Origin of the sequence: Methylotetracoccus oryzae, assembly GCF_006175985.1 — a bacterium.
GTDB classification, from domain to species: Bacteria; Pseudomonadota; Gammaproteobacteria; order Methylococcales; family Methylococcaceae; genus Methylotetracoccus; species Methylotetracoccus oryzae.
On the sequence record NZ_SRSH01000002.1, the window covers coordinates 57099 to 114769 of the forward strand.

The 57671-nt window shown below is 63.3% G+C and carries 52 protein-coding genes and 2 tRNA genes (2 of these 54 cut by a window edge); 41 read left to right on the top strand and 13 right to left on the bottom strand.

Features of this window, described 5'->3' with window-relative positions; translation table 11 throughout:
* The 4 genes from BWR02_RS02895 to BWR02_RS02910 form a co-directional block, all read right to left on the bottom strand.
* Positions 1 to 1117: the 5' end (the start) of a M12 family metallopeptidase gene (locus BWR02_RS02895; protein ID WP_139556261.1), read on the bottom strand. It extends 1454 nt beyond the left edge of the window; 1117 of the gene's 2571 nt are visible here — the first part of the coding sequence; its start codon is at positions 1115 to 1117; the stop codon falls past the left edge of the window.
* A gap of 184 nt (positions 1118 to 1301) precedes the next feature.
* A complete protein-coding gene (locus BWR02_RS02900; protein WP_139556262.1) occupies positions 1302 to 4217 on the bottom strand; it encodes a PAS domain S-box protein in 2916 nt (971 codons plus the stop codon).
* A 178-nt stretch (positions 4218 to 4395) separates the two neighbouring features.
* A complete protein-coding gene (locus BWR02_RS02905; RefSeq protein WP_139556263.1) occupies positions 4396 to 7338 on the bottom strand; it encodes a chemotaxis protein CheB in 2943 nt (980 codons plus the stop codon).
* Between the two features lie 296 nt (positions 7339 to 7634).
* Positions 7635 to 8495 (bottom strand): shikimate dehydrogenase family protein, encoded by an 861-nt coding sequence (locus BWR02_RS02910; protein WP_201276116.1) that lies wholly within the window; start codon positions 8493 to 8495, stop codon positions 7635 to 7637.
* 482 nt (positions 8496 to 8977) lie between these two features.
* Here BWR02_RS02910 and BWR02_RS02915 point away from each other — a divergent pair, with 482 nt between their 5' ends.
* From BWR02_RS02915 to thiS, 6 genes are all read left to right on the top strand, one after another.
* Positions 8978 to 11437, top strand: coding sequence for an EAL domain-containing protein (locus tag BWR02_RS02915; protein WP_139556264.1), 2460 nt, complete (start codon positions 8978 to 8980; stop codon positions 11435 to 11437).
* A gap of 346 nt (positions 11438 to 11783) precedes the next feature.
* Entirely contained in the window at positions 11784 to 12710 is a 927-nt protein-coding gene (gene msrP / locus BWR02_RS02920) for a protein-methionine-sulfoxide reductase catalytic subunit MsrP (protein WP_201276130.1), read from the top strand.
* Between the two features lie 11 nt (positions 12711 to 12721).
* On the top strand, positions 12722 to 13396 hold the full coding sequence (gene msrQ / locus BWR02_RS02925) for a protein-methionine-sulfoxide reductase heme-binding subunit MsrQ (protein ID WP_139556266.1): 675 nt from the start codon (positions 12722 to 12724) through the stop codon (positions 13394 to 13396).
* Positions 13397 to 13603: 207 nt separating this feature from the next.
* Positions 13604 to 15598 carry an ATP-binding response regulator gene (locus BWR02_RS02930; protein WP_139556267.1) on the top strand — a complete coding sequence of 665 codons (1995 nt, stop codon included), beginning with the start codon at positions 13604 to 13606 and terminating at the stop codon, positions 15596 to 15598.
* Between the two features lie 150 nt (positions 15599 to 15748).
* Positions 15749 to 16888 (top strand): 3-deoxy-7-phosphoheptulonate synthase AroG, encoded by a 1140-nt coding sequence (gene aroG, locus BWR02_RS02935; protein ID WP_139556268.1) that lies wholly within the window; start codon positions 15749 to 15751, stop codon positions 16886 to 16888.
* A gap of 4 nt (positions 16889 to 16892) precedes the next feature.
* The gene (gene thiS / locus BWR02_RS02940; RefSeq protein ID WP_139556269.1) at positions 16893 to 17876 is read left to right on the top strand and encodes a sulfur carrier protein ThiS; all 984 of its coding nucleotides are present in this window, start codon (positions 16893 to 16895) and stop codon (positions 17874 to 17876) included.
* Between the two features lie 211 nt (positions 17877 to 18087).
* Here thiS and BWR02_RS02945 read toward each other — a convergent pair whose 3' ends face one another.
* Positions 18088 to 18777, bottom strand: a complete 690-nt coding sequence (locus BWR02_RS02945) for a hypothetical protein (protein WP_139556270.1) — start codon at positions 18775 to 18777, stop codon at positions 18088 to 18090.
* A gap of 205 nt (positions 18778 to 18982) precedes the next feature.
* Here BWR02_RS02945 and BWR02_RS02950 point away from each other — a divergent pair, with 205 nt between their 5' ends.
* Positions 18983 to 19468, top strand: coding sequence for an NUDIX hydrolase (locus BWR02_RS02950; RefSeq protein WP_162559987.1), 486 nt, complete (start codon positions 18983 to 18985; stop codon positions 19466 to 19468).
* Positions 19469 to 19673: 205 nt separating this feature from the next.
* Here the strand turns inward: BWR02_RS02950 and BWR02_RS02955 are convergent, their stop codons facing one another.
* The gene (locus BWR02_RS02955) at positions 19674 to 20117 is read right to left on the bottom strand and encodes an HPF/RaiA family ribosome-associated protein (protein WP_236101860.1); all 444 of its coding nucleotides are present in this window, start codon (positions 20115 to 20117) and stop codon (positions 19674 to 19676) included.
* A 248-nt stretch (positions 20118 to 20365) separates the two neighbouring features.
* Between BWR02_RS02955 and BWR02_RS02960 the strand changes: the two genes are divergently transcribed.
* The gene (locus tag BWR02_RS02960) at positions 20366 to 22681 is read left to right on the top strand and encodes a Tex family protein (RefSeq protein WP_139556272.1); all 2316 of its coding nucleotides are present in this window, start codon (positions 20366 to 20368) and stop codon (positions 22679 to 22681) included.
* Positions 22682 to 22828: 147 nt separating this feature from the next.
* A complete protein-coding gene (locus tag BWR02_RS02965; protein ID WP_236101862.1) occupies positions 22829 to 23245 on the top strand; it encodes a hypothetical protein in 417 nt (138 codons plus the stop codon).
* Positions 23246 to 23249: 4 nt separating this feature from the next.
* Here BWR02_RS02965 and BWR02_RS02970 read toward each other — a convergent pair whose 3' ends face one another.
* Positions 23250 to 24185 (bottom strand): alpha/beta hydrolase, encoded by a 936-nt coding sequence (locus BWR02_RS02970; RefSeq protein WP_236101864.1) that lies wholly within the window; start codon positions 24183 to 24185, stop codon positions 23250 to 23252.
* A 205-nt stretch (positions 24186 to 24390) separates the two neighbouring features.
* Here BWR02_RS02970 and BWR02_RS02975 point away from each other — a divergent pair, with 205 nt between their 5' ends.
* The gene (locus BWR02_RS02975) at positions 24391 to 24765 is read left to right on the top strand and encodes a VOC family protein (RefSeq protein ID WP_139556274.1); all 375 of its coding nucleotides are present in this window, start codon (positions 24391 to 24393) and stop codon (positions 24763 to 24765) included.
* Positions 24766 to 24833: 68 nt separating this feature from the next.
* On the opposite strand, the gene BWR02_RS02980 is transcribed toward BWR02_RS02975, so the two are convergent.
* Positions 24834 to 25445: a UbiX family flavin prenyltransferase gene (locus BWR02_RS02980; protein WP_139556275.1), complete on the bottom strand. Its 612-nt coding sequence runs from the start codon at positions 25443 to 25445 to the stop codon at positions 24834 to 24836.
* Between the two features lie 169 nt (positions 25446 to 25614).
* Here BWR02_RS02980 and BWR02_RS02985 point away from each other — a divergent pair, with 169 nt between their 5' ends.
* Entirely contained in the window at positions 25615 to 26316 is a 702-nt protein-coding gene (locus tag BWR02_RS02985) for a hypothetical protein (RefSeq protein ID WP_139556276.1), read from the top strand.
* Positions 26317 to 27219: 903 nt separating this feature from the next.
* The gene (locus BWR02_RS02990) at positions 27220 to 27615 is read left to right on the top strand and encodes a hypothetical protein (RefSeq protein WP_139556277.1); all 396 of its coding nucleotides are present in this window, start codon (positions 27220 to 27222) and stop codon (positions 27613 to 27615) included.
* An 89-nt stretch (positions 27616 to 27704) separates the two neighbouring features.
* Here BWR02_RS02990 and BWR02_RS02995 read toward each other — a convergent pair whose 3' ends face one another.
* From BWR02_RS02995 to cax, 3 genes are all read right to left on the bottom strand, one after another.
* Complete coding sequence (locus BWR02_RS02995; RefSeq protein WP_139556278.1) at positions 27705 to 28184, bottom strand: hypothetical protein; 480 nt, start codon at positions 28182 to 28184, stop codon at positions 27705 to 27707.
* Positions 28185 to 28380: 196 nt separating this feature from the next.
* Complete coding sequence (locus tag BWR02_RS03000; protein WP_139556279.1) at positions 28381 to 28578, bottom strand: hypothetical protein; 198 nt, start codon at positions 28576 to 28578, stop codon at positions 28381 to 28383.
* Positions 28579 to 28743: 165 nt separating this feature from the next.
* Complete coding sequence (cax, locus tag BWR02_RS03005) at positions 28744 to 29877, bottom strand: calcium/proton exchanger (RefSeq protein WP_328591502.1); 1134 nt, start codon at positions 29875 to 29877, stop codon at positions 28744 to 28746.
* A 329-nt stretch (positions 29878 to 30206) separates the two neighbouring features.
* Between cax and egtB the strand changes: the two genes are divergently transcribed.
* The 14 genes from egtB (at position 30207) to BWR02_RS03075 (ending at position 45519) form a co-directional block, all read left to right on the top strand.
* Complete coding sequence (gene egtB, locus BWR02_RS03010; protein ID WP_236101868.1) at positions 30207 to 31514, top strand: ergothioneine biosynthesis protein EgtB; 1308 nt, start codon at positions 30207 to 30209, stop codon at positions 31512 to 31514.
* Positions 31504 to 32505, top strand: a complete 1002-nt coding sequence (egtD, locus tag BWR02_RS03015; RefSeq protein ID WP_139556472.1) for an L-histidine N(alpha)-methyltransferase — start codon at positions 31504 to 31506, stop codon at positions 32503 to 32505. Before egtB ends, egtD begins: the two co-directional genes overlap by 11 nt.
* Positions 32495 to 33202: an ABC transporter ATP-binding protein gene (locus BWR02_RS03020; RefSeq protein ID WP_201276117.1), complete on the top strand. Its 708-nt coding sequence runs from the start codon at positions 32495 to 32497 to the stop codon at positions 33200 to 33202. Before egtD ends, BWR02_RS03020 begins: the two co-directional genes overlap by 11 nt.
* Before the next feature lie 91 nt (positions 33203 to 33293).
* Entirely contained in the window at positions 33294 to 35801 is a 2508-nt protein-coding gene (locus BWR02_RS03025) for an FtsX-like permease family protein (RefSeq protein ID WP_162559988.1), read from the top strand.
* 331 nt (positions 35802 to 36132) lie between these two features.
* A complete protein-coding gene (locus BWR02_RS03030; RefSeq protein WP_139556283.1) occupies positions 36133 to 37491 on the top strand; it encodes a Na(+)-translocating NADH-quinone reductase subunit A in 1359 nt (452 codons plus the stop codon).
* A complete protein-coding gene (locus BWR02_RS03035) occupies positions 37491 to 38696 on the top strand; it encodes an NADH:ubiquinone reductase (Na(+)-transporting) subunit B (RefSeq protein ID WP_139556284.1) in 1206 nt (401 codons plus the stop codon). Before BWR02_RS03030 ends, BWR02_RS03035 begins: the two co-directional genes overlap by 1 nt.
* On the top strand, positions 38689 to 39609 hold the full coding sequence (locus BWR02_RS03040; protein WP_139556285.1) for a Na(+)-translocating NADH-quinone reductase subunit C: 921 nt from the start codon (positions 38689 to 38691) through the stop codon (positions 39607 to 39609). Before BWR02_RS03035 ends, BWR02_RS03040 begins: the two co-directional genes overlap by 8 nt.
* A gap of 4 nt (positions 39610 to 39613) precedes the next feature.
* Positions 39614 to 40273, top strand: coding sequence for an NADH:ubiquinone reductase (Na(+)-transporting) subunit D (locus BWR02_RS03045; protein ID WP_129884719.1), 660 nt, complete (start codon positions 39614 to 39616; stop codon positions 40271 to 40273).
* Entirely contained in the window at positions 40273 to 40881 is a 609-nt protein-coding gene (gene nqrE / locus BWR02_RS03050; protein WP_139556286.1) for an NADH:ubiquinone reductase (Na(+)-transporting) subunit E, read from the top strand. Before BWR02_RS03045 ends, nqrE begins: the two co-directional genes overlap by 1 nt.
* A 16-nt stretch (positions 40882 to 40897) precedes the next feature.
* On the top strand, positions 40898 to 42118 hold the full coding sequence (gene nqrF, locus BWR02_RS03055; protein ID WP_139556287.1) for an NADH:ubiquinone reductase (Na(+)-transporting) subunit F: 1221 nt from the start codon (positions 40898 to 40900) through the stop codon (positions 42116 to 42118).
* A gap of 79 nt (positions 42119 to 42197) precedes the next feature.
* Positions 42198 to 42380, top strand: coding sequence for a (Na+)-NQR maturation NqrM (gene nqrM / locus BWR02_RS03060; RefSeq protein ID WP_139556288.1), 183 nt, complete (start codon positions 42198 to 42200; stop codon positions 42378 to 42380).
* Between the two features lie 113 nt (positions 42381 to 42493).
* Positions 42494 to 43957, top strand: a complete 1464-nt coding sequence (sbcB, locus tag BWR02_RS03065) for an exodeoxyribonuclease I (protein WP_139556289.1) — start codon at positions 42494 to 42496, stop codon at positions 43955 to 43957.
* Between the two features lie 32 nt (positions 43958 to 43989).
* A complete protein-coding gene (locus BWR02_RS03070) occupies positions 43990 to 44523 on the top strand; it encodes an SRPBCC family protein (RefSeq protein WP_139556290.1) in 534 nt (177 codons plus the stop codon).
* Positions 44524 to 44550: 27 nt separating this feature from the next.
* Entirely contained in the window at positions 44551 to 45519 is a 969-nt protein-coding gene (locus BWR02_RS03075; RefSeq protein WP_139556291.1) for a YVTN family beta-propeller repeat protein, read from the top strand.
* A gap of 245 nt (positions 45520 to 45764) precedes the next feature.
* On the opposite strand, the gene BWR02_RS03080 is transcribed toward BWR02_RS03075, so the two are convergent.
* The gene (locus BWR02_RS03080; RefSeq protein ID WP_139556292.1) at positions 45765 to 47306 is read right to left on the bottom strand and encodes a bifunctional aminoglycoside phosphotransferase/ATP-binding protein; all 1542 of its coding nucleotides are present in this window, start codon (positions 47304 to 47306) and stop codon (positions 45765 to 45767) included.
* The gene (gene rnd / locus BWR02_RS03085; RefSeq protein ID WP_139556293.1) at positions 47293 to 48465 is read right to left on the bottom strand and encodes a ribonuclease D; all 1173 of its coding nucleotides are present in this window, start codon (positions 48463 to 48465) and stop codon (positions 47293 to 47295) included. Before rnd ends, BWR02_RS03080 begins: the two co-directional genes overlap by 14 nt.
* 164 nt (positions 48466 to 48629) lie before the next feature.
* On the opposite strand from rnd, the gene BWR02_RS03090 reads away from it, so the two are divergent.
* The 15 genes from BWR02_RS03090 to rplP form a co-directional block, all read left to right on the top strand.
* Positions 48630 to 48706 (top strand) — tRNA-Arg (locus tag BWR02_RS03090).
* A gap of 33 nt (positions 48707 to 48739) precedes the next feature.
* A tRNA-Asn gene (locus BWR02_RS03095) sits at positions 48740 to 48815 on the top strand.
* 194 nt (positions 48816 to 49009) lie between these two features.
* Positions 49010 to 49384, top strand: a complete 375-nt coding sequence (gene rpsL, locus BWR02_RS03100; protein ID WP_129884727.1) for a 30S ribosomal protein S12 — start codon at positions 49010 to 49012, stop codon at positions 49382 to 49384.
* 15 nt (positions 49385 to 49399) lie between these two features.
* The gene (rpsG, locus tag BWR02_RS03105) at positions 49400 to 49870 is read left to right on the top strand and encodes a 30S ribosomal protein S7 (RefSeq protein ID WP_139556294.1); all 471 of its coding nucleotides are present in this window, start codon (positions 49400 to 49402) and stop codon (positions 49868 to 49870) included.
* A 36-nt stretch (positions 49871 to 49906) separates the two neighbouring features.
* Positions 49907 to 52000, top strand: a complete 2094-nt coding sequence (gene fusA / locus BWR02_RS03110; protein ID WP_129884729.1) for an elongation factor G — start codon at positions 49907 to 49909, stop codon at positions 51998 to 52000.
* 46 nt (positions 52001 to 52046) lie between these two features.
* Complete coding sequence (gene tuf / locus BWR02_RS03115) at positions 52047 to 53237, top strand: elongation factor Tu (RefSeq protein ID WP_139556295.1); 1191 nt, start codon at positions 52047 to 52049, stop codon at positions 53235 to 53237.
* Positions 53238 to 53245: 8 nt separating this feature from the next.
* Positions 53246 to 53557 (top strand): 30S ribosomal protein S10, encoded by a 312-nt coding sequence (gene rpsJ, locus BWR02_RS03120; protein ID WP_139556296.1) that lies wholly within the window; start codon positions 53246 to 53248, stop codon positions 53555 to 53557.
* 16 nt (positions 53558 to 53573) lie between these two features.
* Positions 53574 to 54215: a 50S ribosomal protein L3 gene (gene rplC, locus BWR02_RS03125; protein WP_139556297.1), complete on the top strand. Its 642-nt coding sequence runs from the start codon at positions 53574 to 53576 to the stop codon at positions 54213 to 54215.
* Between the two features lie 7 nt (positions 54216 to 54222).
* Positions 54223 to 54840, top strand: coding sequence for a 50S ribosomal protein L4 (gene rplD, locus BWR02_RS03130; protein ID WP_139556298.1), 618 nt, complete (start codon positions 54223 to 54225; stop codon positions 54838 to 54840).
* Positions 54837 to 55130 (top strand): 50S ribosomal protein L23, encoded by a 294-nt coding sequence (gene rplW / locus BWR02_RS03135; protein ID WP_139556299.1) that lies wholly within the window; start codon positions 54837 to 54839, stop codon positions 55128 to 55130. The genes rplD and rplW overlap by 4 nt, the downstream gene beginning before the upstream one ends.
* 52 nt (positions 55131 to 55182) lie before the next feature.
* Positions 55183 to 56010, top strand: coding sequence for a 50S ribosomal protein L2 (gene rplB / locus BWR02_RS03140; RefSeq protein WP_139556300.1), 828 nt, complete (start codon positions 55183 to 55185; stop codon positions 56008 to 56010).
* A 19-nt stretch (positions 56011 to 56029) separates the two neighbouring features.
* The gene (gene rpsS, locus BWR02_RS03145; RefSeq protein ID WP_139556301.1) at positions 56030 to 56302 is read left to right on the top strand and encodes a 30S ribosomal protein S19; all 273 of its coding nucleotides are present in this window, start codon (positions 56030 to 56032) and stop codon (positions 56300 to 56302) included.
* Positions 56303 to 56320: 18 nt separating this feature from the next.
* Positions 56321 to 56653, top strand: coding sequence for a 50S ribosomal protein L22 (gene rplV, locus BWR02_RS03150; RefSeq protein WP_139556302.1), 333 nt, complete (start codon positions 56321 to 56323; stop codon positions 56651 to 56653).
* An 11-nt stretch (positions 56654 to 56664) separates the two neighbouring features.
* On the top strand, positions 56665 to 57327 hold the full coding sequence (rpsC, locus tag BWR02_RS03155) for a 30S ribosomal protein S3 (protein ID WP_139556303.1): 663 nt from the start codon (positions 56665 to 56667) through the stop codon (positions 57325 to 57327).
* 18 nt (positions 57328 to 57345) lie between these two features.
* A protein-coding gene (gene rplP, locus BWR02_RS03160) for a 50S ribosomal protein L16 (RefSeq protein WP_139556304.1) crosses the window boundary here: on the top strand, positions 57346 to 57671 show its 5' portion. The gene runs 88 nt beyond the window's last position; only the first 326 of its 414 coding nucleotides appear in the window; the start codon lies at positions 57346 to 57348; its stop codon lies off the right edge, out of view.

Consider the following 57671-nt stretch of genomic DNA (forward strand, 5'->3'; position numbering starts at 1 on the left):
CGTTGCCGGGCACTACGTTGATCGTGTGGGTCCGGTTCATACTGTCGTTCCAGCGACCGAAGGTGTAGGCGAGCTGGCCCAGGGCCTGCGGCGCCGATGCCACGCTCAGGGTATGCGTCGAGTTCAGCGCGAAATTGAAGGTCTGCGGCGTCGTGATCGTGACGCCGTCGACGATGACCTGCAATCCGGGCGGGTTGCTGGTCACCGTGACCAGTGTCGGAGCCGCGTTGTACAGCCGCTTGACCCCGTCGATATCCCCGACCGAATAACCCTCCGTATTGGTCAATGGAATCCCCGAGGGAATCGTCTCCAGCGTCGGCGCCCCATTCTTCGTAAACACATACGGGTGGTACATCATCACCGAGCGGTAATCGAACAGGCCGAGGTTCTCGGCGTTGTCCAACAGTGTGTCGAAGTTGAGCTTCTCGCGCTTGATGAGGTTGACCGTCTGGACGGTCAGATACGCGTCGCGGTCGCTGCGGGACTGCTCGTGCCACAGGCCGATGGCATGCCCCATCTCGTGCAGTAGGGTCGATACGGACTGCTGGATGGAACCGCCCAGCGTCTGCTTGCCGCCAACGCGACCCACGGCCGAATAACCGCCGCCGCTGAAGTCGTTGGGATCGAGGTTGAAGTCCACGTAGTCGGCTTCCCCGGCCCGCGGTACCCATTGGATCAGGCCAGCGAAGGTCGCGTTGAACTGGTCGATCGCCGTCGGGATGGCGTCGTTCCCGTAGGTGATGGTGTAAGGCACGCGGTAGGCGGCGCCGGTTTTGGGCCACAGGAAGCCGTTATGGGCCACACCGATGCTCATTGGGGCGATGGCATCCGGCGGCGTGAGCGCGGTCTCAAGCTCCGAGGCCGGTCCCAGCACGATATCCCCCTCGAACAGTGCCAGGCCACCGACGATGCGGTAGGGCAGCACGCGGCCCCTGAACTCGCCCGTGCGCCATTCCCCTGAAAGTTCCGGCGATAGGCTCTGCCGCCAAACAGGCCCCAAGGGATTGGAAATGGCGGGGGCTGCGACCGTGCTACCGAGCGCGAGCAGCGTCGTCAGTAGAGCAGCCCGGTGGAGCGTGAGCGTGATGCGCAGCGGTGTCGAGTTCGCGGTGATCATCCGAGTGCCTCCAGTTGGGAGCCATCGTTTTGGATAGTACGTCCGCCCGCCCACGGAACGGCGAATCACAGCACACTCCGCAGCGCGTGTCACGGAGTTTCTGGGATAGCGCTCAAACGAGCGCGCGGCGTTGCGCCAGTCGACGTGCTGATCCTGCGCATTCGAGCGCGCTGACACGCGCCCGTCAGTGAGTCGCCGGCCTCGTCGTCGGGAGCCAGCGCAGTAGCAGCTTGTAGAGATCGTTCTGCTTGAAGGGTTTGGCGATGAAATCGTTCATGCCCGCGGCAGCGCATAGGCTGCGTTCGTTTTCGAACGCATTGGCGGTCATCGCCAGGATCGGAACGGAAGATCCGTTCGGCAACGCCCGGATGGCGCGGGTCGCTTCGAATCCATCCATCACCGGCATTTGCAGATCCATCAGAACCAGTGCGTAATCCGCCTCCCGGCAGCGTGTGACGGCCATGCTGCCATTCTCGGCGGTGTCGACCTGCAGGCCAGCGCTGAGCAGCAGCTCCAGGGCGACCTCCCGGTTGATCAGGTTGTCCTCAACCAGCAGGACGCGTGCGTCGCGGTGCTGCTGCCAGAGAATATCGCCGGGTTCCCGGTGGTCGGTGTCCTCCCAACGAAACTCCGGCGCCTGACTTTTTCTCAGGGATGCGGTGAACCAGAACGTGCTGCCCTTTCCGAGTTGCGTGTCGACTCCGGCTTCACCGCCCATAAGGCGCGCGAGGCGGCGTGTGATCGTGAGCCCCAGACCGGTGCCCCCGTGCCGCCGGGTCGTGGAAACATCCGCCTGCACGAAGGCGTCGAAGAGCCGTTCGCAGTCGGCGGGTGCGAGACCCGGCCCGGAATCCTCGACCTCGAAACGGACGACCACGGTGTCGTCGTGCTCCTCGAACAAGCGGGTGCGGATGCGGATCTCGCCCTGCTCCGTGAACTTGACGGCGTTACTGGTGTAGTTGAGGAGGGCCTGCCGGAGCCGGGTCGGGTCGCCCGTCAGCCAGGGCGGTGCGTCGCTGCGCTCGACGATGACAGCCAGCCCCTTGTTGGCGGCCTCGTGCGCGATGATTCCGTGGACCTCGTCGAGCAGCACCGCCAGCGAGAAACGGGTCTGCTCCAGAACCAGGCGATCCGCTTCGATCTTCGACAGTTCGAGAATGTCCTTCAGCAGCCCCATCAGGTGATTGGCGGCAGCCTCGATCTTGGTCAGTCGGTCGGCCTGGGTCGCGGTTAGCGGATCTTGCCGCAACAAGTGCCCCAGACCGAGGATCGCGTTCATGGGCGTCCGTATTTCGTGGCTCATGTTGGCCAGGAACGCGCTCTTGGCGCGATTGGCGGATTCGGCTGCGTCCCGAGCACTCGCCAGCTCGACGGTGCGTTCCGCGACGCGTTGCTCCAGATGGGTGTTGAGTTCGCGAATTTCGCGTTCGGTCCGCTTCCGCTCGCTGATATCGCGTAGGAATGCGACCATTGTTCCCGTCTCGGCGTCGTGCGAGGTGCTGACCTCGACATCGATGATCCGGCCGTCGCGGGTTCGGTGTTGTGTCTCGAACAGTTGCCACCCCTGGCTGACAACCTGCTCCGAGACGGCAGCGATTTCGGGTCCGGAGAAGCGGGCGTCGAGGTCCGAGATCCGCATCGTCAGCAGTTCGTCGCGTGAGTAACCGCTCATGCGTCCGGCCGTGTCGTTGACATCGAGCAGGCGTCCCGTGGCCCAGTCGACGAGCCAGAACGCGTCACTGGTCGTGCTGAGCATCTTGGCGTAGCGGTTGGCCGCGACGACGAGTTGATGCTCGGCGGCCTTGCGGCTCGATATGTCCCGAACGATCGCGCAGTTGTAGTCCAGCCCCTCGTAGGAGATGAAATTGGCGCTCACCTCGACCGGGAGCAGCCGCCCGTCGCGGGTGCGATGCGTGGTTTCGAGCAGGATGGCGCCCTGTTCCTTGAGCGCGGCCCAGTGCGCTTCCCACGCTGCGCCGTGCACGGCGGGATTCAGATCCGCGACCACCATATGCAGCAGCGTGTCCCGCGGATAGCCCAGCATGCGGCTGGCCGATTCGTTGACATACAGGAACGAGCCATCGCTGCGGATCCAGTAGACGGCGTCGGTGACCCGCTCGAGCACGAACTGGCTGAGCCTCAGGGATTGCTCCGATCGCTTGCGCTCGGTGATGTCGCGGATGCCGCCGACGATGCGGATCGCTTTGCCCCGCCCGTCGCGGAGAATAACGCAGCGGTCTTCGACGTCGGCGTAGCTGCCATCCTTACGGCGGAACCGGTACTCCTCGGACCATGTCTCTTCGCGGGAGTCCAGCGCTGACTGCAGACCGGATTCGACCCGTGCGCGATCATCGGGATGGATACGCAGCGTGCGCGCTTCGGCGCTGGCGTGCAACTCACCTGCGTCGAAGCCGAAGGTGGACTCGAACGACTTGTTCCACCACACCTGCCCGGTGATCAGGTTCCAGTCCCAGATCACATAGAAGCTCGCGAGATTCGCCAGCTCATAGCGCTCTTCATTGAGCTCGCGTTCCCGCAGCGCGAGGGTCGTGGTCTGATCGACTAGAACCAGCAGCGTCTTGCCGCCGAGCGCAGAGTCTTCGGGCAGACTGATGACGTGAATGTCGCAGACGATCTCGCCGCTGCGGTGGAGACGCAACGGGAGCATTCCGACGCAGACCGGATCACCGTAGCGCTTGTGGCGCAGCAGTGGATACAACCGGCTGCGGTTGGTGAGGTCGAGGAATTGCAGAACCGACATGCGCTGCAGCGCCGATGAGCGGCTCAGGCCGAGTAACTCGACGCCGCGGCTATTGGCCTCGGAGATGAATCCATTGTCGTCCACCACGACGCTGGGCAGGGGCAGATCTTCGAACAGCGTGCGATAGCGGGCGAGCGCGCCGACGATGGTCTCCTGCGCCGCGGACAGTTCCTGGTTCTGGATTTCGAGCTCGGTCTGATAGATGCGCAGTTCCTCGATCAGCCGCGCAAGGTCGAGTTCGCTCGTCAGGGCAGGGTCTGCCAGATCTGCCTGGCTCTGCTCCAGGGCGCGCATGGCGCGCTGGCGCAAGGCATCGAGATTGACGGACCGGCCGGTCATGTCCTCGTCTCCGTCCGGCCGCGGCCCAACAGCTCACCGGAGCGTGCGGCCGTTCCGATCTCACCGATTGAGGCGTTGCCTCGCATGCTTGCCCACGTCGAATGCCCGGGGTCTATCGGATGAATTTTCCCCGATGCTGAGCGCTTCATGCGACCGCTGTCCTCAGAGGTCGGGGCGGTCATCGCGGCGTTCCGCGTTGCCAGGCGCTGATGTTCACGTGGCTGATCACGGCGCCCAGTTCCTCCCCCATGAGCCGCGCCACGTTCATCAGGAACCAACGTTCCTCGGTCGGCGAGTGACACGGATACTCAAGCGAAAACTGGGGCAGAGACCCTTCCAGGACCCTGCGCAAGCCCTGATAGGCGCGTTCGGCGATTTCTCTATCCTGACCGTCTTGCGTCCGGCAGACATCGAGATAGTTCGCGCCGAGTCCCGAATGGATCAGGTCGGGATCACCATTGGCCTGGGCAAAACGGCGCCAGGCCGCATTGATGACGACGATGGTGCCGGCGGGATCGACCACCGCGATGTGTTCGGGCAGGGCATCGAGGATCGCCTGCAGTCGCTTCGCATCGTGGAAGGCGGTCACATCGATGAAGGTCGCGACGGCGCCGCGGTCCGTCGTCGACGGGATCATGTACGGCAGAATGCGGACCAGATAGGCCGCCGCGTCGGTGGCCGAGGATACCTCGCGTTCGGTCATCCGTTCGGTACGCAGCGTGTTTTCGAGGTCCGCCATCAGACCGGGGTAGTTCAGGCGGTGCGTGATGTCGTCCAGCGGCCGGCCGAGATCGGACTCGCGCAGCTTGAAGATCTGGGTCGCATCCGGGCTGAACCGGGTGATCTGCAGCTGGGAATTGACGAAGACAGAGGCCACTCCGGCCGCCTTGGCCATCCCGTCGAGGTCGGCGTTGATGCGGTTCAACAGGAGGAGCTTCTCCTGGAATTCCGCGTTGACGGTACTCATCTCTTCGTTGACCGATTGCAATTCCTCGTTCGAACTCTGCAGTTCCTCGTTGGATGCCATCAGCTCTTCGTTGGTCGCCTGGAGTTCCTCGTTTGAGGTTTCGAGCTCCTCGATGGTCGCCTGCAGGCTTTCGCGCGTGGCTGCGAGTTCACGTTCGAGCACCTGCACCCGGGCGAGCGTTTCCGCATCGACATTGACCGCTTCGACTTCCCCGTTCCGCTCCTCACCCGCCTCTTCCTGGAAGCACAACAGGACGCGGTGTTCCTCCTTGTCCCCCTGCAGCGGATGTGCGGACAGTCGCAGCCGGCGCCGCTGGCCGTTGACCAGCTGCGCCTCGACCACGTCGGAAACGATCGAGCTTTGGTCGCGGCCGGATTTGTACAACAGGGCCGAGGCGACCGGGATGAGGGCGTCCGGCAACAGGCGGTCGACCGACAGACTGGCCGCGCCCTCGCGGGTCTGCAGGTAGGGGTTCACGTCACCATAGAGATGCACGACCTCGTGCTGTTGATTGACGATGACGGACGGTGGCGCGAACAGTCCCAGCAGGGTGGTCATGCCGGCATCGGCGACGGCGTTGTCGGCGGGAGCACGCCGGTTCCGGTAGGCGCCCGGCACGGCGGCGCTGCGAGCGGCCGGCGCATAAACCGTTCCCGTCTTGTGGTCCATGAACGGCAGCGAAAGGGCACCCTTGCGCCGGAACAGCTTGTGTTTGGCATTGATCGGTTCCAGTCCCTCCGACACGGCTGAAAGGGATTCACTGGAGCCGAGCATCAGCGCGCCCCCTTGTTTGACGGCGTATTGCAACGCCCGCAGCACCCGTTCCTGTGCCGCTGACTTGAAGTAGATGAGCGTGTTCCGGCAAACCACCAGATCCATGCGCGTGAAGGGCGGGTCGGCCAATACATTGTGGCGCGCGAACACGATGCATTGCCGCAACTCGTTCTTGACGACGAAGGTGTCGCCCCGGCGGACAAAGAAACGCTCCAGGCGCTCGGGCGAGAGTTCCGCCGCGGCGGATTCCGGGTATTGGCCGGCACCGGCCGTCTCGATGCATTGTTGGTCGACGTCCGTCGCGAAGACCTTCAGGTTGGGCCAGCGTCGCTCCCGCTCGAAGGCCTCGATGAACAGCATGGTCAGCGTATAGGCTTCCTCGCCGGTGGCCACGCCGGCGGTCCAGACGCGTACCGTATCGCCCCGTTCCTTGGCGGCGACCATTGGCGAGATGACCTTCTCCGACAGCAACGCGAAGGCCTCCGGGTCGCGAAAGAAACTGGTCACGGCGATCAGCATTTCGCGCCGCAGGGCGAGAATTTCGCTGCGGTCCGATTCCAGCAGGTCGAGGTATTGGTAGAGTTCGCCAATGCGCAGGACCTGCATGCGCCGCTCGATACGTCGCAGGACCGTGGCCGGCTTGTACTCCGAAAAGTCGATACTGCACACTTGGTGCAGCAGCTGCAAAATCGCACCGAACACCTGGTCGTAAGGCATGGCCTGATAGGGCACGACCTTGGGCGCCGCTTTGGCCACGTCGTACGGTAGTTTCTGGATATGCGCGACCAGACGGCCCGGCAATTCCTCGACCGGCAGGATTGCATCGACGACGCCGGTCGCAATCGCGGAGCGCGGCATGCCGTCGAATTTTGCGGAGTCCGGGTCCTGGGCCATCAAAAACCCGCCCGCCGCGTTGATCGCCCGTGCCCCGCGGGTGCCATCCGTTCCGGTGCCCGACAAGATCACGCCGACGGCGTTCGGTCCGTAAACATCCGACAACGATGCAAAAAAGATATCGATCGGTAGCGTCAGTCCGCGCGGGTTCTTTGGCGTAAGGTGCAGACAACCGGCGCTGGCATGCATGATCGCGCCCGGTGGTATCAGATAGATCTGATTGGCCTCGAGCCGCATGCCTTCTTCGACGAGCTTGACCGGCATCAGCGTGTGCCGCGCCAGCAGGTTGCTCATCATGCTTTTGTGATCCGGCGACAGATGCTGGATCACGACGAAAGCAGCCCCGGTCTCGGCGGAGCAGGCGTCGAAGAATTTTTCGAGTGCGTCGAGTCCGCCGGCGGAGGCGCCGATACAAACGACATGTCCGCCGAAGCGATCCGGTGGGACTGGCGGCTGGCGGTCGTCCTTGTGAGTCTCAGTGATCATGACGGGTCTAGGGCTGGGCCCCCTGGGTCGAGCGCAAATTCACCTTTCCTGCCAGGCTGGCAGCAGCGGCGCAGATCGGCGCCGAGGCGCGTCTCACCGGCGGCCCGCAGCCTCCGGGGTTCCGTCGTGCCGCCCGTTGCGCGCGAGCCAAGTTTACGCCAAAAGGCTGATGCGAACGAGCGGGAACACCCGGCTGATAAGGCGATCTGCGACAGACCTCGCCCCCGTGTTACACCGACGTAGTGCCCAGACCTCTGCGCTCGCTCGCTTGGTCCTCGAGGGATTTACCGTCCGAATTACTCCGCCAAAGCCGCCGCCACGGCTTTCTGAAAGACGGCCTCATCGGGGGCGATTCCGGTCCATGCCTCGAAGATCTGCATGGCCAGTTGTACCAGCATTTCGACTCCGTCGACCACCTTGCAGCCCCTGCCCAGAGCGGTCTCGAGAAGGGGCGTGATCCGGGGATTGGTGATCACGTCGACGACGGTGGTGCCTGGGGCAATGCTGCTCCAGTCCATCGGTACCGGTTCCAACTCGGGGGCCGAGCCCAGATGGGTCGCGTTCAGCAGGATGTCGGTGCCCTCCGGAATCGTGACGTCACCCTTCCAGGCCATCCAGGCACCTGGGACGCCGGTCGCCCGTGTCACTCGGTCGGCAACTTCGGTTCCCTGGGATTCCCGTCGGGTGATGAGGGTCATCTGGGCCGCGCCCGCCCGGGCAATTTCGACTGCCATGGCTCTGCCCGCGCCGCCCGCCCCCAACATCGCGACGCGCCGGCCGGCGATGGGCGTGACCTTCTCTATGGCCTTCACAACGCCCTTCCCGTCGTTGTTATGGCCGATCATGCGGCCCCCGTCGAAGGTGACGTAATTCGCCGCCCCAATGATGCGGACATCTTCGTCCACGTCATCGAGATTCGGTATTGCCGCGATCTTGTAAGGAACGGTGATGCAGAAACCCGAGAAGCCCAGGGCCGCGGCGCCGCGGATTGCGGCGGGTAACTCGTCGGCCGACCGAATGTCGCATTTCCAGAACTGCCAATTGAGTCCGTAATGCGCGTAAACGGCGTCGAACATCCGGTCGATGGGGTTTTCGGCGACGGGGTGGCCAAACATGCCGGTCATCTTTTTCTGTGGGGGAAGGGTGCGGTCTGACACGAGCGTTCTCCGTGGGTTGAGTCGGGCGCAGCCCTCCGGGCGCGCGAGGTTAGTGTGGACGTATGGCTAGTGTAGACCCGACAGGACACAATGGTTACGGTCTGGGGAGAGATTGATGTGGCCTCCGGCAGCGGTGTTCGCGCTTGCCGCGTGATCCCGGGTTCGGGCAAACCGGGAGATGCCTCCGCCACGGCATTCGGTGTAAGCTAATCTGCTGCGAGCCAGCCTGAGCCCCGGCCGGTCCAGCCCTTAGTCAAAGCTCAGCTAAAGCCTTAACGCGTTTGGTTCATTGCCCGCCTCGTATTTCCAACCGGATGCCGCGACCCGGCAGACCGAAATCCGCGGAGACTCCTTGAACGGCATGTGCTTCGATCGACCCGACCGATTTGGGTGGGATTTCCTTTGGCGCCAACAGGCGTGAGCCGGTGCCGGGGCGGCCTGCGTGAGCGGGCAGCCCGCAGAGCCGGGTGGATTGGATCGCCATGAGCGCACCGCGCGACAATGGCCTAACGGGCTCCGCGCGGTGGCGGCGCGCCATCGAATCGGGTCAGGTGGCGCTGCTTTACGAGCAATTCCCGTCCGCCGCGCTGGCCACGGTGGTACTCAGCCTGCTGTTGGCCGTCGGCCTCCGCGACCGCGTGGCCCCCGGATTCTTGGACATGTGGCTCGTGGCCGTGATCGTCTGGACCGCGTGGCGCTATGGATTGCTGTTGAGGTACCGGCGTTCGGCGTCCGTGGCCGACAGCAACTCCGTGTGGCAGCGCCCGTTCCTGTTGGGAGTGGCAGTCAACGGCATACTCTGGGGGGTGGCCGGCGTCCGCTTTTTCACGCCCCAGAGTGTTCCGCATCAAATGCTACTGGCCTTCGTGCTGGCCGGCATGGCGGCCGGCGCCGTCACCACGCTATCGCCCCTGAAGATCGCCTCACCACTGTTCCTGATCCCGGCCCTGGCGCCCTTCACGATCCGCATGTTCTTGCAGGAGGGGCAGCCTCATGCGCTGATGGGCACCATGCTCGCGCTCTTCATCGTCTCGTTGTGGGTCATCTCCCGGCGTTTGCATGCGACGGTCGAACGGTCGCTCCGGCTGCGCTTCGAGAACCTCGATCTGATCGACGATCTTCGCCGGGCGAGGGAACGGCAGGACGAAGTGCACGCTGTGCTGGCCGCGCAGGTCGAACAGAAGCGGCAGGTTCAGCGGGCACTGGAGGAATCGCATGGGGTGCTCGAAGAGCGGGTCGCGCAGCGCACGGTGGAACTCGAGCAGATCGGTGATCGGCTGGAGATGGAGAAGGAATTGTTCCGCATCACCCTCGCCAGCATCGGCGACGGCGTGATCACGACCGATCGTGAGGGTCACATCACCTTTCTGAACCCGATCGCCGAACAGGTAACCGGCTGGCACTGTCATGAGGTGAGCGGTCGGCCACTGGCGGAGGCATTCCAGGTGGCGCATGAGTCCGGGGATCCGAATGAGCGCGAGCGGGCCGTGACGGCGTTGCCGCCGGTGGTCGAGTCCCGTTCGGCCGGACAGTTGTTGTTGACCGACCGCAGCGGGTTCCGTCGTCATGTCCATTACACCGCGGCGCCGATTCTCGACCGGCAGGCCGCGAAGGTCGGCACGGTTCTGACCTTTCGCGACATTTCCGAAGAGCGCCGCATCGCTCAGCAGCTCACGCATCAGGCCACCCATGATGCGTTGACCGGGCTGGTCAATCGGCGGGAGTTCGAGCGCCGCCTCGAGCGTGTCCTGCAGCACGCCGCCCCCCATGATCCGCATGCGCTGCTCTTCATGGACCTCGATCGATTCAAGGTCGTCAACGACACCTGCGGGCACGTCGCGGGTGACGAACTGCTGCGGCAGATTGCAGCCCTGATGCGAAATCGCATCAGGGCGCGAGACACGTTCGGCCGGCTCGGCGGCGACGAATTCGGCGTGTTGCTGGAGCATTGCCGTGTCGACGAGGCGACCCGGATTGCGAATACGCTGCGTGAGCTGGCCCAGGATTTTCGCTTCGGTTGGCAGGACAAGAGTTTCGGCGTGGGGGTCAGTATCGGTCTGGTCAAGATCGCAGGGGGCTGGGAGAACGCGGCCAGCGTGCTGCGAGCCGCCGATAATGCCTGCTATCTGGCCAAGGACCGCGGCCGGAATCGGGTCCATGTCTATGAACCGGACGATCGCCTCGAGGCGCAACGTCAGGGGGACATGCGGTGGCTGCCGCGGCTGCAGCAGGCGCTGGCGGAAGGCCGTCTGCGGCTTTATCGGCAGCCCATCGTTCCAGTGCGGGCCGCCGACCAGGGCCTGGAACTCGGCGAGGTGCTCGTCCGTCTCGTGGACGAGCAGGGCGACATCGTGTTGCCGGGCGCCTTCCTGGCTGCGGCGGAACGCTATGGACAAATCGGTGCGATCGATCGCTGGGTCGTAGGGGAGACGATCACTGCCCTGAAGGGTGGCGGTGCCGTGCAGGGGGCTGGAACGCGGCTGTCTGTCAATCTGTCCGGTCAGTCGCTGGGCGACCCTGACGCGCTGGATTTCATCAGCGAGCGCATCAAGGACAGCGGCATCGCGGCCTCCAGCCTGTGCTTCGAGATCACGGAAACCGCCGCCATCTCGAACCTGACCAATGCCTTGCCTTTCATGACGCAGCTTCGGGAACTCGGCTGCCGCTTCTCACTGGATGATTTCGGCAATGGCCTGTCGTCCTTCGGCTATTTGAGGACGTTGCCGGTCGATTACCTGAAGATCGACGGGCGCTTCGTCAAGGAGATCGCCAACGACCGTGTGGACGAGACCATGGTCGAGGCCATCCACCGCCTCGGCAAGGTCATGGGCTTGAAGACCGTCGCCGAGTGGGTCGAGAACGCAGAGACCTTGCAGAAGGTCAGCGCGATGAACATCGACTACGCGCAAGGTTTTCATATGGGCTCCCCCAGACCCATGTGAGCGCTGCAACCTGTCCGGCCATTCCCGCCCCGTTCGACGCAACGCCGTTCCGGAGGGCTTTACGGCCTGTTCCCGGTGTTCATCGCGTCTGGCGTTTCGAACCGCGCCCCGTTACATTTCTGCCTACCCGCTCGGTGGCCGATCGCTGCGCACCGGCGAGATGCCCGTCCCTCCTTGCCAGCGCTGCGCTTTCGTTTCGATGCCCGCGCGGCGATGTCAGGCCGGGAGCCCTTTTAATCGTCGGGGCGGCGCCTTGTCAGGGTGGGTCCGGCTCCGGCGCGGAACCGAAGCCCGATCTGCGAATCTCAGCCGGTGGCTGACCAAATTCAGGAGATTTGCCGTGCTGATCAAGAAAGCGTCCGATATCAGGCCGTCGGAAATCACACCGTCCGAGGTGTTCCGTGATCGGCGGCGGTGGCTGCAACTGGCGGCGGGCGCATCGGCGCTGGCCCTGTTGCCGCGAGGTGTTGCGGCCGCAGACAAATTCGCGGATCTGAAGCCGGGTGCGTATCGCATCGACGAGAAACTGACACCGTACGAGTCCGTCACGACTTACAACAACTTCTACGAATTCGGGACCGACAAGGAGGATCCTGCGAAAAGGGCGGGATCGCTGCGGACACGCCCGTGGGCCGTCGTCGTCGATGGGGCGGTCGGCAAGCCCAGGACCTTTGCCATCGAAGAAATCCTCAAGATGGCTCCGCTGGAGGAGCGCATCTACCGGCTTCGTTGTGTCGAAGCCTGGTCGATGGTCGTACCCTGGGTCGGGTTTCCGCTGGCGGAGCTGTTGAAGCGCGTTGAACCCACCGGCAGCGCCAAATTCGTGGAGTTCACCACGCTGCTGGATCCGACGCAGATGCCGGGTCAGCGGGGTACGGTGCTCGACTGGCCCTACCGCGAGGGGCTCCGGATCGATGAAGCGATGCATCCCTTGACGCTGCTGACGGTGGGGCTTTATGGCGAAGTCCTGCCGAACCAGAACGGGGCGCCGATCCGTATCGTCGTGCCGTGGAAGTACGGCTTCAAAAGTGCCAAGTCGATCGTCCGCATCCGGTTGACCGAAACCCAGCCCGAGACCACCTGGAATCTCGCCGGCCCGAAGGAGTACGGCTTCTACTCGAACGTGAATCCGGACGTCGATCATCCGCGCTGGAGCCAGGCCAAGGAACGCCGGATCGGCGAATTCTTCAAGCGGCCGACACTGCCGTTCAATGGTTATGCCGAGCAGGTCGCGCAACTCTATGCCGGCATGGATCTGCAGCGGTATTTTTGAGGCCGACGGGAATGCGCTGGAACAACCCCCCGGTCGCCTTCGTGTCGAGTACCAGGCTGGCGGTCTTCTTTGCCAGCCTGGCGCCGCTCATCCTGCTGGTCCATAAGGGACTTGGGGATGCGCTGGGAGCAAATCCGATCGAAAAGATCACGCGCACCACCGGCTGGTGGACTCTGTTTTTCCTGGCGGTCACGCTGGCCGTGACGCCGGCCCGCAAGCTCGCCGGCTGGCCCTGGCTGGGCCGGTTGCGGCGGATGCTGGGACTCTTCGCATTCTTCTACGGCCTGCTGCACTTCCTGACGTATTTCGTTCTCGATCAGTTTTTCGACTGGATGTCCATCGGCAAGGACATAGTCAAAAGGCCCTACATCACGATCGGATTTACGGCCTTCGTGCTGTTGATCCCGCTCGCTGCGACATCGACCGACGGCATGATCCGGCGGCTCGGCGGCAAAGGCTGGCGTCGATTGCACAAACTCGTTTATATCATTGCCGGTGCCGGGGTCCTGCATTTCGCGTGGCTGGTGAAGAAGGACATCACGGAGCCGCTGATTTTCGGCTTCGCCGTCGCCGCTCTGCTCGGCTGGCGGGCGGTGGATGGATTGCGCAACGCGAGGCGTCCCGCGCTAGACCCGACCGCGCCGCTAGTGCGCGCACGGGGCCGGCCAAGCCCTCCCGGGTCCTGATCGCTCTCGTTCCGCCCGGCGGTGGTGGCTATGCCGCCGTGCCGTGCTGCTCGCCCACTGGATTACCCCTTCTACGTGTTCTTACGTATTGCCAACCGCCCTGGCAATAAGGTGTAGTTCCAATGGCTTGCTTGGTACCGCTGCACGAGAACGGCACCTTGATGTCTGCGCCGGGCGGTCCATCGTCTTTTCGGGGGGAAGGCGACATTGCGAATCGAGACTCTTCCGCACTGGTTGCGGTTGCCGCTGGGCGCGGCCCCATCCGGTTGGGGTGGAGGCGGCGCATTGGTGCGCCTCCTGCGGCGCAGCGTGCTGCCGCTACGTCGCCGCTGGCGGCCTCACCGGTTTTCTGCGGGCGACGAGATCGCCTTCCGGGTCTTCCATGCGGAGCGCATTTATCCTCAGGCGCGCTGTGCTTTGGCGGTCGGTTGCCTGGGCTGGTGCCTGTTCACGCTCTGGAACATTCATCGCTTTCCCGAGTTCTCGCGCGAACTGAGCCTGATCGGCCTGCTCTGGGTGGCTCCGGTTCTGGCCGCCACGTGGTGGCTGGTCGCGACGCGGCCGCTCGCCTTCCGGAGCGGCGCGTCGTGCTGTCTGCTCTGCGCTCCACTCGCGGCCGTCGGCGGATTGGTACTGATCCAGGGGGTGGTGGAGCCGGCCGGCTCGGAACAGGCGTCCATCGGGATGGTGCCGGGCCTTGCCGGTGTCGTGCTGTTCGCCCAGGCCGTGGTCGGTCTGCTATTCCTACCGGCGGTCATGCTGGGCGCTGTCAGCGCGCTGGTCTTCCTCGGGGCGAGTTCTGCCGGCGAGGTCGGTGCGGCGACGGCACTCGGCGGACTACCGGTTCTGGCGGCCGCGAATGTCTTGGGCATGTTCCTCTGCGTTCGCCACGAACTCGGCCTTAGATTGCTGTTCCGGCTTCGACAGCGTACTCGCCGGCGTGCCGTGTCCCTACGGAGCAGGGGCGGGGTGATCGGCATACCCGCAGTGCCTGCCGGTCATGGGCTAGCGCCCGGTGTGCTTGACGGAGGAGGGCTTGAGTGCCCAAGCGCTGGGCTGACCGACCTCGCGGATACTCGCGAACGTCTCTTCTCGGCGGCCTTTCATGACCTGCAGCAGCCACTCTCGATCATCGGACTGTACGTCCGTCTCGCCAAGGGGCGATGCGGCCGTGCAGCGGCCGGGCAAATCAAGGCCGATCTGTCGGCCATCGAAGGTGCAGCGCGCGAGATCGGGGCCATGTTCAAGGAGGTTAGCGACGCCTGGGACGTTGGGCGCAGCGATCCCGAACTCGTCGTGGTCGACGTGAACCGCTTGCTGGGCGAGGTCGCTGCAGAGTTGCGTGCCTGTGCCGCCGAAAAGGGGCTACGTCTACGGTTGCGGGTTTCGCACCGCGCGCCTTGCCTGGCCATCAGCGATCGCGCGTTGTTGAAGCGGGCGGTGTGCAATCTCGCCTGCAATGCGATCAAGTACACCGAGCGCGGCGGACTCGTGATCGGCGCGGTATCGGCGGGACGGCATGTGCGTGTCGTCGTCCGCGACACCGGGGTTGGCATCCCCGCCATCTGCCAGGCGCGCGTCTTCGATGAGTTCTTCCGGGTCAGACATGCGACCGGGAAGAGGCAGCCGGGACTGGGCCTCGGGCTCGCGATCGTGCGCCGGATCCAGGAGGTTCTTCCGGATCATCGTGTGAACCTCTGGTCGCGCGACGGGCGGGGCTCGCGCTTCACGCTGACCATGCCGATGGCTTTGGCGATCGACGCGCACGAAGCGGCGTCGCGCCGGGCCACGGCGCGGGCGGGTTGCGACGCGCTGCAGGGAAAGTACGTGTTCGTCGTCGAGGACGAGCGCCTGATCCTGGACGGGCTGGTCGAGTCGCTGCGCTCGGTCGGTTGTATCGCCGAGGGGGTGGAGCGTGTCGCGACGGCCCGTGGCCTGTTGGCGAGCCGCGACCGCTGTCCGGATGCTCTCGTAACGGACTACCGCTTGCGGGATGGTGAGACGGGTGTCGATATCGTCGCCGTGCTGCGGGAACGGTTCGAATGGGCGACGGCCACTCCGGTCGTGTTCCTGACCGGCGAAGTCGACTGGCGCGCGCCGCCGGACGGTTTCGACGCCCCCTGGGAAGTCTGCCGCAAGCCGATCGACCCCGATGCCCTGGTCCGCCGGCTGGGGGAGTTGGTGCGGAACCAATCAGCCTGAGCGACTGCCGACCGCGGGCGGCAAGGACAGGGCGAGGGTTTTCGGCACAGGCTCAGCCACTTACCTCAATCGCCAAGTTCTCTAGTATGATAATCGGCTTTTCCCGCGGCTGCGGTGGCCCATGCCACATGCGCTCCGTTCCCAGAAGTCATGAAAGATCACTCGGTAGACTCCAATTCCCCAGGTGCCGATTTCGGCACCGACGACCTTCGCATTCGCGCCATCAGCGAGGTCATGGCTCCGCAGCAGTTGCTGGAGGAATTCCCGATCACGCAGCAGGCCGCGTCCACCACGCTGGTGGCGCGACGAGACATTCATCAGGTCCTGGCTGGCGAAGACGATCGCCTGCTGGTGATCATCGGGCCGTGCTCCATTCATGATCCGGAGGCAGCCCTCGACTACGCCAGCCGATTGCTGCCGTTGAAGCACCGCTTGGCGCGCGATCTGGTCGTCGTGATGCGCGTGTACTTCGAGAAGCCGCGCACGACCGTGGGCTGGAAAGGCCTGATCAACGACCCCGATCTGGATGAAAGCTTCAATATCAACAAGGGGTTGCGCCTGGCGCGCAAGCTCCTGGTAAACCTTAACCAGATGGGGATGCCGGCGGCGACCGAGTATCTTGATCTGATCACCCCGCAATATGTGTCCGACCTGATCGCCTGGGGCGCCATCGGCGCGCGGACGACGGAGAGCCAGGTGCACCGTGAACTCGCCTCGGGACTGTCCTGCCCCGTGGGTTTCAAGAATGCCACGGACGGTAGTGTCAAGGTCGCAGTCGATGCGATCCGCGCCGCGCGGCGTCCGCACCATTTCCTTTCGGTGACGAAGGCGGGCCATTCGGCCATCGTCTCGACCCTGGGCAACGAAGACAGCCACATCATCCTGCGTGGCGGCCGGAAGCCGAACTATGACGCAGTGAGCGTAGCTGCGGCGGCGGATGCGCTCGAGGCGGCGAAGCTGCCAGCGAACCTCATGATCGATTTCAGTCATGCGAACAGCCTGAAGGATCCCGAGCGGCAAACCCTGGTTGCCCAGGACGTCGGCGAGCAGATCGCGAACGGCGACTACCGGATCTTCGGCGTGATGATCGAAAGCCACCTGAACGCCGGCAGTCAACCGCTGGAAGCCGGAAAACCGCTCGCCTACGGTGTCAGCATCACCGATGGATGTCTCGGGTGGGAGGCCAGCGAGGCCGTTCTTCAGTTACTGGCCGATGCCGTCGTGCAACGGCGCCGCCAGCAGGACCGGCGCCAATCGGCTCACGTCAACCCTCATCTCGCGATCAAATGAGACCATGAACGTTTATGTGAACGGCGAACTGCGGGAACTCCGCGAAGCGGAGAGTCTGCAAACCCTGGTGGAGGCGATGGGCTATGCCGGTCGGCGTATCGCTGTGGAAGTGAACCGGGATATCGTGCCGCATGGCACCTATGCGCAGTGCCGGCTGCGAGAAGGCGATCGCGTGGAAATCGTTCAGGCGATCGGTGGCGGACAGGGCATCGCCGATCCACTGGTCGTGGCGGGACGCGAGTACCGCTCGCGTCTGCTCGTCGGTACTGGCAAATACCGCGACCTTGACGAAACCCGCGATGCGATCGTGGCCAGCGGAGCCGAGATCGTCACGGTCGCGATCCGCCGCACGAATATCGGCCAGGATGCGTCCCAGCCGAATCTGCTGGATGTCATTTCGCCCGACCGTTACACGATTCTGCCCAATACGGCCGGCTGCTACACGGCGGAGGACGCGTTGCGGACCTGTCGGCTGGCGCGCGAGCTGCTCGGCGGGCACCGCCTGGTCAAGCTGGAGGTGCTCGGCGATCCGAAGACCCTGTTTCCGGATGTGGTCGCGACGCTGGAGGCCGCGCGGGCGCTGGTGTCGGAAGGATTCGAGGTCATGGTGTACACGAATGATGACCCCATCGTTGCCAAACGGCTCGAGGAGATCGGCTGCGTGGCCGTGATGCCGCTGGCGGCGCCGATCGGGTCGGGCCTCGGGATACGCAATCCCTACAACATCATGACGATCCTCGAGAATGCGTCCGTGCCGATCATTGTGGACGCCGGTGTCGGGACGGCATCGGATGCCGCCATCGCGATGGAGCTCGGCTGTCACGGCGTGCTGATGAATACGGCAATCGCCGAGGCCAAGAACCCGGTGCTGATGGCTTCGGCCATGAAGAAGGGGATCGACGCCGGTCGCGAGGCCTTTCTCGCCGGGCGCATGCCGCGGCGCCGTTTTGCGTCGGCTTCATCACCGACGGAGGGGCTTCCGCTCTAGCCCGCCCATGGGGCGGGCATCGTAGCTGCCGGCTGGGCTAAGGGTTCCATCTTGATGAAAGACCCGAGTCCTGGCCAGATTGGTTGCGACCCAGCCGCTCGTGTCCGGACTCGTGGCGAGTGGCTGCAGGAGTTGCTAACCAGGCGGCGGAACCTCGAGGCCGGCCCTTCGGGCGCCAGCCTCATGATTGTTTCGGATGTGTGCCCTGCGATCAGTGGTTCATCGTGCCGCCTTCCGGCATCGTGTGCTGACCCTGCGGCATCTCGGTCGCCGGCTTGTCGGTCGGTCGCGTGCCCGCCTCTGCCGGGGCCCCGTGGCCGCCGTGACCACCGCGGCTGACGCCGCCGCCGCTCTGTCCGGGACCGGCTCCGCCGCCACCCGCTCCGGCGCTGACGCCTTCACGCTGGCGCAAGCCAATCGCCGCCCCGGAGGCCTTCGCAATATTTTCGGCAGTCAGTCCGCCGAGTGAGCGAGCGGAATCCACCACGATGGTCGACACGTCAGTGACGTCCATCCGGTCGGCCAGCGGACTGGTGACGACCGCTTTGACCGGGGTCGCATTGGCTGCCGATTCGCCGAGGGGATAAGCGGTCAGTACGATCGGGTAGGCGGTACCGGCGGGAACCTTGATGCTGTAGTGATTGTTGTCCGTCAGCTCGGTGCTCTGGATGGCCGTGCCGCTCTTGTCCGTGACTTCGAGTCGGCTGTTCATGATCGGACCATGCTGATCCTGGATGTTGCCCTCGATCCTGGCTTCCATCGCCGATGGGCCGGATGAACTGCCGCTGCTGCCGTCATCGCAGGCGGTCAGAGCAGTGGCGATAGACAGGGCCGCGAGGGCGCGGAGACCGGCGCCCGACCGACGGGTATTGCGTGTGGATGACTCGCGCGACGTTTTCATGGGGAATCACATTTCCTTATTTGACTTTGTTTGATTTACGACCGGTCGACCATACCCGGCGTCCTGCAGCGGCGCTCGGCTGACTTCCTCGCGCCCGTTTATAGCATATGCCCCACCGAGAGTGTACCTCGCTGCCACCGCCCGCCCTCCGGGATTTGCGCGCGTCGCCGGGTCGGTCAGCCTGTGCCACGGGACGGGCCGAACCTTGACTTCCAAGCCACACGCACCCACGCCGGCAACCGGCGTCGCAGGGGTTGTTTTCGATGATCAGGGCCGGGTGTTGCTGATCCGTCGCGGGCGGCCGCCAGCACAGGGGTTGTGGTCGGTGCCCGGGGGAAAACAGCGCGCCGGCGAGACGCTGGCGGAGACGTGCCGCCGCGAAATCGCCGAGGAGACGGGCCTGGTCGTGACGGTTGGCCCCGTCATCGCGGTCGTGGAGCGACGCATCGAGGGCTTCCATTACGTCATCATCGATTTTCTGGCCAGTCCGGTCGGCCAGGGCAACTATGCGGTTCAAGCCGCGGACGATGCGGCGGAAGCCCGCTGGGTCGCGCTGCGGGAACTCGATCCCTATCCGCTCGTGGAGGGCCTTCGGCCCGTTATCGATGCTGCGGATCGGGTCCGCCAGAAACCGGGCAGCGGGGGCTTGTGCGATCGTGGCGGCAGCGGCAGCGACTTCGTTGCCCTTTGAGTCCATTCGTTGCGCCGTGCGCCCGGCTTCGCCGAGCGAGGAGGTCGCGTCGCGCTATTCCGAAATCTCGGGCGGGGGAGGGGATACTGGCTCAAGTCAGTGGGCACGATGAACAGGTGAGCGCGTGACGGCGAGAGTGGCTCTTGCCGTCACGGCCCGGAACAAAAACCGCGATGGTGTTTTGTTCGGATGCTCCCGAGGGGGATCAGACGGCGGGCGGCGGCGAGCGGTGATTCTTGACGTCGCCGCGCTGCATGCGGACGTATTCTTCCAATTGTCGCTTCGCGACTTCGAAGGCGTCGCGCAACGCGACGTACAGGTCTTCATGCGCCTGCTTGTCGTGGTGGTCCCGGCTCACTACGAGATGCTTCTGCGGCACGGCGAGATCGATCCGGACGCTGTAGAGGTTGCCCTGATGCTGATGGTGGTGCTCGGCGGAAACCGCGACCTTGCAGCTGATGATGTGGTCGCAGAACTGCTCAAGCTTGGCCACTTTCTCGCGCACCTTGGTTTCGACGGCATCGGAATGGGGGAAGCCGCGAAAGGTGATCTCTAATGGTACTTGCATAGTGTATCCCACTACTTCTTTTAGGAATTTTCGGTGTGTAATGAAAAAATACTCGCGCCCCAACGCGATCCTTGCGGGCATTCCGGCTTCTCCGGAGCGCGGCGCCAGCAGTCGGTGGCCTCGGTATTCGAACTGGCGTTTCCCATCGCCCAACGCGGAGGGACCTGGGCCGGGCGAATCGCGCATTATTACACATTTGTGATTCCGGCTGTCCAACCCTACGCCTTTCGAGGGCTGTACGGCGCCGGAGCTGGGGCGCGCGGCTTTGCCGAGGCCGCGAGGAAATTGCTGTTAGAATGCCGCCTCCTCGGACTCTAGGACGGTTTTTTATGGAAATCATCGCGCGTATCGCACAGGAACTCGGCGTCGCGCCGACGCAGGTGGCCAAGGCCGTGGCCCTGCTCGATGAGGGTGCGACCGTGCCCTTCATCGCCCGCTATCGTAAGGAAGTCACCGGTGGCCTCGACGATGTCCAGCTGCGCCAACTCGAGATGCGACTGGGCTATCTCCGCGAGCTCGAAGAGCGGCGCGACACCATCCTAGCCTCCATTCGTGCGCAGGAGAAGCTGACCCCCGAACTGGAGCGGGCCATTCTCGACGCCGATACCAAGACGCTGCTCGAAGACCTGTATCTGCCGTATAAACCGAAGCGCCGGACCAAGGCGCAGATCGCCCGCGAGGCGGGACTGGAACCGCTGGCCGATGCCCTGCTGTCCGATCCTGCCCAGAACCCGGAGCTGTTGGCGGCCGACTATCTGGCACCCGAACAGGGGTTCGCCGACGTCGCGGCAGTGCTCGACGGCGCGCGCCAGATCCTGATGGAGCGATTCGCCGAGGATGCCGCGTTGTTACACGAACTGCGCGAGAAGATCTGGCACGAGGGCCTGCTGGTTTCGACGGTCGTGGCTGGCAAGGAAGAGGCGGGCGCGAAGTTCAAGGATTACTTCGGCTACGACGAAGCGATCCGGGTCATTCCGTCGCACCGTGCGCTGGCGCTGTTCCGTGGGCGCAATGAGGATGTTCTGAACCTGAGTCTGCGCGTCGGCGCCGACGAAGATGCCATCCACGGCTACTGTCAGGGGCGGATTGCCGCGACGTTCGCAATCGCCGATCAAGGCCGCCCCGCGGACGTGTGGTTGCGCGAGACGGTCCGTCTGGCCTGGAAGATCAAGCTGTTGACGCGGATCGAACTCGATTTGCTGCAGCGGCTGCGGGATGCCGCGGAGCAGGAGGCGATCCGGGTGTTCGCGGGCAACCTGAAGGACTTGCTGTTGTCGGCGCCGGCGGGTCCCCGGGCGACGATGGGGCTCGATCCGGGGCTGCGGACCGGCGTCAAGGTCGCGGTCGTCGACAAGACCGGCAAGCTGCTGGAGACCGCCACGATCTACCCGCACGTCCCGCATCGGCAGTGGGAGCAGTCGATTGCCCAGTTGGCGCAGCTCTGCGAACGCCACGACGTCCAGTTGATCGCGATCGGCAACGGCACCGCCTCGCGGGAAACCGATCAGCTCGCCGCCGACGTCATCAAGCGCTTCCCCGATCTGAAGCTGCTGAAGATCGTCGTGTCCGAGGCCGGCGCTTCGGTGTATTCGGCTTCCGAACTGGCCTCGAAGGAATTCCCCGATCTCGACGTGTCGCTGCGGGGGGCGGTTTCGATCGCCCGCCGGCTGCAAGATCCGCTCGCGGAACTCGTCAAGATCGAGCCCAAGGCGATCGGGGTCGGGCAGTATCAGCATGACGTCAATCAGACTCAGCTCGCCCGGAGCCTGGATGCCGTCGTCGAAGACTGCGTCAATGCGGTGGGGGTCGATGTCAACACGGCCTCGACGTCGCTGCTGCGCTATGTGTCGGGTCTGACGCAGACCATAGGCCAGAACATCGTCGAGTTCCGCAACGAGCATGGGCCGTTCCGGAGCAGGGAGCAGCTCAAGCAGGTGCCGCGGCTCGGGGCGAAGACCTTCGAGCAGGCCGCCGGCTTCCTGCGCATCGCCGATGGCGACAATCCACTGGATGCCTCGTCGGTGCACCCGGAAGCCTATCCGGTGGTCGAGAAGATCATGCAACAGACGGGCAAGGATATCCGCGGCCTGGTCGGCAACCCGAGCTTCCTGCGCGGCGTCGATCCGGCGCGTTACGTCGACGAGCGTTTCGGTCTGCCCACGGTGAGCGACATTCTCAGCGAACTGGAAAAGCCGGGGCGCGACCCGCGTCCTGATTTCAAGACCGCAACCTTCAAGGAAGGCGTGCACCAGCTCGCCGACCTGGCGCCGGGGATGATGCTGGAAGGCCAGGTCACGAACGTGACCAACTTTGGCGCTTTCGTCGACATCGGCGTCCATCAGGACGGTCTGGTGCACATCTCCCATTTGGCGGACCGTTTCGTCAAGGATCCGCGCGAAGTCGTCAAGGCGGGTGACGTGGTAGCAGTCCGCGTGCTGGAGGTCGACGTGCAGCGACGCCGCATCGCTCTGTCGATGAAAAAGGAGGCGGTCTCTCCGGCGGAGTCCGCGGTCGCCAGGGCGCCGGGCCCGGCGCCGCGAACGCCGGCCGCACCGAAACGCCCGCGCGACAGCCGCCAGGAGGCTCCGGCGCCGCAAGGCGCGATGGCCGCAGCGCTGGCGCGCGCCCTCAAGACGAAGGCGTAGAGCGGGCTGGACTTTGAGGCGGGAGGTCCGGAGAATCTCGGTCCGCAACGCGGGCCGTTCTCGGGATGTGCCCCGCAATGGGCGACGGACGGGGTTGGACCGCGGCCGGAGCGCCCACCAGACGTTATCCAAGGGGTAGAGAAACCAATGATTAAGAACAACATGCCAGGTCGATCCATTGCCGCATTCATGGGTTTCGGCGCGGCTTTGCTGCTGGGTGGGTGCGGTGACGATGCCCCGCCTTCAGCCCGACCGTCGTCCCAGTCGTCGCAGCCGCCGGTCTCCGTGTTCGATCAGCCGCATACGCCGGTCACCGAGACCGAGCACCAGATCTTCGAGCGGAAGTACACGGAGAAATGCATCAAGTCGCAGCAGGCTAGCGGCGACAGCCAGCTATCCGGCGATCAGGAGCTTGGCCGCGTCTGCACCTGCATGGCGCAGGAGATATCCAAGCGACTGACCCATGCCGACGCGGTCCATTTCAACGAGAAGAACGAGTTCCCGTTCGAGCTGGTCATGATGACCAACGCGGCGGCGAACGATTGCCTGGCGCAGAAACCCTAAGCGCTCAGCGACGCGCGTCCCGCGAGGGCGCCAGGGCCAGCCGCTGCTCGGCGCCCGATGGCAGCGGCCGGTTGCGGTCGCTGATCCACGCCACGATGTCGCGCCAGGGCTTTTCAGCCTGCAGATCGCGCAGCAGCAGGTGGTAGCCATCGGGATAGGTCGCGACGCGCGTCGTCAGTCTTCGGGGCAGGCGTTCCAGCAGGCGCTGCATCGGTTCCTTGGGAATGATCTGGTCGCGATCGCCGATGAGGACCAGCGTGGGCAGGTCGATCAGGCCGACCTGTGCCATTGCCTCGTCCATCAGGTCGACCAGGCCATAGATCGCGTCGATCCGTGTTGCCTTGATCACCTGCGGGTCGCGTCCCAATCCCCGCAGCACGTCGATATTGTCGGATGGCATGAAGCCCAGTCCGTCGCCGGTCACACGCAGCCATGGCAGTGTGTGAACCGAGGTCTCCAGCAACGCCCGCTGATACCACGGCATCGTGTCCCGCGACCAAACCGCGGGCGCCGACAGAATCAACCCGTCCGCAGGGGGGCGCCGCTCACTCGTCAGTGCGACGATCGCGACGGCCGCGCCCATGCTCTCCCCGAGCACGTACACCGGAATCCCGGGGTGGCGTTGACGGACGGCGGCGGTAAACTGGAACAGGTCGTCGATATAAGTCTGGGTGCCGGGCCAGGTCCCATGTCCGGGTGCCTGCCCGAAACCCCGTTGGTCATAGGCATAACAGGCCACGCCATGGCGCTGGAAGAAGGCGCCGGGCATCTCGAAGGCGCGGCTGTAGTCGTTGAAACCATGCAGCGCGACGATGATCGCCCGCGGCGGATCGCGAACCGGCAGCCAGCGCCTCAAGGGCAGCACCGCGCCGTCGCCGGCCACGAAATGTGCCGCTGCGAGCTGCGGCAGCTGTGCTGGGGGCGCGGCAAAGGCGACCATCGGTACCCAGTAAAACAATGCGACCAGCAGTCGAGCCAACCGGTATGGACAGTGCGACGGAAACATCAATGGAACAGTCGACAGCGGGTCATGGGCAAGCGAAGCCGCAGTATAGCGGAAGGCTTGGCTCGCCGGCCGGCCCTGGGTGCGCGGGTATGGCGACGATAGAGACCGCGTCTTGTCGCAAGCGCGGTGGAGGTCGGGCATGAGCTACGTCTGCCTGGCCACGGCCGGTTTCGACGCGGTCGAAGCGTTCTACCGCCAGACGCTGGGCGGCTCGGTGATCCGCGCGTGGGACCGGCCGGGTGCGCGCGGCGTGCTGCTGGAGGTCCACGGCCTGCGACTGGAGCTGCTCGATGCGGCGCGCGAGAAGCGACAGTTGCGGCTGCCTGCGCCGGGCGATCGGGTGCACTTGGTGCTGGAGGTCGCGGACGTCGATGCCGTGCATCGGTCCCTGGCCCTGTATGCGCCTGTCCCGGTTACGACGAATTGGGGATCTCGCTGCTTTGCGATCCGTGATCCGGACGGTGTTCAGATTACGTTTCTGCAGTGGCTCAATCAACCCGGTGCAGCGGCCTGAGAAACCCGCGCCCAAGATCGTATTCCCCTCGGCCGCATCGGGCAAGCGCGCCGGGTGTTCAGGATCCGCTACTCCCCGATCGAGGCGGAGGGCCGCGCAGGTCGGTCGGCGATATCCTCGCCCCAGCGGCGCAGCCGTCCGACGTCGATGTCGAACAGGTCCAGGGCCCGGCAGGCGGTGTGCGTCACCATCTCGTCCAGTGAGGCCGGCTGCGTATACAGCGCCGGGACGGGCGGCATCACGACCCCGCCGCATTCGGTCACCGTCAGCATATTGCGCAGGTGGATCGCCGACAGCGGCGTCTCCCTGACCATCAACACCAGGCGCCGACGCTCCTTCAACGTGACGTCGGCGGCGCGCGTCAGCAGGCTGCTCGACATGCCTGTGGCGATCTCGGCCAACGTCTTGACCGAGCACGGCGCGATGATCATCCCCATGGTCCGGAATGAACCGCTGGCGAGCGCTGCACCGACGTCGCTGATCGCGTAGTCCACGCTGGCCAGTGCACGCAGGTCGCGCGCGCTGAGGGCGAGTTCGTGCGCCCGCGTGCGGTCCGCGGCTTTCGATACGATCAGGTGGGTTTCGATCGCCGTGTCCCGCAGCAACTCCAGCAATCGGACGCCGAAGATGATGCCGGTGGCGCCGGTGATGCCGACGACGAGACGCTGTGGCTGAGCCATGGCCGAAGACAATCCTCTGGTAAGCATGCCGAAAGCGTTACAGCCTAAACGTTCAGCGCGCAGGCGTCACTTGCTGGCTTACGCCTGGGGGCGGGATCGGCGGCGGCCAAAATCCGCTTCTCCTTCGTTAGGCGATGCGGTAGCGTTGTCCCAGGGGGACTATGCGACCATGGTTCAAATCGACAATATCGAACTTGCCAAGAGTTACGGCCAGTTCCTGGCCGCTCTCGGCGGCGTCAGCATCACGGTGCTGACCCTGGCCTTGACGCTACGCAAAGAGATCGCCGATCAACGGCTGTTCGAGTTTCTGAACGCCGCGCTGATCGTCGCGACGATTGTCTGCTTCATCGGGGCGCACGGCATGTCGGAGGTCAGCGCGATCCCGACCACCGAGATGGCAGGGGCCCGCCGGCTGTACATGATCGCCAGCATCAATGTCGTCATGGCCGCGGCCTTGTTCCTGTTCGCACTGATGCTGTTGCCGCGCGTCTACGACGACGACATGCCGGACGAGCTCAAGGCGATTGCGTTCTGGTCCTTCGCCGCCGTCGTCATTGGCGCGCAGGCGTGGATGGTGTCGTTCATCGAACATCTGGAGCACCCGAGTGCCTCGGGGGCACTGCTGGCCGCTGCAGTCGCCGCCCTGGCAGTATGGCTATATCGGCCGCGCATGGATGCAGTCACCGGCTTCGTGGCCTTTCCCTTCTGGCTCTGTGTCGGGTTCAGTGGCTCATCGCTGGTCCTGTTCGCCGCGACTTTTCAGTTGCTGACGGGGCCGCAGTGGTTCGACGTGACGTTCTATTGCGTCGGGATGGCGACACCGGCGATGGCCTTGCTGCGGCTGGGCTGGAGGGAGTATCGGAAGGCGTAGCCGCCAGGCGGACCGTCGTTCTGCGCCGAATGGCCGAGCGCCTTGGCGCCGGACCTCACTTGAGTCGGAAGGCGCAGTGAGTGGCCGTGCGTTCGATGCCGGGCCGAGTAGGCCTTGGAGTTGATCTGGGTTTTGCGCACTTGCCGTCAAGCGCGCCTTCCTACGGCTCGTTGAATCAACGGCGTCAGCGGTGCTTCGGGTCAAATGGAGGACTCGGTGATTCTGGATCAGGGGAAAAAAAGATCACCGGAACCCCGGAAAGCCGCCGTCGGCGCGAAAGCCGAAGACGCCTTTCAGAGTGGGCCTCGGGCGAGGTCCCGGTGAGAAGCGCATCGAAGAGGTTATGCGCCTTACTTAATGCAGTGGGCGTGCCAATGTCCTAACTGATTGATGCGGAGCGTTTTCCTTGTTCATGGTGGCTGGCCGGCTGCGCGCCATTCCGTCAAATCGCATGTTGGCTGTGGGGAAAGCCGCAAATGGGCGTACCCCTGGGCTAGCTGCGATATATCTTGCGGGGTGGACTTCTCGGGAGCTACGGGCAGTGTTCAGTCGGCGCCGAGGGCTCCGTTTGTGGTGTGTGTTTGCCCGGGTTTTTTCCGTCTTTGGGCGGGGTGTTACGAAACCCGCGGGAGGCCGCAGCGGCGCAGGCTCCCCCCGACCTTGCGATTTGGCAGGAGTGGCCAAGGCAGCTTGAGTCAGGGGATTCCCGTCGCTTTGCCGGGAAATCCAGAAACCCCGACGCCCGGAACGATGCGCCGGATGACGCTCTTCGAGATCGGGTCGCAGGTTTCAACTGCTGGGGGGCAAGGCCTCGTTCGAGCGAGTCGTTTGCGGGTTGCGGCGGCATTCTCTCTGGGCCGGTATCCTACGAATCGCCACCAGCCACTTCACGGTCTCCCGCCTATGTCTCGGCTCACTCGTTCGTTCAACCGACTCACGCTGATCGCGATACTCCAGGCCATGGCGCTTTGGACGTCCCCTGTCGTCGCGATCGATTCGACCCATGTGGTTCGCGCCCACACGGCCTACGTCAACAAAGCGGGGATGGCCGACTGGCTGGTGCCCGATTACGTGGTCAAGTTTCGCGTTCCCAAGGGGGCAAAGTGGGGGGTTTACCCGAAGACCGAGCGAGCGCGGACCGCATTCAATTTCGGGGGCCATGCGGCGCATGGGAAAGCGGTAGGGGATGCCATCGAGATCACCGTCGTGGCCGGCGGCCGTGCTCGACGGGCCGCTGGCTATGGTCGGCGCGATGCCTGGGAGTATGCCAATGAATTGCGCGCCTGGTATCGGAACTGAGCAAGAACCGCTTCATAAACTGGCGCGGCTCCCGTACCCGGCGGAGTCGACAGAGTGGTCGAGGTGGGCGAACTTGCCGCCTCGTGCGCTCAGGCCCGCCGTGCCTTGATGGCAAAGTGCGCGCCCGGCTTTTTGCTTGCGGCGCGCTGCAGGGCTTGAACCACTTCCTCATGGCCATACAGCTCGGCCAGCTCGAAAGGTGTCATGAAGCGGTCGTCGGAATAGCCCAGCGCAGCGTCGGTGGCGTACCGCCCGATCGCTGCCAGGTCGGCGCTGCGTATGGCGTCCTTTAGCTGTCGCACCTCGAGGGGTTGCGCCAGGTGCATGAGCGGTGCGTCGGCGACGAGCTCCTCGCGCAAACGGGTCAACTTACCATCCATCCAGGCGACCACCGCATAGAAATAGGCGGCGATCACCGACGCCAGCAAGCAGGTCAGGAATTCATCGCGCGTTCCGGTCCGCAGATCAAATTGTAATACCGGATTCATCATCCCATCCGGCGTCTGGACGATGATGTTCAGGATGTGGGCGGTCAACATGATCAGCGCGAGCAAGGTGGCAATCAGCACACTCAGGGCAAAGGCCTTCATGCTGCCGCTTCCGTGTTTCGCCGCGCGATCGGGCCGCGTCCGGTACCGAAGCGAAGGCAGCCGGGCGTCCGACCGGAGCGTCGGGAAATCCGAAGGCGCCTCAGGTGGTCAACAGGCTTGAACACGATGCTGGATCCCCTCCGTGGGGTGATGCGCAGTGCTGTCGCGCGATGGATCAGGCAGCAGGCCCCATCTCCAGACGGCCGGCAGCGGGACGTTCCAGGAACTCGGCACTGAACGGACTCGCATTCAGTACGTTACCGGCATCCCTCGCGGCCCCTTCGCATGGTATCGCCACGGTCTGGTTCGTGGCCTCGATGCCCATATTGCGAAAGCAGTTGCTGCGCTCGCGGCCCATATGCTCGCTCATCATCTCTGAGTCCCCTTCCGCACGGCACAGGCGCCCGGGCGCAGCGCCCCGATCAGTGCGAGTCGTGCATTGAATTCCTGCCTGGGGATATAACTTTACCCCGATGTGTGCGGTCATGCGACACTCGGTCGCCAGCGGTGCGCTTTCGGACCGATTCGGGTCGGGCCGTCAGGGCGGGAATAGCGGCGTTGTGGCGTTGTCCGGCATGTAATAGCAAAACAGGGCGATCAGCGCATAGACGCTCAGCAGTTGGACGCCCTTGAACCAGTTGGACTTGCCGTCGCCGACGACGGTCGAGATCAACAGCACGGGAAACAAGACGATCATGATGCCGGCGTTGCCGACCATCAGATTGAGCGGGCGCGGCGCCAGCACGTAACTGCTCAGCATCAGCATCGGCGCGATGAACAGGGCGATCTGGATGCTGCTGCCGACGGCGATGCCCATGGTCAGATCGAGTTTGTTCTTGCGAGCCATGGTCACCGCAGCGACGCTTTCGGGCGCTCCGCCGATCAAGGCCAGTACGATGACGCCGATGAAGGCGCGGGACACGCCCAGCGCGGCTGCCGTGCCGGCGATCGCGTCGACCACGATTTCGCTCATGAAGGCCAGGGCGACGGAGGAGGCCAGCAGGACGATGAGCGCGCGCCGCAGCGACCAGCTGCTCGCGCCGGCTTCTTCGCCGCCACCGTCCGCGTCCGAGAAGTAATCCGGGTGCGTCTTCAACATGAACAGCAGGCTCATCGTATAGGTGAGCAGCAGCACGATGGCGATGCCGATGTTCAGTGCGTCCTCGGCGTCGTGCAGGTCCGGCGGAATGAAATTGTCAAACACGCTGGGCACGACAATGCTGATTGCTGCCACCATCAGGATGGAGCGCTGCATCCGGGCGCCACGGCGGTTGAATTTCTGCACGCGGTGCTTAAGCCCGCCAACCAGGAACGCGAGCCCCAATACGAACAGCAGATTGCCAAGCATGACACCGACCAGCGAGGCTTTGACCACGTCCAGCAGACCGGCCTGGAGCGCCATTAGCGAGATGATCAGTTCTGGCGCATTGCCGAAGGTCGCATTCAGCAGACCGCCGAGCGTCTGGCTCGTGCGATGGGCGATCTGTTCGGTGGAATATACGAGTTCCGCCGACAGCGGGATGATCGCCAGTGCCGCGCAGCCGAAACGGATCGCGGGCGATAGGGAATCGATCCGGTCCAGCACGACGGCAAGTGGAACGAAGATCAGCAGCAGGCGGATGTACTGTGCGCCGCGGCGGTGCTGGATTGCGTCGGTGGTCGTGGCGGCCAGGGTTTGGAAGAACAGGGTGGTGCTCGCTGGCAGGGGTGGGCGCCCGGTTTTGCCGGATGGTCCGGCTGCCCGGTACCGGAATTAAACGGGCTGTCAGGCAATGGTAGGCTCGGCGTGTTACGTTTGCGTGACTGCGGCACTGCCGCGTGGGCTCAGGCGTCGGGCCCAAGCCACGCTGCGCCGGCGGTCGGAAGCCGCAGAGCCAAAGGCGATGCCCTGCTGCCCCGCCAATTGAACGAACCCGGCGCTGCGCTGGTCAATCCGCGGTGCGAATGCTACTTTCCCGCGCAGTCCGGGTTCGTGTCGATGCTCAGCGGAGACTTGTCCATTTGATTCATCCCTCGCCGCCACCGGCTTCGGTGGCTACGCCCATCGCGGCTCCGACATCGGAACTGGCGCATTTGCAGCCGACCTACCGGAGTGTCCGCCGCCAAACCGAAGCGCTCTGCGAACCGCTGGCCTGCGAGGACTACGGCCTGCAGGCGGCGCCGGAAACCAGCCCGCCGAAGTGGCATCTGGCGCACACGACCTGGTTTTTCGAGCAATTCGTGCTCTTGCCTTTCCTGCCGGGCTACCGGGAGTTTCACCCCGGATTTGCCCAGTTGTTCAACTCCTATTACGAAACGGTGGGCCCGTTTTTCCCGCGTGCGCAGCGCGGGCAGTTGTCGCGGCCGACCGTGGCCGAGGTCATGCGTTACCGGGCGCAGGTCGACCAGGCGGTCGGCGAACTGGTCGGTGTCGCCCGGGCGGCAGAGTGCGAGGAAATCGGCGCACGACTCCTGCTGGGCATCCACCACGAGCAGCAACACCAGGAATTGCTGCTGACGGACATCAAGTACAGTCTATCCGTCAATCCCTTGCGGCCCGTCTACCGAGCCGCTCCGCAACGGACTGTGGTCACGACGCCGGGGCTCGACTGGTTGCAGCGAGAGGGCGGCCTGCAACAGATCGGCCATGGGGGCGACGGGTTCGCCTATGACAACGAGTCGCCGCGGCATCGTGTCTGGCTGGAGCCCTTCCGTCTGGCCTCGCGGCCAGTCACGCAGGTCGAGTTCCTGGCCTTCGTGGAAGACCGGGGCTACCAGCGCCCCGAGTTGTGGCTGTCCGAGGGGTGGGCCACGGTGCGGCAGCGTGGCTGGCAGGCGCCGCTCTACTGGGAGCGGCTGGACGGGGGCTGGTGGCAATTCACGCTGGCCGGACTCCAGCCGATCGATTCGGGTGCGCCGGTGAGCCATGTCAGTTACTTTGAAGCCGACGCGTATGCCCGCTGGGCGGGACGGCGCCTGCCGACCGAGCAGGAGTGGGAAACGGTCGCGGCGGAAGTAGCCGTGTCCGGCAATTTCCTTGAATCCGGTCTGCTCCGGCCGGTAGCGGCGGTGCCCGGTGCCGATGGGCTCAGCCAGGTGTTCGGCGATGTCTGGGAATGGACGCAAAGCGCGTATCAGCCGTATCCGGGGTTTCGACCGCCGAGCGGCGCGCTCGGCGAATACAACGCGAAGTTCATGTGCAGCCAGCTCGTGTTGCGCGGCGGCTCCTGCGCCACGCCGCAGTCGCACGTTCGGGCCAGCTACCGCAACTTCTTCTACCCGGCCGACCGCTGGCAATTTTCGGGAGTGCGCCTTGCCGATGATGGCTAGTGATGCGATGCCGGTGCGGTTGATCGACCTGGCCCCTGCGGTCGCCGATTTTCGCAGCGAGGTGTTGGTCGGGCTGAGCCGGCCGCAAAAGTCGCTGTCGCCGAAGTTCTTTTACGACGGCGAAGGCTGCCGGTTGTTCGAAGCAATCTGCGATCTGCCCGAGTATTACCTCACCCGGACCGAGATGCATATCCTGACCCGCCACGCGGGGGATATCGCCACGGCGCTCGGTGCTCCGGTGACGCTGATCGAGCTCGGGAGCGGCAGCAGTCGGAAGGTCCGGTTGCTGCTGGATGCCGTGCGACCGCGTCGCTATGTCCCGCTCGACATCGCCCGGGATCATCTCTTCGCGTCGGCCTCGGCCATCGCCCGGGATTACCCCTGGCTGGATGTGCGGCCGATCTGCGTCGACTATTCCCACCCGTTCGAGTTTCCGGACATAGCCGACGATTCCCGGCGGATCGCCTTTTTTCCGGGTTCCAGCATCGGCAATTTCGCGCCGGACGAAGCGGTGGCACTGCTGCGCAGCGTCGCGTCGCTGCTGGGACGTGACGGCGGCCTGTTGATCGGCTACGACCTGAAAAAGGATCCTGCGGTCCTGCATCGGGCGTACAACGACGCTGCCGGCTTGACGGCGGCATTCAACCTGAACCTGTTGCGGCGCATCAACCGGGAGCTGGAGGGTGACTTCGAACTCGGCCGATTCGACCATAGCGCCCATTTCGCGAGCGATGACGGCCGCGTCGAGATGCATCTCGTCAGTCGGGTCGATCAGGTGGTGGGCGTCTCCGGACAGCTGTTCAAGTTTGCGGCCGGGGAGTCCATACACACCGAGAACTCCTACAAGTACGGCATGGACCAGTTCGTCGGCCTGGCGGCCAATGCCGGGTTCCGTCCATTGCAGACCTGGACCGACGCCGGCCGTCTGTTTTGCGTCCAGCTGTTCGGGCTCGATGACTCCAGGGCAGGGCTGTTCGCCGATGCGACCTGATGCGCTGGCGGCGGCTGGCTCGGAGCCGATGATCCGGCTCGAGGGCGTCAGCTTCGCCTTCCGTGAAGGCCCGGCGCTGCATCGCGTGCTGGGGGGGATCGAAGGCGAGGTGGCTCCGGGCGAATGGGTCGCGTTGCTCGGCCAAAGCGGCTCGGGCAAGTCGACCCTGCTGCATCTGGTGGCCGGTCTGGACCGGCCCGACGAAGGGGCGATCTGGGTCGGCGGCACTCGGGTCGACACGCTGAACGAGCGCGAGCGCACGCTGTTCCGACGGCTCCGGGTCGGTTTCGTCTATCAGTCCTTCAATCTGCTGCCGACGCTGACCGCGTGCGAAAACGTCGCCCTGATGGCGGAGTTGGCGGGACACCCGTCCTCCCGTGCACGCCGGATGGCTTTGTCACTGCTGGCCGATGTCGGCCTGGCCGACCTCGGCAACCGCTACCCGGATCGCCTTTCCGGCGGAGAGCAACAGCGCGTCGCGATCGCCCGCGCCCTGATCGGCGATCCGTGGGTGCTGCTGGCCGACGAACCGACCGGGAATCTGGATAGCGCGACCGGGGAGCAGATTCTCGACCTGCTGGACCGGATGCTACGGCAGCGTGGCAAGACGCTGCTGATTGCAACGCACAGTCGGGAATTGGCCGAACGGGCCGATCGCGTCTGGCATCTGCGCGACGGTCTGTTGGAAAGCCCATGACGCCGCCCCGGATTACGCTGCCGGCCCAATGGCTATCCTGGGTCTGGTCCGCGTACGATGCCTCACTCGGTCTGCCGGCCGGAAGCGTGCGATGGCGCTGCTGAACGCCGCCAATCGGCGCTTCTTCCTGCGCCATCCCTGGCAACTGGCGCTGGCGATCCTCGGCATAGCGCTGGGCGTGGCAACGGCGGTCGCCGTCGCGCTGTCGGTGACGAGTGCCCGCCAGGCTTTCGACGCGTCGATGGCCGCGTTGCTCGGACCGACGACGCATCAGATCGTGGCGAGCGGCGGTGTCATCGACGAATCCCTGTACCCCGCGTTGCGGCGCGATTTCCCGGGGGCGCGTTTCGCACCGGTGGTCGAGGATCTGGTCGAGACATCGACCGGTGAGACAGTGCGTCTGGTCGGCATGGATCCGCTGGCCGCGGGGGAGGGCAGCAGTGGCCGGCAGTTCCGGGGTCTGCTGCCGCTGCTGCCGGCGTTGCTGATCCGTCCCGGGACCGGTCTGCTGGCGCGTGCCAGTGCCGAGAGCTTCGGTATCGTGCCCGGCGGGGTGCTGACCCTGTCCATCCAGGGCAGGCCGGCAGCCATCGAGGTGCTCGGTTATCTGGAAGGGAATGGACCAGCCGACCCGGCGCTGGAAGGCTTGCTGATCGCCGACATCGCGACAGCGCAGGAAGTGTTGAACGTCATGGGGCGGTTGCACCGTATCGATGTCGTGCTGCCGGCCGATCCCGTGCTGGAGGAAAGCCTCGCCGCCGCTTTGCCGAGCGGCTTGAACCTCACCTCGGCGGAGGGTCGCAGCCAGGCCACCCGACGCCTGTCGGCCGCGTTCGAGACCAATTTGCAGGCCATGAGCATGCTGGGCCTCGTTGTGGGCCTGTTCCTGATCTATAACACGATGATGTTCGCCGTCCTGCAGCGGCGAGAGGTTCTGGCAACGCTGCGGCTGCTGGGGGCCACGCGCCGCGAGATCCTGCTGGAGGTGCTGGTCGAGGCGGTGGCGCTGGGTGTTATCGGGAGCCTGATCGGGCAGGTGCTGGGCATTGCGATTGCCGACCTGTTGACGGCGCAGGTCACGCGTACGATCAACGACGTCTATTTCACGCTGACCGTCAAGACACTGTTCATCGCGCCGGAGGTTCTGGTGCGCGGCTTCGTACTGGGGCTCGGCGCCTCGCTGCTGGCGGCGCTGATGCCGGCACTGGAAGCTGCCGGGACGCAACCCCTCAGTGCCCGCTCGCGGTCACGACTGGAAGAAGGCAACCGGCGCTGGGCTGGCTGGGCGGCGGCTGGCGGTCTCGCGGCGATCGGGCTGGCCACCGGGCTGTGGCAACTGCCTGACGGGACGCTGCTGCGCAGTATCGTGGGTCTGTTTCTGTTGCTCGCGGGCTGCGGACTGATGATCCCCGCGGTGCTGAGTGTCCTGGGGCGCCCGCTGCGCCGGATCGGCCATCCGGTGTTCCGGCTCGGTGTCGGCGACGTGCTGGCCTCGTTGAGTCGAACCGGCGTTGCGATCGCCGCGCTGACCATTGCTTTCGCGTCGGCTTTGGGAGTCGGCGCGATGACCGGCAGTTTTCGCGATACCGTCGGCGAGTGGCTGGACCAGTTGATGCAGGCGGATCTGTACGTGACGCGGGCCACGACCGGCAAGGGTGCCGACGAGCCGCTGCCCCCCGCCTGGCGGGAGGCCGTCGCGAGCCTGTCCGGCGTTGCGGCGATCAGTTCCGCCCGCAGCCAGAGCGTCGAGTCTTCGGTGGGGCGCGTCGAACTGGTGGCGCTGGCGCCGACCGATCCGCAGCGCTCGCCCTACCGATTCAAGTCTGGCGACCGGGCCTGGCAGCGCTTCCTGACTGACGACGTGGTCGTGATCTCCGAGCCCTTCGCCAGTCGACACCACCTCGGGCCCGGCGACAGGCTGGGCGTGGTCACGGCCGACGGCCCGACGGAACTCGAAATCGCCGGCGTATTCTTCGATTACCGCTCCGATCAGGGGATCGTGCTGATCCGTCAGCCTTTGTATGCGCGGCTGTGGCGGGACGACGGTATCACCTCGCTCGGGTTGGTGCTCGCTCCGAACGCCGCGCCGGATGCCGTCCGCAAAGCGCTCGCCAGTGCCATCGGCCGTGATCCCGCGCTGTCGATCCGCTCCAACCGCGATATCCGCGACGCCTCGCTGGCCATGTTCGACCGCACGTTCGCGATCACCGAACTGCTGCGCCTGCTCGCGGTCGGCGTGGCCCTGATCGGCCTGGTCAGCAGTTTGCTGGCCTTGCAGCTTGAACGGATCCGGGAACTCTCCGTGTTGCGGGCGCTCGGTTTCACGCCGCGTCAGATCGTGAGCATCGTCATGGCGCAAAGCGGCTTCATCGGCCTCGCGTCCGGCCTGCTGGCACTGCCGCTGGGTCTGCTCGTGGCCTGGGTTCTGGTGGCGGTTATACAGGTGCAATCATTCGGGTGGAGCATGCCCTTGCGGGTGCCTTATAGCGACCTTTGGCAGACGCCGCTGCTCGCGTTGGTGGCGGCGGGCGGGGGCGCGCTGCTCCCGGCCTGGAAAGCGGTCCGATCGACGCCGCTGACCGCGCTGCGAGACGAGTGAACGACAAGCACGTGGCCGACCCGGTCGCCGTCGCGTAGAGAGCCTCTGCGTTGCTTGGCAGCGATAGCTCGTTTACTGAGCGTGACAGGCTCGTAGATTGTTGAAAGCTGGTCCATATGGTCTAATACCCGTCGTTTTGCTCCGGGTTTGGCTCTCCGCTCGTAGCGGCTCGATGCCACGCCAAACCTGACCGTTGTCGACGAGCGCCCGATCTGTCGGCGCCACGCGACCGGAAACCTATTTCCGTCCCGAGTTGCATCATGCGTCCCCTCCGAGAGTGGCGCGACGCGACGCGCGGCGTGCCGGTTTTTCTAGAAGTGCAGGCTGGACTATGGTGATAAAAACGAAGAGGGGTTTGAACCTGCCGATTACGGGGGAGCCGTCGCAGACGATTCACGCCGATATCGGCGCGGTTCGTTCCGTGGCGCTGCTTGGTTCCGATATCGTGGGTTTGAAGCCGACCATGCAGGTGTCGGAGGGGGATCGCGTCAAACTCGGTGACGTGTTGTTCACCGACAAGCAGAACCCGGGCGTCAGTTTCACCTCGCCGGGCGCCGGGGTCGTCAAGGCGATCAATCGCGGTGCTCGCCGGGTGTTGCAATCCGTCGTCATCGAACTGAAGGGCAAGGAAGAACGCACCTTTGCGGCTTACAAGGAAGCCGAGCTGCCGAAACTGTCGACCGAACAGGTCAAGCAGAACCTGCTCGATTCCGGACTGTGGACGACGCTCCGCACCCGCCCGTACAGCAAGATTCCGGCGCCGGATGCGATGCCGCATGCGCTGTTCGTCAACGCGATGGATACCAATCCGCTGGCGGCCAACCCGGACGTGGTCATCAAGGAGCGGGCAGCGGACTTCCGCAACGGCCTGATCGTGATCAGCCATCTGGTCGAGGGCAAGCTCTACGTCTGCAAGTCCCCGTCGCAAACCGCCATCAATGCCGCCGTGGGCAAGGCCGAAGTCGTCGATTTCGACGGGCCCCATCCGGCCGGACTGGTCGGTACCCATATCCATCATCTGTCTCCCGTCAACGGGTCGAAGTGCGTCTGGCACCTGGATTATCAGGCCGTCATGGCCATCGGCGCGCTGTTCACGACCGGGCGTCTCAACGTCGAACGTGTCGTGTCGCTGGCCGGGCCGATGGTCGCCAAGCCGCGACTGGTCAAAACCCGCGTGGGCGCCAATCTGAGCGATGTGGTCAGCGGCCAGATCGTGGAGGGAAAGGAAGCGCGGGTCATCTCCGGGTCGGTGCTGTGTGGCCGGCGGGCCGAGGGACCGTTCGATTACCTGGGCCTCTATCACAATCAGATCAGCGTCATCGCCGAAGGGCGTGAGCGCGAGTTCATGGGCTGGGTGATCCCCGGCGGCGACAAATACTCGTTCCTGAATGTGTTGCTGTCCAGTCTGCCGAAGGTGCGGGGTCGCAAATTTCCGCTGGCGTCGTCACGCTGGGGCAGCCCGCGAGCGATCGTGCCGCTGGGTATTTATGAGGAAGTCTTCCCCTTCGACATGCTGCCGACCCAGTTGCTGCGGGCGCTGGTCGTCGGTGATACGGATATGGCGCAGGCCCTGGGTTGTCTGGAACTGGACGAAGAGGATCTCTCCCTGTGCACCTTCATCGATCCGGGCAAGCACGATTTCGGGCCCGTTCTCAGAACCAATCTGACGCAAATTGAGAAGGAAGGCTAATGTCTCGTACCCGACAGTTTCTCGATAAGCTCCATCCGTACTTCGCGCATGGCGGGCGCTTCGAGCGCCTATACCCCGTCTACGAGATGGTGGACACGTTCCTTTACACGCCGCCGGACGTCACCTCCGGTGCCACCCATGTGCGCGATGCGGTCGACCTGAAGCGGGTCATGACCTATGTCTGGATCGCGACGATCCCGTGCATGCTGATGGCAATGTTCAACACCGGCTATCAGGCCAATGTTGCAATGGAGGCTATCGGCTTGCAATCAGCGCCCGGCTGGCGCGGTGCGATCCTCAACATCTTTGGTTACAACAGTGCCAACCCGATCTCGGACCTGTTGCACGGCGCACTGTATTTTCTGCCGATCTACATCGTCACGATCGTGGCGGGCGGCCTGTGGGAAGTCCTGTTCTCGGTCGTGCGCAAACACGAGGTCAATGAGGGCTTCTTCGTTTCGTCGATCCTGTTCGCGCTGACCATGCCGCCCAACGCTCCGTTGTGGCAGGTGGCACTGGGCATCTCGTTCGGCATCGTGCTCGGCAAGGAAGTGTTCGGCGGTACCGGCAAGAACTTCCTGAACCCGGCACTGACCGGCCGCGCGTTCCTTTATTTCGCATACCCGGCGTCGATGTCGGGCGATGCGGTATGGACCGCCGTGGACGGATTCAGCGGGGCCACCGCGCTGGGTCTGGCCGCGCTGGGCGGTGTCGACGGCATCACGCAGGGCGGGATTTCGTGGTGGGCGACCCTGTTCGGTTTCGAGAAGGGTTCGCTGGGCGAGACCTCGACCATCGCCTGCCTGATCGGAGCGGCCTTCCTGATCTACACGCGGATCGCGAACTACCGGATCATCGCCGGCGTATTCCTGGGCATGGTCGCAACGTCTACGCTGTTCAACATCATCGGCAGCGATTCCAATGCGATGTTCGGCATGCCCTGGTACTGGCATCTGACGCTGGGCGGCTTCGCCTTCGGCATGACCTTCATGGCCACCGATCCGGTCAGTGCTGCTCAGACGAACATGGGCCGCTGGATCTTCGGCGGTTTGATCGGATTCATGACGGTGTTGATCCGGGTCGTGAACCCGGCTTTCCCCGAGGGCATCATGCTGGCGATCCTGTTCTCGAACATCTTCGCGCCGCTGATCGATTACGCGGTGATCAAGGTCAACATCAGCAAGAGGGCGCGGCGCCATGTCTAGTTCCACCGAGAGTGTCAAGAATCCTCAGGAGGACAAGTTTGCTGTCTGGAAGGAAAAGGCCAATCGCTATGCACAGCACGTGCTGGCCCTGCCGAATGACAGCTTCGAAAAAACCATCGCGGTCGCGCTCGGACTGTGCCTGGTCGGCGCCGTGCTGGTCTCCGGATCGGCGGTGGCGCTGAAGTCGCTGCAGGAGAGCAACAAGTCCAAGGACGAGAAGGTCAATATCCTGGAAGTCGCGGGCCTGAAGACCGAAGGCGTCAACATCGATGAGGCCTTCAAGCAGATCGAGCCGAAGATCATCGACCTGGCGACCGGCAACCCTGTGGACAACATCGATGCGAAGAGCTTCGATCAGCGCAAGGCGGCCAAGGATCCGGCGATGAGCGTCACGATCCCGGCCGACGAGGACATTGCCAACATCAAACGCAAGGCCAAGTACGCCAAGGTTTATCAGGTCATGGAGGGCGGCAAGATCAAGGCGCTGATCCTGCCAGTCAACGGTTATGGCCTGTGGTCGACGATGTACGGTTTCATCGCGTTGGAAGGCGACGGCGAAACGGTCATCGGTTTGAACCTCTACGACCAGGCGGAAACGCCGGGGCTCGGCGGCGAGGTCGTCAATCCGAAATGGAAGGCGCTCTGGAAGGGCAAGAAGGTCTACAACCTGGCCAAGAAGGATGTGCACGAGAGCAATCTGAGCGAGAAAGGCCAGACGATCGAGACCGGCGAAGTGGCATTGGGTCTCGTCAAGGGCAATGTCGACCCATCCAAGCCCGGTGCCGAATATCAGGTCGATGCGTTGGCCGGCGCCACGCTGACCAGTCGTGGTGTCAGCAATCTGATTCGCTACTGGATGGGCAAGGACGGCTTTGGTCCCTACCTGGCAAAAATTCGCTCCGCAAGAGGTTAAACCGATGAATGCTGAAGAAAAGAAAGTTCTGGTTGAGCCGTTGGTCGACAACAACCCGATCACCCTGCAGGTGCTCGGAATCTGCTCGGCCCTGGCCGTGACCTCGCAGATGTCGACCGCGCTGATCATGAGTCTGGCGCTCACGACCGTGACGGCGTTCTCCAGCGCCGGGATCGCGGCGATCCGTAATCATGTGCCGTCGAGCGTGCGCATTATCGCGCAGATGGTCATCATCGCGTCGCTGGTCATTGTCGTTGACCAGTTGCTGAAGGCCTTCGCCTATGAGGTCAGCAAGCAGCTGTCGGTCTTCGTCGGCCTGATCATTACGAACTGCATCGTTATGGGCCGTGCCGAAGCGTATGCGATGAAGAATCCGCCCTGGGAGAGTTTCCTGGACGGCATCGGGAATGGCTTGGGCTACAGCCTGATCCTGATCAGCGTCGCCTTCGTGCGCGAGCTGTTCGGGTCAGGCAAGTTGCTGGGCATCGATGTCCTGCCGCTGATGAAGGACGGTGGCTGGTACGTGCCGAACGGCCTGCTGCTGTTGCCACCGAGCGCTTTCTTCCTGATCGGGCTGTTGATCTGGGCCATCCGGACCTGGAAGCCGAAGCAGGTCGAGCAAGCCGATTTCGCAATCATCCCGGCGCACGGGGAGGCTCACTGATGGAGGCTTACATCAATCTGTTCATCAAGTCCGTGTTCATCGAGAACATGGCCTTGGCGTTCTTCCTGGGCATGTGCACCTTCATCGCGGTGTCGAAGAAGATCGAGACCGCCGTCGGTCTGGGCATCGCGGTCGTGATCGTGCAGACCCTGACCGTGCCTGCCAATAACCTGATCTACACCTATCTGCTCAAGGAAGGCGCCCTGGCGTGGGCCGGAATGCCCGACGTCGATCTGAGCTTCATCGCGCTGATGGCCTGTATCGGTGTCATCGCGGCGATGGTGCAGATCCTGGAAATGGTGCTCGACAAGTTCTTCCCGGCGCTCTACAACGCGCTGGGCATCTTCCTGCCCCTGATCACGGTGAACTGCGCGATCCTGGCAGGGTCCTTGTTCATGATCGAGCGCGATTACAACTTCGGGGAAAGTGTCGTGTACGGGGTCGGTAGCGGCTTCGGTTGGGCTCTGGCGATCACCGCGATGGCGGGTGTGCGCGAGAAGCTCAAGTACAGCGATGTGCCGCCCGGTCTGCGCGGCCTCGGCATCACGTTCATTACCGCGGGCCTGATGGCGCTCGGGTTCATGGCCTTCTCCGGCATTCAACTCTAGGCATAAGGCAAAGGCAATGTTGGAAATTCTTCTAGGGGTGGTGCTGTTCACGGTCATCGTGATCGCACTCGTATTCCTTATTCTCGGCGCCAAGTCGAAACTCGTTGCTTCCGGGAACGTCGAGATCCTGATCAACGACGAAAAGAAGATCTTCGTCCCGATCGGCTCGAAGTTGCTAACGGCTCTGGCTGACAACAATCTGTTCGTGTCGTCTGCCTGCGGCGGTGGCGGCACCTGCGCCCAATGTCGCGTGCAGGTGAGCGAGGGCGGCGGCGAGATCCTGCCAACCGAGCTGTCGCATATCACCAAGCGCGAGGCTGCGCAGGGCGATCGCCTGTCCTGTCAGGTGACCTGCAAGCAGAACATGAAGGTACATGTCCACGAAGAGGTCTTCGGCGTCAAGAAGTGGGAATGCACGGTCAAGTCCAACCATAACGTCGCGACGTTCATCAAGGAACTGGTGCTGCAACTGCCGGAGGGCGAGAGCGTCGACTTCAAGGCCGGCGGCTACATTCAGATCGAGTGCCCGGCGTATCACTTCAAGTACGGCGACTACCTGATCGAGGAGCGCTTCCGCGACGAGTGGGACAAGTACAACTTGTGGCGTTTCGAGTCCAAGGTTGCTGAGCCCGCCATCCGTGCCTATTCGATGGCGAACTATCCGGACGAAAAAGGCATCATCATGTTGAACGTCCGGATCGCGACGCCGCCGCCGAATGCGCCGGATATCCCGCCGGGCATCATGTCCTCCTACATCTTCGGTCTGAAGCCGGGTGACAAGGTCACGATCTCGGGTCCCTTCGGCGAGTTCTTCGCGCGCGACACCGACAAGGAGATGGTGTTCGTGGGCGGCGGTGCCGGTATGGCGCCGATGCGTTCGCATATCTTCGACCAACTGCGCCGCATTCACTCCAAGCGGAAGATTACCTTCTGGTACGGCGCTCGCAGTCTGCGCGAGACGTTCTATGCCGACGAGTTCGATCAGTTGCAGGCCGAGAATCCGAACTTCAAGTGGTATCTGGGCCTTTCCGACCCGAAGCCGGAGGACAACTGGACGGGGTACACGGGATTCATTCACGAGATCCTGTTCAGCAAGTATCTGAAGGACCATCCGGCACCGGAGGACTGCGAGTACTACATGTGTGGTCCGCCGATGATGAACACCGCGGTCATCAAGATGCTCGAGGATATCGGGGTCGACCGCGAGAACATCATGCTGGACGATTTCGGCGGCTGAGCCGGGACGGGCGGCGAGGTGCCGAAAGGCCTCGCCGCCGCGCTGCAATCCCGATCGCGGGGTACAAGAGGGCTATTCCATGACCATGTTCCTGATCACGTTTGCCGCCATGGCCGTCGTGTTCCTGTTGATGGCCGTTGGCGTCATCTTCGGGCGCCAGGCGATAAAGGGCACCTGCGGAGGCCTCAATGGAGGCAACTGCATCTGCACGCAGAAGTGCGAAAAGCGCCTGAAGGCGGAAGCCGCGGCGGCCCAGCGCTGAGGGGGTGCAATTCCCGCCCCGGGCCTGCCGGAACGATGAAGCGAGGGGCGCCCGCGGGCGCTCCCCGTGATTTATGCGCGATGACCGCGACTTCGGCTTGACGGGATGATCGCGTGTCGACCTTCAGTTTCTTCTGGTACGACCTCGAGACTTTCGGGCTCGATCCGGTTTGGGATCGGCCGGCGCAGTTCGCTGGCATCAGAACCGACGCCGATTTCAATCCCCTAGAGCCACCGCTCGTTCTTTACTGCCGGCCCCCGGCCGACTATCTCCCCGACCCCGCGGCCTGTGTGGTCACGGGCATCTCGCCCCAGTTGGCCTCGGAACGCGGTGTTCCGGAAGCGGAGTTTGCCGCCGCGATCCGCGCCGAGTTCCTGCGGCCGCAGACCTGTGTCGTCGGTTACAACAACCTCCGCTTCGACGACGAGGTGATGCGTCAGGTCTTCTACCGGAGTCTGTTCGATCCGTACGAGCGGGAATGGCGCAACGGCAACTCGCGCTGGGACATCATCGACATGGTCCGACTCGTTCGGGCGTTGCGCCCGGAGGGACTCGCCTGGCCTCTGGATGGAGAGGGGCACCCGACTTTCCGCCTGGAGCTGCTGACGGCCGCGAACGGCATTGCACATTCGGAGGCGCACGATGCCCTGGCCGACGTACGTGCAACGATTGCTCTGGCGCAGCGGATCAAGGCGGCTCAACCGAGGCTGTTCGACTTTGTGTTCAGTCACCGCGGCAAGGCTGAGGCCGCCGCCCTGCTGCAGGTAGGCCGGTTTGAGCCGGTCGTGCACGTATCGAGTCGCTTCGGGGCGGAGCGTCAGTGCCTCGCGATTGTCGTTGCCCTGGCGATGCACCCGACCAATCGCAACGCCGTCATCGTCTACGACCTCGGTGTCGACCCCTCGCAACTACTGGACCTCGACACGGAAGCCGTGCGGGAACGGGTTTTCACGGCCGCGGCCGAACTCGGAGAAGGCAAGTCCCGGATACCGTTGAAACTCGTGCACCTGAACAAGGCACCGGTGCTGGCACCCATCACGGTGCTGCGACCTGAAGACCGGGAGCGGCTCGCGATAAGCCGCGAGACCCTTGCCGTGCATCTGGCGAAGCTCCGTGGCGCTCCGGGACTAGCGGCGAAGGTCGCACGTGTTTTCGAGGGCCCCGAGCGGGCTGGGGTGGTCGATCCGGATGCCGCGCTGTATGGCGGGGGTTTCATCGGGGATGCCGACCGGCGTGAACTGGACCGGTTGCACACATTGCCACCCGCGGCCTGGGCCGGCAAAACCCCGCCCTGCGTCGACCCGCGCCTGCCCGAAATGGTCTTCCGTTACCGAGCCCGAAACTATCCGGAGTTGCTCGACGCGTCCGAGCGGGATCGCTGGGAGTCACAGCGGCTGGCCCGTCTGACCGGTAAAGACGGCACCCCGGCACGCAACATCGCTGGCTTCCAGACTGCCCTGCAATCGGTCGTATCGTCCGCGCCGGCGACGCCGCAAACCGCCGCGTTGCTGAGCGATCTGCGCGCTTATGGGGAAAAACTCCTGACTCGAAATCAGGAGAGTTTCCCGTATACTTAGCCCTTTTTTAGCGCTCGCGAGGGAGTAGAAGAATGAGAGTCATCGTTGCACTAACCGCGTGTTCCGGGCTGCTGTGGTCGGGCCTCTCGGCGGCTCATGGTCCCAGTCGGCAGAAAGTCGAGGAAAAGATCGACATCGCTGCGCCGCCGGCCGCGGTGTGGGATGTCATAAAGGACTTCGGCACGATGCACACCTGGTGCCCCAAGGTCGCCAGCGAAACCAGCCAGGGTGGCAATGAGAAGGGTGCTACGCGTGAACTGAAGCTGCCTAATGGTCATTCGATCAAGGAAGAGCTGAAGAGCTATGACGCTACGAAGATGAGCTACTCCTACAAGATCAACGAGGTTGATCCTGCTGACATACCGGTGGCGAATTACTCGTCCACGATCGAAGTGAAGGAAGGCGCGGCCGGAGGTTCGACGGTCGAATGGAGCGGGGCCTTTTACCGGAGCTTCATGACCAACAACCCGCCGCCGGATCAGAACGAGGAAGCTGCGATCAAGGCAGTAACCGGTCTTTATACCGAGTGCCTGGGCAAGCTGAAGTCGGTTGCCGAAGGCAAGTAATCCGCTCGAATTCGTCAGCGCGCTGTGATGGGACGCGCCACGCTCGGACTGGTCCTGGGTTTTGCCGTCGTGGCTGATGTTGCGGCGGCGCCCTATGCGTTCGTCACCAACCAAAAGGGCAATTCGGTCTCGATCATCGACACGGCGGTCGGGGCTGTGGTCAAGACACTGTCTGTGGGTGCGGAACCTGCGGGTGTGGCCGTATCGGACGACGGCGGTCGCGTGGTGGTGTCGAATCCAGGCAGTCAGTCGGTCTCGGTGATCGATGGCAAAAGACTGGAGGCGATGACGGAGATGCCGGCGGGTCCTGGACCGCTGGGTATCGCGATTGCGCCGAACGGTGAGCGCGCCTATGTCGCCGACTGGTATCAGCACCAGTTGCTTGTTTTCGATCTGGTGGCGATGCGGCAAATTGGGGCCGTGGACGTGGGACGGTCACCGGCCGGCATCGCCGTGGCGGCCGATGGGGCGACCTTGTATGTCGCCAACCGGGATGACGATAGCGTGGCCGCGGTCGACACCCGGCACTTGGCCATGACGCGGCTCGTCGGCGTCGGCAAGCATCCGTTCGGCGTGACGCTGAACGCGTCGGGTACCCGGCTGTATGTCGCCAACGTGGAAAGCAACGACGTCAGTGTCATCAATCCGTGGACCATGAAGGTAGTCGACACCATCGCCGTGGGCGATCGACCCTATGCGGCAGCGCTCGGTTTCGCGGAACGCCGACTTTTCGTGACGAATCAGTACGACAACTCGGTCTCGGTTATCGATACGGAGCAGCGCAAGGTCATTGCGACCCTACCCGTGGGCGAATACCCGGAGGGAATCGGGGCGACGGCCGATGGTCGCTTGATTTACGTGGCGAACTGGTTCAGCAACAACGTCACGGTGATCGACGCGGAGTCACTCACGGTCACGGGCACGATTCCCACCGGCAATGGCAGCCGTGCGTTCGGCGCGTTCATTGCGCGAACTGTGTCCGCCGATTCACACTGACTGCCCAGACAGGGCGGAGCCCGTGTTTCGGGGGACCGGTTCGGTGGTGCAGGCCACGCGTACCGCTCCGTTCCATTTCTTCGCATCCTCCGTTCGACGTTGATCGAGCAAGCGTCGGCGTGGCCTTGCGCCGGTACAAGTCGAAACGGGGTGGTCAGGGGCGTGCCCCTATTACTGGATCTCTCGCCCTTAGCGATACCGTGCAGCGCCTGTGCCTCACCGCACCCAGTCGAGTAGTGGAGAAGTCAGAGCTTTCGCAATGCGGCAAGAGCCTGGTCCACGTCGGGTGCCGCGCCATCGATGCGCAGGGTGGCGTCGCGCTCCTGCGGCAGCAGTGGCTCCCGTTCGCTACGCTGGCGATCGAGAACCGTCGCAGTGGCATCGGACGGGTCATGGGCGGCGCGCCGACGGGCAGCGATGCGCTCGCGGAGCAGTGCGTCGGGCGCGTCCACATCGAGAATGCGAAATGGCACGTGTAGCCGGTGCGCGAGGTCGCGCAGTTGGCCGCGTTCGGCCGCATGCAGGAACGTGGCATCAACGATGACGGACAGGCCGGCGCCGAGCAGTCCCGATGCGATCTCTGCGAGGCGCGCATAGGTGCGTCGGGTCATGTCGGCGGTGTAGAGGTTCGGGCCGGTGAGGTTCGGTGCCAGGCGCTTTCGTTCGACATCCGAACGCACTCGAATGGCGCCAAGCTTCTCTGCCAGACGGCCGGCAATCGTCGATTTGCCACTCCCGGAAAGCCCGTGGGTTATGACCAACAGCGGTCTTCGCGGCGTGATGGCGCGGTGCGCGTAGGAGAGATAGTCCCGGTACGCGGTGTCGTGACGTTCGTGGTCGGCCGGGTCTCGTGTTGCTGCCCGTGTCAGGCGCGCGACCTTTGCGCGGACCAGCGCCCGGTACACACAGTAAAAGGGCCACAACCGCAGGCCGGCATAATCACCGAGGATTTCCTCGTAAAGGTTGATGAACCGGTAGGCGAGGTGCGTCAACGCGTGTACCTCGAGGTCCATGGTCAGAAAGGCGACTTCGCTGATGATGTCGATCCAACGCAGTTCGGGGGAGAACTCGATAGCATCGAATGGCGTCGGCTGTCCCTCGATCAGAGCGAGGTTTCCCAGATGGAGGTCGCCATGGCATTCGCGGACGTAACCCCCTGCCCGCCGCCTGTCCAGTGTCTGCGAGAGAGACTGGAGTTGCCGCCGGCTCCAGGCGTCGAGTTCGGCGAGCCACCGGCGCTCCTCCTCGCTGCCAGCCGATCGCAGGAGGAACGACAGGTTTTCCTCCACCGCCCGGGCCACGGTTTCAGGGCTGCCGAAGGGCGTCTCGGGCCCAGCCTGCGGCACCGCCTGATGGAACGCTGCGAGCCGTTCGGCCAACGCGTCGATACAGTGTTCGGTGATCAGCCCGCCTGAGGCTCGCTGGCTGAACACGGCGTCGCTCGCGAACTGATGCATCCGTACGGCGTACTCGAACGCCTTGCCGTCCCCGCTGATCACCGGCTGGGTGGGAGTGCCGGTGATCGGCACCACATCGAGGTAGAGTCCGGGCGCGGTGCGCCGGTTAACTCGCAGTTCTTCCAGGCAGAACGCGTGTCGCAGCGCCAACGTCGAGAAGTCGAGAAAACCCAGGTTGACCGGCTTTTTGATCTTATAGGCGAAGCGGCCGGTCAGGATCACCCAGGAGATATGGGTTTCCAGCAGGCTGCGCTCGGTGATGCGATGCGGATAGGCCTCGGGCCTGAGGAGGCCCTTGACCCACCCTGCGTGTGACTCATGCGCAAGCAATGTCGGTAACCCGGAGCACGCCTTCGACGATGCGAAGACTTTTCGTGCCGCGCAGGATGGCTAGCAGTTCCTGTCCGGCCAGCGCTCCGCGCCAGCCCTGGAGCAGGGGGCTGCCTTCGGGGGTTGCGATGAACTCGCGGAGTTCGCGTCGGCTCGCGATCAGGGCCGGATTCAAGGAACACTCGGCACCCTTCAGGCGTAGCAGCGCGGTGAAGACATCGAGCAGCGCCTCCTGTGTCGGGGTTTCTGGTACCGGACGGGCCTTCGGAGCACGGGAGACCGGCGCCACATCGGTGGCGGCATGCACTATGCTCAGCAAGGCGTCACCAAAGCGCTTTGCGCATCGCTCGTCCAGCCCCTTGGCCCGTTTCAGAGCCGCCATATCCTTCGGCCGCTGTCGGGCGATTTCCATCAAGGTCTCATCTTTGGCGATCCAGCTGCGAGGGCAGTCCTGTGTTCTGGCGAGGCGCTCTCGCCAGGCCGCGAGCGATTGCAGGAGCCTGCCGTCCCGTTCCGCCAGTTGACCGCTACCGCCGATCCGCAGCCAGGCATCCTGTGGGTCGGGGTCATACAGTGCGGGGTTGATCAACTTTGCCGTTTCCTCGTCCACCCACTCTCGGCGACCCAGTTGCGCGAGGCGCGCCGCAAGGCTCAGGAAGATCTGGCCCAGGTAGAGGACGTCCTCGACGGCATATTGCAGTTGCGCTTCGGATAGCGGGCGCGCGGACCAGTCGGTGCGCGTATGGCCTTTTTCCAGCTGGGCGCCGACAAGTTCGGCGGCGAGCGCAGCGTATCCTATCTGGTCGGCAAGACCCACATAAGGTGCGGCGATCTGGGTGTCGAACACCGGATTGGGCAGACGTCCCCCGCGCGCTCGGTACAAAACCTCGAGGTCCTGACGCCCCGAATGGAATACCTTCACGACTTCCGGGTGATCAAACAATGGGTCCAGGGCGGACAAGTCAGGGCAGGCGAGGGGGTCGATGCAGGCGACACGATCCTTCGTCGCGATCTGCAACAGGCAGAACTTGGGAAAGTAGGTCCGTTCGCGCAGGAACTCCGTGTCGAGCGCTATCCAGGGCGGGGTTCCGAGTTCCTCGCAGAATGCCTGCAGGCGCTCGGGGTTATCGATGAAACTCACGTTCGGGGGCGCGCTCATGGCAGTGGGGCAGAAGTCTTATGGTTCTCCGACGGAGGGGGATGACCTTACACGGGTTACAGGCTTGCGCCGCGTCATTCTAGGCGAAACCCGGCGCGTCCGTCGGATCTTGCACAGAGGCGTTGACGTATCACCTCGGCTTAGGCAGAATACGCGTTCTGTGTGCGCCTGTAGCTCAGTTGGATAGAGTACCTGGCTACGAACTAGGTGGTCGGGAGTTCGAATCTCTCCAGGCGCGCCAGCCTTGTGACGCACGTCCAAAGGCAGATTCTATTCCCCTGTAGCTCAGTCGGTAGAGCAGCTGGCTGTTAACCAGCGGGTCGGCGGTTCGAGCCCGTCCGGGGGAGCCATCTTGTCGGATGAGGTTGGGTGATTGCCAGCCTCTCCGGTCTTCGCGCTCACCGTTGAGCTTCTTTACAGGTGATGTTGCGTCTGCCATGCATTGACGGGCATTTTCATTGATCATACAATGCTCTGCTTAACCCGTGTCCCGAGAGGACGCGCGGGTCAGGTTAGCAATGCGACATGATTCTGGAGTTTGGTGATGACCACGATCAACCAATTGGTTCGGAAGCCAAGGGTTAGCAAGAAAGACAAGAGTACGGTGCCCGCTCTGGATGGCTGTCCGCAGCGCCGTGGAGTGTGTACTCGAGTGTACACGACGACCCCGAAGAAGCCCAACTCGGCGCTTCGAAAAGTGGCTCGTGTGCGCCTGACGAATGGCGCGGAAGTCACGACCTATATCGGCGGTGAAGGCCACAACCTGCAGGAACACTCGGTCATCCTGATTCGCGGCGGCCGTGTAAAGGACTTGCCGGGTGTGCGCTATCACGTGGTGCGCGGCAGTTTGGATACCGCGGGCGTCCAGAAGCGGCGTCAAGCGCGTTCGAAGTACGGCGCGAAGCGCCCCAAGAGCTAATAGGGTAGGCGTTTTATGTCCAGAAGAAGAAGGTCAGAGCGGCGGGAAGTAATTCCGGACCCGCGCTTCGGTAGTGAGGTCCTGGCGCGTTTCGTGAACATGATCATGGAGAGCGGCAAGAAGTCGGTCGCCGAAAAGATCGTGTATGGCGCGATGGACAGAATCGAGTCCCGGGTCAACCAGGACTCGCTCGAAGTGCTGACCAAGGCTCTCGAGAATGTTCAGCCCATCGTCGAGGTGAAGTCTCGGCGTGTTGGTGGTGCAACTTACCAGGTGCCGATTGAAGTTCGGCCCTCGCGGCGCATGGCGCTCGGGATGCGCTGGATCATCGATGCGGCCCGGAAGCGTGGTGAGAAGGGCATGGTGACGAAGCTGGCCGGCGAGCTGCTCGACGCCCATGAAAACCGCGGCGCCGCCGTCAAGAAGCGTGAAGACACGCACCGGATGGCCGAGGCGAACAAGGCCTTCTCGCATTACCGCTGGTAATTACTTCTTCCAATTCTCCTAACTGGATTCCAAGCTGTGGCACGCACGACACCTATAGACCGCTATCGCAATATCGGGATCATGGCCCACATCGACGCGGGCAAGACGACGACGACGGAGCGGATTCTTTACTACACCGGTGTCTCTCACAAGATGGGAGAGGTGCACGACGGTGCTGCGACCATGGACTGGATGGAGCAGGAGCAGGAGCGCGGCATCACGATCACTTCCGCTGCAACCACCTGTTTCTGGAAGGGTATGGATGGCTCCTTCCCGCAACACCGCATCAACATCATCGATACCCCGGGTCACGTCGATTTTACGATCGAAGTGGAACGCTCGCTGCGGGTGCTCGACGGTGCTTGTGCCGTATTTTGTGCAGTCGGCGGCGTAGAGCCGCAGTCCGAGACTGTTTGGCGTCAGGCTGACAAGTATGGCGTGCCGCGGCTGGCTTTCGTCAACAAGATGGACCGCGCCGGTGCCAACTTCCTGCGGGTCGTCGACCAGATCAAGACGCGGCTCGGCGGTAACCCGGTGCCGCTGCAACTGCCGATTGGCGCCGAGGAGCACTTCCAGGGCGTCATCGACCTGATCAAGATGAAGGCCATATTCTGGGACGAGGCGAGTCAGGGCATGCGCTTCGAGGAGCGCGACATCCCCGCCGATATGGCGGACGACTGTGCGATGTGGCGGGAGCGCCTGGTCGAGGCTGCGGCCGAGGCCAGTGAAGAATTCATGGAAAAGTACCTCGAAGAAGGCGACTTGACCAGCGAGGAGATCAAGCAAGGCCTGCGCACCCGCACGATTGCCGGTGAAATCGTGCTGGCCTTGTGCGGTTCGGCCTTCAAGAACAAGGGCGTTCAGGCGATGCTCGATGCCGTCATCGAGTTCATGCCGTCGCCGATCGACAAGCCGCCGATCCAGGGCATTCTCGAGGACGAGAGCGAAGGCGAGCGCCCGGCGTCCGACGACGCTTCGTTTTCGGCGCTAGCGTTTAAGATCGCGACCGACCCGTATGTCGGTGTGCTGACCTTCATTCGTGTGTACTCGGGTGTGCTGTCGTCCGGCGATACCGTTTACAACTCGGTCAAGGATCGTCGCGAGCGGATCGGTCGTCTCGTGCAGATGCATGCGAACAACCGCGAAGAGATCAAGGAAGTCCGGGCGGGCGACATTGCCGCGTGTATCGGGCTGAAGGATGTCACGACCGGCGATAGCTTGTGCGATCCGAAGGCGATCATCACGCTGGAGCGGATGGATTTTCCGGAGCCGGTGATTTCCGTGGCAGTCGAGCCGAAGACGAAGGCCGACCAGGAAAAGATGGGTATCGCGCTCGGCAAGCTGGCCCAGGAAGACCCGTCCTTCCGTGTTCGTACCGACGAAGAGTCGGGTCAGACGATCATTTCCGGGATGGGCGAGTTGCACCTCGAAATCATCGTCGACCGCATGAAGCGTGAGTTCGGCGTTGCTGCCAACGTTGGTGCGCCGCAGGTGGCCTATCGCGAAACGATCCGCAAGAGCCTGGAGCAGGAAGGAAAGTACATCCGTCAGACCGGTGGTCGGGGACAGTACGGTCACGTCTGGCTTCGCCTGGAGCCGAAAGAGCCGGGCACCGGCTACGAATTCGTCAACGGCATCGTCGGTGGCGTCGTTCCCAGAGAGTACGTCCCGGCCGTTGATAAGGGTGTACAGGAACAAATGCAAAATGGTATACTGGCGGGCTTCCCGGTTGTCGATGTCAAGGTAACCATTTTCGATGGGTCCTACCACGATGTCGACTCGAACGAAATGGCTTTCAAGATCGCCGGTTCGATGTGCTTCAAGGAGGGTGCCCGAAAGGCGGCCCCTGTTCTGTTGGAGCCGGTCATGAAGGTCGAGGTCGTGACGCCTGAAGACTACATGGGCGACGTCGTCGGCGACCTGAACCGTCGACGCGGGATCATCCAGGGTATGGACGATGCGCCGGGCGGTAAAGTGATTCGCTGTGAGGTTCCGCTGTCCGAGATGTTCGGATATGCGACGGATCTGCGTTCCGCAACGCAGGGCCGCGCGACCTACAGCATGCATTTCGAGAAATACGTCGAAGCTCCGACTCACGTCGCCGACGCCATCATCAAGAAGGCGTCGTAATTCGGCGCCGGATTAGCGGATTCAGTCTTCCAAAGAGGTATTGGTCGTGTCCAAAGAGAAATTTACACGCACGAAGCCGCACGTGAACGTCGGGACGATTGGTCATGTGGACCATGGCAAGACGACGCTGACAGCGGCGCTGACGAAGGTGATGGCGATTAAGTTCGGGGGCGAGTTCAAGGCCTACGATCAGATCGACAATGCACCGGAGGAGCGGGCGCGGGGCATCACGATTGCGACGGCGCATGTCGAGTACGAGTCGCCGAGCCGGCATTATGCACACGTGGATTGTCCGGGTCATGCCGACTACGTGAAGAACATGATCACGGGTGCGGCGCAGATGGACGGAGCGATTCTGGTTTGTTCGGCGGCCGACGGTCCGATGCCGCAGACGCGGGAGCACATCCTGTTGGCGCGTCAGGTGGGTGTGCCGTACATCGTGGTGTTCCTGAACAAGGCGGACATGGTCGACGATGCGGAACTCCTGGAACTGGTCGAGATGGAAGTCCGTGAGTTGTTGTCGAAGTACGATTTCCCGGGCGATGACATTCCGATCGTCAAGGGTTCGGCGCTGAAGGCGCTGGAAGGTGATACCAGCGAGATTGGCGTGCCGGCGGTTGAGGCCCTGGTCGCGGCGCTGGACAGCTACATTCCGGAGCCGGAGCGGGCCATTGAGAAGCCGTTCCTGATGCCGATCGAAGACGTGTTTTCGATTTCCGGTCGTGGCACGGTGGTGACGGGTCGTGTCGAGCGTGGCAAGGTCAAGGTCGGTGACGAAGTCTCGATCGTGGGTTTGAAGGACACCGTCAAGACCACCTGCACGGGTGTCGAGATGTTCCGCAAGTTGCTGGACGAAGGCGTGGCGGGCGACAACTGCGGTGTGCTGCTGCGCGGCACGAAGCGGGAGGATGTCGAGCGCGGTCAGGTGTTGGCGAAGCCGGGATCGATCACGCCGCACACGCATTTCGAGGCCGAGATTTACGTGTTGTCGAAGGAAGAGGGTGGTCGTCACACGCCGTTCTTCAATGGGTATCGGCCGCAGTTCTATTTCCGGACGACGGACGTGACGGGGTCGGTGGAGTTGCCGGAGGGTGTCGAGATGGTGATGCCGGGCGACAACATCAAGGTGCAGATCAAGTTGATTGCGCCGATCGCGATGGAAGAAGGCTTGCGCTTCGCGGTGCGCGAGGGTGGCCGTACCGTCGGTGCCGGCGTCGTTTCCAAGGTTATCGAGTAGTCAGTCTGATGGCTAAGCAAAGAATTCGGATTCGTCTCAAGGCGTTCGATCATCGCTTGATCGACCAGTCGGCGAGTGAGATTGTCGAAACCGCGAAGCGGACCGGGGCGCAGGTCCTCGGCCCGATTCCGCTGCCGACGAAAATGGAGCGCTTCACCGTACTGGTTTCTCCGCACGTCAACAAGGATGCGCGCGACCAGTACGAGCTCCGAACCCATAAGCGACTGATGGATATCATCGAGCCAACCGACAAGACCGTCGACGCGCTAATGAAGCTCGATCTGGCGGCCGGCGTCGACGTCCAGATCCGGCTGAACTAACGGGAGTCAGGCGAAAATGGGTATCGGACTAATCGGAAAGAAATGCGGTATGACTCGGATGTACCTGGAGGACGGCTCTGCCGTGTCTCTGTCGGTGGTGCATGTCGATCCGAACCGCGTTGTTCAGATCAAGACGCCGGAAGTCGATGGCTACTCGGCGATACAGGTCACTACGGGTTCGCAGAAGCGCTCCCGGTTGACGAAGGCCGTGGCCGGGCACTATGCCAAGGCTGGCGTGGACGCGGGTGTGGGCCTGTTTGAGATTCGCGTGTCGGACGACGATCTCGGCAAGTTCTCCATCGGTGCGCAGTTGGGGGTGGACACCTTCGAGGCTGGGGCGTACGTGGATGTCCGCGGCCAGAGCATCGGCAAGGGATTCGCGGGTGTCGTGAAGCGCCACAACTTTCGCACTCAGGATGCCACCCATGGCAACTCGCGGTCGCATCGTGCGCCGGGATCCATCGGCCAAAATCAAAGCCCCGGGCGCGTGTTCAAAGGCAAGCGCATGGCGGGCCATATGGGTGCCGAAACTGTGACCGTGCAGAACCTGAAGATTTGTTCGGTGGACGCCGAGCGGTCGTTGTTGTTGATCCAGGGTGCCATTCCCGGTGCCAAGGGCAGCCACGTCTACGTGCGTCCGGCCGTAAAGAAAGGATGAGCTTGCGATGAGTCTCGAAATTCCCGCTGCCGCTGGCAGTCGTTCCAGTGCCGTGAGTGTGTCGGCGGACATCTTCGGTCAGGAATTCAATGAAGCCCTGGTGCACCAGACGGTCGTCTGGTACATGGCGGGCGGTCGCTCTGGCACCAAGGCGCAGAAAACGCGTGCCGAAGTGTCCGGCGGAGGCAAGAAGCCTTGGAAGCAGAAGGGCTCCGGGCGCGCGCGCGCCGGTACCACGCGTAGCCCGCTGTGGCGCACCGGTGGCGTGACCTTCGCCGCAAGTCCGCGCAGCTACGAGCAGAAGCTCAACAAAAAGATGTTCAGAGCAGCGATGCGTTCCATCTTTTCCGAGTTGCTGCGTCAGGGGCGATTGGAAGTGCATGGCGAGATTTTGCCTGCGGAAGCCAAGACCCGATTGTTGTTGGCGGCGCTTGGCGATACAGCAGCGCGGTCGACCCTGATCATCACCGAGGCGTTCGACCGGAATCTCTATCTGGCGGCCCGCAACGTTCCGCATCTCGAGGTCACCACCAGCGATGCGTTGAGCCCGGTTGCGCTCGTCAACAGTGAGCGTGTGATCATCACCGAGGGTGCGGCGAAGCGCATCGAGGCGGGGTTGGAATGAACCAGATCGACATCATTCGGGTGCTTCAGGCGCCGATCATTTCCGAGAAGAGCACGGCCTCTGCGGACCGCGACAAGCGATTCGTGTTTCGCGTGCTGAAGACGGCGACCAAGGGTCAAGTGAAAAAGGCGGTGGAGCTAATGTTCGGCGTCGAGGTGGACTCGGTGCACGTGCTCACCGTCAAGGGAAAGACGAAGCGCTCCGGGCGCAGTTTTGGTGTTCGGCCGGACTGGAAGAAGGCGTATGTAAAGCTCAAGCCCGGACACGATATCGAATTGTCGGTCGCTTGATCGGGAGTCCCCCCGAGTCGCTACGAAAGTTAGGAAAAGAGTGTAGTTAATCATGGCCCTGATCAAGTCAAAACCCACATCGGCCGGCACGCGATTCCTCGTGCGGGTAAGAAGCCCCGAGTTGCATAAGGGTGCTCCCCACGCGAGTCTCCTGGAACGCCAGTGTAAAAAATCAGGTCGCAACAACCAGGGCCGTATTACTGCGCGTCACCAGGGCGGTGGTCACAAGCAGCACTACCGCGTGATCGATTTCAAGCGCGACAAACTGGACATTCCGGGGAAAGTCGAGCGTCTCGAATACGATCCGAACCGTACCGCGCACATCGCGCTGGTCCTCTACAAGGACGGTGAGCGTCGCTATGTGATCGCCCCCAAGGGTGTTTCAGCAGGCCATGAGATCATTTCGTCCGATCAGGCGCCGATTCGGGTCGGGAATTGCCTGCCGATTCGCAATATTCCGGTCGGCACAATGATTCATTGCGTGGAGAGCAAGCCCGGTAAAGGCGCTCAGTTCGCGCGGAGCGCTGGTGCCTCGGTACAGCTGGTCGCGAAAGAGGGCGCCTATGCGACGCTGCGCATGCGCTCCAGCGAGATGCGTAAGGTGCTCGCGGAGTGCCGGGCCGTCATCGGTGAAGTGTCGAACTCCGAACACAGCCTCGCTTCGCTCGGCAAGGCCGGTGCGTCGCGTTGGCGTGGTGTTCGTCCGACGGTCCGCGGTGTAGCGATGAACCCGGTCGACCACCCGCACGGTGGTGGTGAAGGGCGAACGAGCGGTGGTCGCCATCCGGTGACGCCGTGGGGTATCCCGACGAAAGGGTATAAGACGCGGAACAGCAAGCGTACCGACCGCATGATCGTGCGGTCGAGGAAGCACAAATAAGGTAAAGAGGTAGTAGCCAGTGCCACGCTCCATCAAAAAGGGTCCGTTTGTCGACCACCATCTGATTCGCAAGGTCGAAGAGGTGTTGAAGGCCGGTAGCAAGAAGCCGATCAAGACCTGGTCGCGGCGTTCGATGGTGCTGCCGGAGATGATTGGTCTGACGCTTGCTGTGCATAACGGCAAGCAGCATGTCCCGGTCATGGTTACCGACAACATGGTTGGCCACAAGCTCGGCGAGTTCGCGCCTACGCGAACCTACCGCGGCCATCAGGCCGACAAGAAATCGAAATAGCGAGAGCGGATGACGTCGATGGAAGCGCTAGCGAAACTGAAACAGGTGCGGATCTCTCCGCAAAAGTGCCGACTGGTGGCAGACCAGGTTCGGGGCCTGCCCGTGGGCAAGGCCATTGAGCTCCTGACCTTTCACCAGAAGAAGGCAGCCAAGATTCTTCGCAAGGTGTTGGAATCCGCTATCGCGAATGCCGAGCACAATGAGGGCGCCGATGTCGACGAATTGCGTGTATCGGCCATTTACGTCGACGAGGGTCCGGTACTGAAGCGATTCATGCCGCGAGCGAAAGGTCGTGCAAACCAGATTCTGAAGCGCACGAGCCACATCACCATCAAGGTTGCAGAGGGTTAGAGGGCGCATTCATGGGACAGAAAGTTCATCCGACAGGAATCCGCCTCGGGTATATCAAGGACTGGACCTCGCGTTGGTATGCCAACTCGAAGAACTACTCGCAGTTTTTGAGTCAGGATCTTCGCGTACGCGAATTCCTGAAGCGGAAATTGGCACACGCTTCGGTCAGTCGGATTCAGATCAACCGACCCGCAAATAACGCGCAGATCACGATTCACACGGCGCGTCCGGGCATCGTGATTGGAAAGAAAGGCGAGGACATCGATTCCTTGCGTCGGCAAGTGAGTGCCATGCTGGGTGCTCCCGTGCAAATCAGCGTCGAGGAAATCCGCAAGCCGGAACTGGATGCGCAACTCGTTGCCGAAGGCGTTGCCCAGCAGCTCGAGAAGCGAATCATGTTTCGGCGCGCGATGAAGCGTGCTGTGACGAACACGCTGCGCCTGGGCGCAGAGGGCGTGAAGATCAACGTCGCCGGTCGTCTTAACGGTGCCGAAATCGCGCGCAGCGAGTGGTACCGCGAGGGCCGCGTGCCGCTGCACACGTTCCGCGCTGACATCGACTACGGCTTCGCCGAAGCCCGCACGACCTACGGCGTCATCGGCGTGAAGGTGTGGATCTTCAAAGGCGAGATCTTCAACACCGCGCCGGAGCAGAAGGCGGCTCCCGCGGAATAATAAAACTGGGCACCGGTCATGTTGCAACCTAAGAGAACGAAATACCGAAAGCAGCACAAGGGGCGTAATACCGGGCTCGCGACAACTGGAAGCAAAGTCAGTTTCGGCGAGTACGGATTGAAGTCTCTGGATCGCGGGCGATTGACGGCGCGTCAGATCGAGGCGGCCCGTCGCTCGATTACTCGCCATGTCCGCCGCGGTGGGAAGATGTGGATCCGGGTTTTCCCCGACAAGCCGATCTCCAAAAAGCCTCTCGAGGTCAGAATGGGTAGCGGCAAAGGCAGTGTCGAGTACTGGGTGGCGGAGATTCAGCCGGGCACCATGCTTTACGAACTCGAAGGTGT

Coding starts and splice junctions, on each gene's coding strand:
- BWR02_RS02960 (WP_139556272.1), top strand. CDS start 20,366: ATGGAAATCATCGCGCGTATCGCACAGGAACTCGGCGTCGCGCCGACG.
- thiS (WP_139556269.1), top strand. CDS start 16,893: ATGAACGTTTATGTGAACGGCGAACTGCGGGAACTCCGCGAAGCGGAG.
- BWR02_RS03070 (WP_139556290.1), top strand. CDS start 43,990: ATGAGAGTCATCGTTGCACTAACCGCGTGTTCCGGGCTGCTGTGGTCG.
- BWR02_RS02990 (WP_139556277.1), top strand. CDS start 27,220: ATGTCTCGGCTCACTCGTTCGTTCAACCGACTCACGCTGATCGCGATA.
- BWR02_RS03020 (WP_201276117.1), top strand. CDS start 32,495: ATGCGACCTGATGCGCTGGCGGCGGCTGGCTCGGAGCCGATGATCCGG.
- rpsL (WP_129884727.1), top strand. CDS start 49,010: ATGACCACGATCAACCAATTGGTTCGGAAGCCAAGGGTTAGCAAGAAA.
- rpsC (WP_139556303.1), top strand. CDS start 56,665: ATGGGACAGAAAGTTCATCCGACAGGAATCCGCCTCGGGTATATCAAG.
- rnd (WP_139556293.1), bottom strand. CDS start 48,465: ATGAGCGCGCCCCCGAACGTGAGTTTCATCGATAACCCCGAGCGCCTG.
- nqrF (WP_139556287.1), top strand. CDS start 40,898: ATGTTGGAAATTCTTCTAGGGGTGGTGCTGTTCACGGTCATCGTGATC.
- BWR02_RS02945 (WP_139556270.1), bottom strand. CDS start 18,777: ATGAAAACGTCGCGCGAGTCATCCACACGCAATACCCGTCGGTCGGGC.
- msrQ (WP_139556266.1), top strand. CDS start 12,722: ATGCGCTGGAACAACCCCCCGGTCGCCTTCGTGTCGAGTACCAGGCTG.
- BWR02_RS02955 (WP_236101860.1), bottom strand. CDS start 20,117: ATGCCCGCAAGGATCGCGTTGGGGCGCGAGTATTTTTTCATTACACAC.
- egtD (WP_139556472.1), top strand. CDS start 31,504: ATGATGGCTAGTGATGCGATGCCGGTGCGGTTGATCGACCTGGCCCCT.
- rplV (WP_139556302.1), top strand. CDS start 56,321: ATGGAAGCGCTAGCGAAACTGAAACAGGTGCGGATCTCTCCGCAAAAG.
- BWR02_RS03025 (WP_162559988.1), top strand. CDS start 33,294: ATGGCGCTGCTGAACGCCGCCAATCGGCGCTTCTTCCTGCGCCATCCC.
- BWR02_RS03000 (WP_139556279.1), bottom strand. CDS start 28,578: ATGATGAGCGAGCATATGGGCCGCGAGCGCAGCAACTGCTTTCGCAAT.
- BWR02_RS03045 (WP_129884719.1), top strand. CDS start 39,614: ATGAATGCTGAAGAAAAGAAAGTTCTGGTTGAGCCGTTGGTCGACAAC.
- rpsG (WP_139556294.1), top strand. CDS start 49,400: ATGTCCAGAAGAAGAAGGTCAGAGCGGCGGGAAGTAATTCCGGACCCG.
- BWR02_RS03075 (WP_139556291.1), top strand. CDS start 44,551: ATGGGACGCGCCACGCTCGGACTGGTCCTGGGTTTTGCCGTCGTGGCT.
- BWR02_RS03035 (WP_139556284.1), top strand. CDS start 37,491: ATGTCTCGTACCCGACAGTTTCTCGATAAGCTCCATCCGTACTTCGCG.
- BWR02_RS03030 (WP_139556283.1), top strand. CDS start 36,133: ATGGTGATAAAAACGAAGAGGGGTTTGAACCTGCCGATTACGGGGGAG.
- BWR02_RS02905 (WP_139556263.1), bottom strand. CDS start 7,338: ATGATCACTGAGACTCACAAGGACGACCGCCAGCCGCCAGTCCCACCG.
- aroG (WP_139556268.1), top strand. CDS start 15,749: ATGAAAGATCACTCGGTAGACTCCAATTCCCCAGGTGCCGATTTCGGC.
- BWR02_RS03040 (WP_139556285.1), top strand. CDS start 38,689: ATGTCTAGTTCCACCGAGAGTGTCAAGAATCCTCAGGAGGACAAGTTT.
- BWR02_RS02900 (WP_139556262.1), bottom strand. CDS start 4,217: ATGACCGGCCGGTCCGTCAATCTCGATGCCTTGCGCCAGCGCGCCATG.
- BWR02_RS02915 (WP_139556264.1), top strand. CDS start 8,978: ATGAGCGCACCGCGCGACAATGGCCTAACGGGCTCCGCGCGGTGGCGG.
- BWR02_RS02985 (WP_139556276.1), top strand. CDS start 25,615: ATGGTTCAAATCGACAATATCGAACTTGCCAAGAGTTACGGCCAGTTC.
- rpsJ (WP_139556296.1), top strand. CDS start 53,246: ATGGCTAAGCAAAGAATTCGGATTCGTCTCAAGGCGTTCGATCATCGC.
- BWR02_RS02975 (WP_139556274.1), top strand. CDS start 24,391: ATGAGCTACGTCTGCCTGGCCACGGCCGGTTTCGACGCGGTCGAAGCG.
- rplC (WP_139556297.1), top strand. CDS start 53,574: ATGGGTATCGGACTAATCGGAAAGAAATGCGGTATGACTCGGATGTAC.
- BWR02_RS02980 (WP_139556275.1), bottom strand. CDS start 25,445: ATGGCTCAGCCACAGCGTCTCGTCGTCGGCATCACCGGCGCCACCGGC.
- rplW (WP_139556299.1), top strand. CDS start 54,837: ATGAACCAGATCGACATCATTCGGGTGCTTCAGGCGCCGATCATTTCC.
- nqrM (WP_139556288.1), top strand. CDS start 42,198: ATGACCATGTTCCTGATCACGTTTGCCGCCATGGCCGTCGTGTTCCTG.
- nqrE (WP_139556286.1), top strand. CDS start 40,273: ATGGAGGCTTACATCAATCTGTTCATCAAGTCCGTGTTCATCGAGAAC.
- rplD (WP_139556298.1), top strand. CDS start 54,223: ATGAGTCTCGAAATTCCCGCTGCCGCTGGCAGTCGTTCCAGTGCCGTG.
- BWR02_RS02965 (WP_236101862.1), top strand. CDS start 22,829: ATGATTAAGAACAACATGCCAGGTCGATCCATTGCCGCATTCATGGGT.
- rplB (WP_139556300.1), top strand. CDS start 55,183: ATGGCCCTGATCAAGTCAAAACCCACATCGGCCGGCACGCGATTCCTC.
- BWR02_RS02970 (WP_236101864.1), bottom strand. CDS start 24,185: ATGGTCGCCTTTGCCGCGCCCCCAGCACAGCTGCCGCAGCTCGCAGCG.